Raw genomic sequence first — 53,685 nt, 5'->3', positions numbered from 1 at the left:
TTTAGCAAAATCTCTTGAGTCAGACTTGTGATCAAGAGACAGCTATAAGTGCCTGATCTGGGTGATAGAGAATTCGCCTACTGGCATCGACCACATAAATATATGTTCCACCCTCATAATAATGCTGCTCTAATAAGCTATTTAAAATATTACGCTCCTTTAGATAAAGAGAGCCACCAATATAACCAAGGTAATCTCCACTTTGATCAAACAAAGGATGAGAAATAAAAACAATAAAGTTCCCAGCAGCCGACACATAAGGCGCGCTGATTAATGGTCTTTTTTCTTGTAGCGCTTGTACAGCGCCGGGTGAGTGGATTGATTCACCAATAAGTTGTGGAAATTTAGGAGAGGTTGCGACAACAACACTATGCTTATTAATTACAACCGAGTTAAAGCTATTCGTTTGTAAGTGTAAGCGGGTCGCTTCTTGGTTTAATAAATCTTCATCATCAACTCTTTGCTCTATTTTTTTAGCTGAATAGGCCAGTTGTTGCATTGCGGATTCTAAAAAATTATTTGTTGCGGATGCCAGTTTATTGGCATAAGCATAGTTACTTTTTAGCGTGTAAGCTGTTAACTGCTCTTTTTGTACTTGGTAGGTAGAATAAAAGCTACTTACTAAAGTACTAATAGAAGCCGTAATCGCTAAAAGCAAAATAAGAAATCGAAGATTTAAGGCCGTTAATAATTTTTTTCGCAAACGTATGCCATCCTAAGTACAGGTATTCAGTACCCGAACCTATAATTGTATATAAAGCCCGCAATTATACCCTCTTGAAAATTTATTACCTAATATTAACAAAGCCACAAAAAATATAACTAAATATAACTTTTCGCTAGTTGCAAGATTATGAATTTTCTTTAACTTTTACAATACGTTATTGGTTCCTCTGCAAAAAATCCTTCTTTTGCAGTTACCTCAAAAAGTAGTTAAGCTGCTTACACTTATCTACTTTTTAGCTTTGGAGTGTGTTTTGCTAAATAAGTGTATTGTATCGTCTATCGTTTTTTTATCTGGGTGCTTAATGCCATTACAATCCTCGCTTGCTAAACCCGTGCTTTCTCTTGAACAACAACTTGGGCAAAAGCTAATACTCGACTTTCGTTACTTCTGCCAGCAAGGAGTAAGTAATAAATGCCGAACTCCAATGACCGAGTTACCTAATGAACTCGCTACCGCTATTGCAAAATACGATATTGGTGGGGTAATTTTATTTTCTGAAAACACTCAATCGATAGAGCAAACAATTGCGCTTAATAGCCAATTGCAAACAGCTGCAAGTAAATCCAGTAGTAAGCTGCCGCTATTTATATCAATAGATCAAGAAGGCGGACGTGTAGCGCGTTTACCACGCGATGTTGCCACCTCATTTACCGGTAATATGTCGATTGGCGCAACCTACAAAAAACACGGTATAAGCTTTGCGACAAAAACAGCAACTGTTATAGCTAAAGAACTAAATTCGCTGGGTATCAATGTAAACTACGCGCCTACGGTTGATGTAAACATGAACCCCGATAACCCTGTTATTAACGTACGCTCGTTTGGTGAAAACCCTGCATTAGTGAGTAAATTAGGCGCCGCACAGGTTGCAGGATTTGAGAATAACGGCGTTATTACCTCGTTAAAGCACTTCCCGGGCCACGGCGATACAAACGTAGATAGCCATACAGGTTTGCCTAAAGTAAACCATGCAAAAGAAGTTATTTACGAGCAAGACCTAGCACCTTTTAAACACATTATCGCCAAGCAAAACCCAGGCATGATAATGACGGCGCATATTCAATATCCCGCGCTTGATAGCACAACGTTTATAAGTGTTAATGGCAAAACTATGGTAAAACCGGCAACAATGTCGCGCGCAATCATTACTGATATTTTACGTGGTGAGCTTAATTACCAAGGTGTTGTAGTAACTGATGCGCTTGATATGGCTGGCATTAGTAACTTCTTTACACCAACTCAAGCGGTAATAAATACGTTTGCGGCTGGGGCTGACATTGCCCTAATGCCCGTTGAAATTAGAACACCGGATGATTTAAACAAGCTCGATGACCTTATTAAAGAGCTTGTTGCAGCGGTTAAATCAAACCAACTTGATGAGCAAGAAATAGCACAATCGGCACAGCGTATAATTACACTTAAAAATAAATTTAGATTAAGCACTAATTTTGACCCTATTACCGCGCTCATAAATGCAAAGCAAACAATTGGCAGTGCAGCACATCGCGAAATAGAAGCGCAGCTTGCTGTAGAGGCAATAACGCAGGTTAAAAATAATAACAGTACTTTGCCGCTTAATTTAAAAGCAGGAAGTAATATTCATATTATTATGCCCGACACGCGTAAATGTATGGCAATGCAGCAAGCAATTGAAGCTATCAGCCAGCAGAAACTTAACTATAGCTGTAGTAGTTTACAAGGGTTTAATCCAGCACATGCAAAAGCACAAATACAGGCTGCTGATGTAGTTATCGCCGGTAATGCAACGCCTAATCAAAGTGCGGTCGAAATTGGCGGTATGGATGATTTAATAGATGATTCAAATTTTGCACTTAATAATGCAGAGCAGCCAAAAGCACTTGAGTCATTATTAAAAGTGGCAAAGCAGAGTAATAAAAGCACTGTATTTATAAGCCTGAGAGCCCCTTATGACATTGCTAAATTTGGCGATTATGCAAATGCCGTACTTGCATCGTATGCATATAATATTGATGTAGATAAAAACGATATTGTGTCTGGTCCTGCTTTTACCGCACTTGCAAAAGTGTTACTAGGAGAAGCACCGGCTAACGGCGTATTACCTGTCACAATAAAACCGCAAAAGGTGCACTAATATGAAGCTCAATTGTGACTTAGGCGAAAGCTTTGGCGCGTGGAAAATGGGGCTAGACGATGACGTTATGCCACATATTGATATGGCTAACATTGCGTGTGGGTTTCATGCAGGTGACGCCGACATAATGGCAAACACTCTTGTACTTGCCAAACAACATAACGTACAAATTGGTGCTCACCCAAGCTACCCAGACAAGCAGGGCTTTGGTAGACGCTCAATGGTACTTAGCGAAAAAGAGCTTACAAATTGCCTGCACTATCAAATAGCCGCTATTGAGGGGATGGCAAAAGTACAAGGTTTAACACTTAGCTATGTAAAACCCCACGGCGCACTTTATAACGACATGATGGCAAATGATCAAATATTACAAACCGTTATAAATGCAATCGCCAGCTACCCAATAGATTTAAAGCTAATGATTTTAGCGACTAAAAATGCCAATAAGCACATTCAAATAGCTAAAGATTCAGGAGTCGATCTAATACTTGAGGCATTTGCCGATAGGCAGTACACCGACGACGGGCATTTAGTGTCACGAACACTTGAGGGTAGCGTTCACAACAAAGCTGCATTACTAAAACAAGTAACTCAGCTTTTATCCGATGGCAGCGTGACAACACAAACTGGAAAAAAACTAACGCTCAACGCCCATAGCTTATGCGTACATGGCGACAACGCTGATGGCATAGCGCTTATAAAAGACATAAAAGCCCTGTGTAACTCAGCTAACTAAACACTTTTACACAACCACAAATAGAAGCTGTAAACCCCCTTTACAGCTTTAACTCATAGATTTAAATAAGAGCTTCATCGCATCCTACTGTTAATTTAATAATCCCTAACATATAACTACTTAGCAAATTAAAAAAAGTAACAACAGGGATAAAAATGAAAAAGTTTTTAACACTTAGCCTCGTTTTAGGCTGTAGCAATTTAGCCTACGCTGAAAAAAATACACTACAACTGCAAGATGTATTTAATTTAGAATATGCCAATCAAATAGATATAACCGAAGACGGTAAAACGGTTTATTTTGTGCGTAATCGCATGGATATAAAAACCGACCGCAAAGTTGGTAATATTTGGTCTGTTGATTACAAAACCAAACAAATGCAACCGCTAACCTCTGGCGTGCATATGGATTATTCGCCAGTCCTCTCTCCTGATGGTCAACGCCTTGCGTTTATATCAACTCGCGATGGCAGCAGCCAAATATATATAAAATGGCTTAAAACAGGTGCTATGGCAAAAATTAGTAACTTAACGAGTAGTCCACGTTCGATTACATGGAGCCCTGATACTAACCAATTAATATTTAGCATGTTTGTTCCAAGCGCTAATTCAGCGCCAGTGAGCTTACCAGGCAAACCAAAAGGCGCAACCTGGGCAGAATCCGCTAAATTTATTGATGATGTTTATTATCGTTCAGATGGTGGCGGTTACACACAAAAAGGTTTTAGCCAATTATTTTCCATAGATGCTAACGGTGGTAATGCCAAACAACTCACTCATGATGAATTTGATAACGCAGGCGATGTAAGTTTTAGTAACGATGGTAAGTCGCTTTATTTTTCTGCAAACAGGCACACAAACAACCAGCTAAAACCCACAAACAGTGAAATCTATCAACTCGAGTTAGCCACACAAAATATAACTAAAGTTACTGACCGAAACGGACCTGACGAGCAGCCTAAAGTATCGCCCGATGGTCGTTACTTAGCGTACACAGGTTACGATGATAAACGCACTAACTACGAAAACGCTCAGCTTTATATTCGTGATTTAAAAACAGGTAACACAACAAGCTTAACGCCAAATTTTGATCGTAGCGTAGGTCAAATAAAATGGAGTGCAAACTCCAAAGGCATATACTTTAGCTATGCAGATAAAGGTCAAACCGCCCTCGCCTATCAACCACGCAGCGGCAAGCGTAAAATAATAACAACTCAAATTGGCAGTGTTGCCTTTGGTCGCTCTTATTCTGGTGGTGACTTTGATGTAAGCGAAGATGGCGAAGTAGCCTTTACCCTTGCCGATACTCAGCGCCCTGCTGATATAGCAACAATTAAACGCGGTAACGCGCAGCGTTTAACTACCCTTAATGCAGATGCATTGGGCGACAAAGCTTTGGCTAAAGTGGAAGAAATTTGGATTAAATCAAGTCACGATGAGTTACCTATTCAAGGATGGATTGCTTACCCACCAGAATTTGACCGCAGCAAAAAATATCCGCTAATACTAGAAATACATGGCGGTCCAGTAGCTAATTACGGTCCACACTTTAGCGCTGAAATTCAGCTGTTTGCAGCCAAAGGAAATGTCGTTTTATACATGAACCCACGTGGTAGTGATTCATACGGTAAAGAGTTTGCACAAACTATTCATCATAATTATCCAAGTAACGATTTTGATGACTTAATGACTGGCGTTGATGTGCTAATAGCGAAAGGCTTTATTGACGAGTCTAAATTGTTTGTAACCGGTGGCTCTGGCGGTGGCGTACTAACAGCTTGGATTGTAGGTCATACCGATCGCTTTGCTGCGGCTGTAGTTGCTAAGCCTGTTATTAATTGGATCAGCTTTGTACTAACTGCCGATTTTTACCCGTTTTTTGCTGATTATTGGTTCCCAGGTAAACCATGGGATCACATTGAGCATTACATGAAACGCTCGCCTATTAGCTATGTTGGAAACGTCAAAACTCCTACTATGTTGCTCACTGGGGAATCTGACTACCGTACACCAATTTCAGAAACTGAACAGTTTTATCAAGCATTAAAACTACAAGGCGTTGATACTGCAATGGTGCGAATTCCTGATGCATCGCATGGTATTACAGCTCGCCCATCAAACTTAATGACCAAAGTTGCTTATATTCAATGGTGGTTTGATAAACACACTAAATAACCTAAAATTAGTATAATATTTATAGCTCAAATAAAAGCCACTTTAAATAAGTGGCTTTTGTATTTATCGCCGTAGTATTCAAACTGTAAACCCCCTTTACACTTCTGTGACAGTTAAATATCGGACTTAGCTAAAACTTCAGTTAGTAAAATTTCGGTTTATAGCATTTTTTGTAACTTGAGTTGGTAAAAAATCGGTTTGAGTCACTGTTTATAGCCTATCAGTTAGTAAAATTTTGTTTTATAGCACAGAGAAGTTAGTAAAAAATCGGTTTATAAATTCGCTAAGTTTGCCTATTAAAGCAAAAATCAGTCACTTACCTGCCTTTTAAAGTTGTTGTAAACGCTTTTTACAGCAAAATCACCCCAAATATGCCGTTTTATGAAAGGTTAGTTAAACTCTGATCTGTAAATTCACTCAGGTAGTTAAATAGTGATCCAAAATTATTTGGCAAGGGCGTGTTGAACTTTGGTGGGTTAATTTGCAGCAGTATGTTTGGTTTTTAGGCAAGGCGGAGCTTATGTAGTGTGGTTATTCCCCATGAATAGGCGATAACGTAGCATAAATACCAAACATGCGCTGCCCTTTGGGTTCTTTCTAGGGGCGATAAACTCTTTGTTGCTCGGTTTTTACTTAGCCCACTAGGTTACAAACCTCGCGCCGCGATTTAATCGCCCCTAGATTGAACAAATTTCAATCCACAAAGATCAACACGCCCTAGTTAAAGTCTGATCTGTAATTATGCTTCAATGTTCTAACTTTACTTAAAGCAATAAAAAAGGGCCTATTGGCCCTTGAGTAACACTATCTAGTTAGGAAGTTAAAATTGGTTCATGGTGTTATCTTCACCACCGGCTTTTAGCGCGTTATCACCAGAGAAGTATTCTTTGTGTGTATCGCCCATGTTAGACCCTGCTAGGTCTTGGTGCTTAACAGAAGCTTGCTCGCGGCGAATTTCTTGGCGTTGTACATCACGTACATAAGCCAGCATACCCATATCGCCAAAATAACCTTCTGATAAAATATCAGTGCTCAGCGCAGCTGTATGGTACGTAGGCAGAGTAATTAAGTGATGGAAAATACCTGCTTCACGTGCGCCATCGCGCTGGAAGTTTTGCACTAGTAAATCGGCTGCTTGCGCAAGTTCTGTTGCATCCATTTCTGGTGCCATAAGGCCTTTATTGTCGCCAAAGCTTGGGTAAGCACTAAGGTCACGGCCTGCTTCTTCCCACTCTTGATATACTTGCTCACGAAACTTAAGCGTCCAGTTAAACGAAGGCGAGTTGTTGTATACCAGTTTTGCATTTGGCACGTGTTCTTTTACACGATTTACCAGTTCTGCAATTTGCTTAACATGAGGTTTTTCTGTTTCAATCCACAGTAAATCAGCGCCCGACTGCAAGCTCGTAATACAATCTAGTACTACGCGGTCTTTTTCAGTGCCTTCGCGGAATTGAAATAAACCGTTATCTAGGCGAGTTGGTTTACATAACTGGCCATTAATTTTCATTGCTGTGTCGCCTTCATTTAAGTCATCAACACCGTTAATTGGCGTCGTTTCTAAAAATGCATTGTATTGGCTTGCTAAGTCACCTGGTGTTTGCGACACAGGTACTTTTTGAGTAAGGCTTGCACCTAATGAATCTGTACGTGCCACAATAATACCGTTATCAATACCAAGTTCTAAAAAGGCGTAACGTACTGCGTTAATCTTTGCTAAAAAGTCTTCGTGTGGAACGGTAACTTTACCCGCTTGGTGACCACATTGTTTGGCGTCAGATACTTGGTTTTCTATTTGAATGGCACACGCACCGGCTTCAATCATTTTTTTAGCCAGTAAGTAAGTTGCTTCTTCGTTACCAAAACCTGCGTCAATATCAGCAATAATTGGCACAACATGAGTTTCAAAGTTGTCTATTTTATCAATAACAGCTTGAACATCGCCGCCATTCGCTTTTGCTGCATCTAGGTCGTTAAACAAGTGGTCTAGTTCACGTGCATCAGCTTGCTTTAAAAATGTGTAAATTTCTTCAATTAATGCAGGTACTGATGTTTTTTCGTGCATACTTTGATCTGGCAGCGGACCGAATGCAGAGCGAAGTGCTGCAACCATCCAGCCACTTAAGTATACATAGCTGCGTTTAGTTGTTTTTTGATGGCGCTTAATAGCCATCATCATTTGTTGGGCAGTAAAGCCATGCCAACACCCTAAAGATTGGGTGTACAGGCTTGTGTCGGCGTCATATGCAGCCATATCTTCACGCATAACGTCTGCTGTGTATTGCGCAATTTCAATCCCTGTACGAAAACGGTTTTGTAAACGCATACGGCTTGCGTATTCAGGGTTAATAGCTTTCCATGCGCTGCCTTGTGATTGGCAAAGAGTAGAGAGTGTGTCTGTTTCGCGTTGATATGTTGTCATAATAAAATCCTTCGAACGAGTGTGTAAATTATTTTAATGTTGTGAGAGTGGCTAGGAGTGTGTGCTCCGTTTCGCTTGATTCAACATTAGGCTCCTTTTCTAGATTTAGTAAATTTATAGTTGTTATTGTGGCTATACATTTTGTGAATGGCTAAAAAGCACTCAACATTGCCTTTTTGAGTTATTGTTGCCTTAACGCACAAGCACACAACAACATCGCGACCGTTTAAGGAAGGCAACTATGTCCCACACTCTCACACATTCAGGACTCAGCGTAGACACACAACTCGCTGATTTTGTTAAAAATCAATTACTACCAGGCACTCACTTAAGTGAGCATCAATTTTGGCAAAGCTTTGCACATATAGTTCAAACACTTACCCCTACAAATAAGGCACTGCTTGAAAAGCGAGAATTGCTTCAACAGCAAATAGATGACTACCATCTTGCTAATAAAACGTGGGATAGCGTTAAGTACCATGCCTTTTTGCAAGATATTGGCTATTTAGTTAAAGAGCCTGCCAACTTTGAAATTGAAACCAAAAATGTAGAACCCGAAGTAGCCCTTACAGCAGGCCCTCAGTTGGTTGTGCCTGTAAGTAACGCACGCTTTGCACTTAATGCCGCTAACGCACGTTGGGGTTCGTTATACGACGCTTTATACGGTACAGATGTGTTAAGCGAAGACGATGGAGCCGAAAAAGGCAATACCTACAATCCTGTTCGTGGTTTTAAGGTAATGGCCTACGCTCGCCAGTTTTTAGATAAAGCATTGCCGTTAACTAATGGCTCGCATATAGAAAGCACTAATTATTCAGTAGTAGATGGCGCACTTTTAATTACCTTGCGTGACAGCTCTCAAACCACATTAGCTAACCCATCTCAGCTTATTGGCTATCAAGGTGAAGCACAAAACCCAACCGTAGTGTTATTAAAAAACAATGATTTACACATAGAGCTACATATAGATCACCACCACATTATTGGCCAAGCAGATAAAGCAGGCTTAAAAGATGTAGTGTTAGAGGCCGCGCTTACAACCATTATGGATTGTGAAGATTCTGTAGCTGCGGTAGATGCAGAAGATAAAGTACAAGTTTATAAAAATTGGCTTGGTTTGATGCAAGGTAACCTAGTTGAATCGTTTAAAAAAGGCGATAAAACCGTAGAGCGCACTCTGCAAAGTGATAAAACATACACCGCACTTGACGGCGGCACAGTTACTTTAAAAGGCCGTAGCATGATGTTTGTTAGAAACGTTGGCCATTTAATGACGAACCCAGCTATTACCGATGTGTACAATCAACCGGTATTTGAAGGCATTATGGATGCGATGTTTACTGCTACCGCTGCCCTGCACGACCTAAATAAAAAAACAGGTATAAAAAACTCAAGCGCGCAAAGTATTAATATAGTAAAACCAAAAATGCATGGCCCTGAAGAGGTAGCGTTTACTAACACTTTATTTAGCTTAGTAGAGGAAGCGCTAAGCTTACCTAAAAACACGCTTAAAATGGGTATTATGGATGAAGAACGCCGTACTTCTGTAAACCTAAAAGCCTGTATTTATGCAGCTAAAGAGCGTGTTGTATTTATAAATACTGGATTTTTAGACCGCACAGGCGATGAAATTCATACCTCTATGCAAGCGGGCGTTGTGCTTCCAAAAGCACAGATTAAGCAGCAATCATGGATACAAGCTTATGAGGATCGCAACGTCGATATTGGCCTTGCTTGTGGCTTAAGTCATAAAGCACAAATAGGTAAAGGCATGTGGCCAATGCCAGATAAAATGGCATTAATGATGGAGCAAAAACAAGCTCACCCTAAATCAGGCGCTAATACAGCATGGGTGCCCTCCCCTACAGCCGCTACTCTGCATGCAATGCATTATCACGATATAAACGTATTTACCGAGCAGCAAAGTATAGCTAAACGTGCTATTGCGAGCCTTAATGACCTGCTTACACCGCCGCTAATGACAGATGCTAAAACGCTTTCAAAAGAAGATATTCAAAGTGAGCTAGAAAACAACGCACAAGGTATTTTAGGTTACGTTGTACGTTGGATTGATCAAGGCGTAGGCTGTTCAAAAGTACCTGACATTAACCATATTGGGCTAATGGAAGACAGAGCCACACTGCGTATTTCAAGCCAGCATATGGCTAATTGGTTGCTAAATGGCGTGTGCTCACAAGCGCAAATAAAATCAACAATGGCTAAAATGGCAAAAGTGGTTGATGGCCAAAACGAGCATGACACTGCGTATACACCCATGGCAACAAGCGAAGAAACCCTTAATAACAGCATTGCGTTTCAAGCCGCTACTGCGCTGGTTTTAGAGGGCGTAACGCAACCTAGTGGTTACACTGAACCACTACTACATAGCTACCGTATAAAATATAAAGCACAAAAGTCGAATACGCTTTAACTGCTTAATCAAAGTTAAAATTAAGTACTAAACCAGCTTAAAAGCTGGTTTTTTTATCGCCTAAAATTAGAATAACAGCACTTTTAAGGCATTTTAAAAATATATATTCAAATAAGCATAATACACATGAATATCTAACATTTATTCAAACGTAAAAAAGCGTGTTTTGCATACACAAAACACGCTTTTTAAAGCTTTTAACCGTTTACATTTAATTTTTTACAATGGCATTGTGATAAATATTTTGTACATCGTCACAATCTTCAAGCATATTTATAAACTTATCAAAGTTAGCAATAACTTCTTCGTCTTCAATTTCAATATTAACTTGAGGAATAAACGTAATTTCATCTACTTCAAAGTTAATGCCTTCAAATGCGTCTTCAAGGGCAGTTTTAGCTTTAAAGTATTCTGTTGGCGGTGCAAATACTGATATTTTACCGTCCTCGGCTTCAACATCGCTTACATCAACATCAGCCATCATTAATGCTTCTAATACGACTTCATCGTCATCGCCTGCAAAGCCAAGTACCGCATAATGATCAAACATATGCGCTACACAGCCAGGAGTACCAATTTTTGAGTCTGTTTTAGTAAATGGTAAACGTACATCTTTGATAGTACGGTTTGGATTATCAGTTAAACAGTCAACAATAACCATGCAGTTACCAGGGCCATAGCCTTCATAACGGGCAACAGAGTAATCTTCTCCTGTGCCACCGGCTGCTTTTTCAATTGCTTTTTCGATAACGTGTGCGGGTACTTGGTCTTTTTTAGCTTTTTCGATTAGACGGCGAAGTGTTTGGTTTACTTCGGGATCGGGATCACCACTTTTTGCTGCAACGTAAATCTCTTTGCCGTACTTTGAGTTTACTTTTGTTTTTGCATTGGCTGTTTTGATCATAGAACTTTGACGAACTACAAATGCTCTGCCCATTTTGTGCCCCTAATGAATACGTTACGTTTTGCGGTATTTTACCAATTCAAAACGTATTGGGCTAGCTCCGCAATGGGCAAAACTTGATTAATAAAAACTTTAATAACTACAAACTTATGTCAGAATAAATCAAATGGCACGCTATTTAACATAACTCTATTTTTTCAGAATAACTCTCAACTAATGTTACTAATTCCGCAAAGTCATGCAAAACGTAATCTGCCTGATCGGCGTAGGCTGGCGTCAACTCTGGAGCGTATAAACATGCGCGCATATTTGCATTATGCGCAGCTTGAATATCGTAAAGGTAATCGCCTACATAAAGTAAATTTCTAGCATTAATGTTCCAAAGTGTAGCAATAGCATTCAAAGCACTAGGATCTGGTTTTGCAGGAGCATCGCTTCGCGTTAAAACTGTACTAATAGGAAGTGGGTTATTTTGTAATTTAATTGCAGCCGCTTTATCAAAATTGCGAGTGACAATTGCCATCGGTATATTTTTAGACTTTAAAGCATTAATAGCTTCACTCACCCCAGGTAATATACTGGCATGTTGTGCGTCTATTAATTCGTGTTGGTGAACTATATTCATTGCCTCTTCACGCATATACGGTGAGGGCAACTTAGCAATGTAATCAAGTAAGTCTTGCTCGCAAGGGCAACCTATTTGGGCCTTTATTAATGCAAAGTCTAATTCTGATGAAACCAATGTTCCATCCAAATCAAAAATCACTCCAAAAATAGCCTCAATCTGAGTCGTCATATCACTCCCTGAATTTAGTTATTACTAAATAAAATTTAAACATAAAATTCTCTACTGCTTATGCCCTAGCTAGTTACAGCTAAAGGGATAAATGAAACTAACTATATTTAAATTATTTATTTGCACTGCTATCAATCTATTGATAATACAGTAAATATAATTGGTAATTGTAGCATGCGCAAAAAATGGTAAATATACAAATTGAACTACCAATTTTTACGTAAATTTACATATACCAGATCTAAAATGAACGCAGTTTAAACGTTTGAAGAAAACGCGCACATTAACTGCAGTGCGCGTTGGTTGGGGAAGTTTTAACTACTAATTTGGCTCAAAGCGGGCTTCGAGCCAAGTATCATCTTGTGCAAAGTTTAAGGTTTTAATCTTACCTTTGCCCTCAACGTTTACCATATTTACCTGAGATGGCCATAAATCACGAAGCGCGCCATTGCTCATTTTAATTCCTTCAATGTTTTCAGGAATTGGTGCTTCTTGGTAAACCCAAAAAAACTTACCATCTACTTGCGCCCCTACAAAGCTAAGTGGTAAAGGCTCACCACTTAACGTTTGTAGAGCAACGTGCGATTCAACATATTTAGCAAAACGCTGTTGGTCGGCTTTATTACTAATAATATCGATTTTGCCTTCAAATAATGTTCCTACGGCGTGTTCGGTATCATGTAAATAAAAGCGATGCATTAATTCAACATTATGCGTTCGTTTATTAAAAAGCACGGTTGTAACTGACGACTTTAGTTGATGCGCCATACTTGGCGCAGCAACTAAAAGGCAAACAATAATAAGCAAAAAGCGCATTATTGCGGATCCCCACCGTCATTTTTTTCGTCTTTCTTCTCATCGGTTTTAAGCTCAGTTTTAATATCTTGCATGATATCGCGACTTACTTTAGCTTTACTCTTTTCCTTTTTAAACACTTCAATACGTGAAGGAATAATACGACGAGGGTAGTTATTGTTTTCAACATCTACGTCAGCTGTTTCCCAGCCTGGATCTACAGTAACTGATACAAGCGGTTTGTTTTTATCGGTCACAATTAGCTTTTGAACATTTTTATAATTACGACGCCAAATTTCAGCAGGGATATAACGCTCTTCGGTTGTGCCATCTTCATATGTTAGCTCAAGCAATATAGGCATTACCAAACCACCAAGGTTTGAAAATTCCATAACGTAGTAGTTTTTATCTTCTTCTAAAGCACGTTCAAGCGTTTTACGCTCCCACGGCTCTAAACCTTTTAAAAACTTATTGTACGAGTTACGTTCTTTATTGGTTACAGTAAAGCGGTCGTTTTCGTCATAAAAGTCGGTAACATCAGGATTTTGCTCAACCCATGTTTTTTTACCTTCGGCGCGGTTACGCTCAACAAATAATGACGTAGGCTTGTCTGCCTCAATATCACGTAAACGGCTGTAATCAATATCAGGATTTTTAGTGTCTAAACGAAGTTGATACACTTTATCTAAAGAGATATCAACATGATCTGTGGTGTAAAACCAGCCACGCCAAAACCAATCTAAATCAACACCAGATGCTTCTTCCATTGTACGGAAAAAATCAGCTGGGGTAGGGCGCTTGTATTTCCAGCGCTGAGCATACTCTTTAAATGCAAAGTCGAATAAGTCACGGCCTAAAATTACTTCACGTAAAATATTAAGTGCTGCGGCAGGCTTAGTATAAGCATTTGGGCCTAAACGTAATACGCTGTCTGACTGAGTCATAATTGGTACTTGGACTTCTGACTTCATGTAGCTCACTATATCGCGAGGCTCAACACCCCAAGGAATAGTAGGATCCCATTCACGACCAGCAACACCATCTAAAAAGCTATTTAAGCCTTCATCCATCCACGTCCATTGGCGCTCATCTGAGTTAACAATCATTGGAAAGTAAATATGACCCACTTCATGAATAACTACGCCAAGTAAAAAGCGCTTTTCAGCCTGAGAATAAGTACGAGTACCGTCATCTTGTAACTTAGTACGCGGACCGTTAAAGGTAATCATTGGGTATTCCATACCACCAACTGGGCCGTTAACCGACTGTGCAGTTGGGTACGGGTAATCAAAAGAATACTTAGAGTACACTTCCATTGTGTGTACTACTGCTTCAGTTGAGTACTTTTTCCATAAGTCACCACCTTCTTTAGGGAAGAACGACATTGCCATAACTAAAGGCTGAACGTCACCACCTTGTTGATAACCTTTTGCATCCCACATAAACTTACGAGACGACGCCCAAGCAAAGTCACGAACATTCTGTGCTTTAAAGTGCCACGTTTTAGTTTTGTCGGTGCCTTCTTTTTCGTTTTCTAGCGCTTCTTCTGCGTTAACAATAAACACAGGACGCTTAGATGTTTCAGCTTGCTTTAAACGTTTGCGCTGAGTACTTGTAAGTACTTTACTCGCGTTATCAAGCTTACCTGTTGCCGATACAATGTGATCTGCCGGAACAGTAATCTCAACATCGTAATCACCAAATTCAAGCGTAAACTCACCAGAGCCTAAAAATGGCTTGTTTGTCCATGCTTCGTAATCGGTATAAGCCGCTAAGCGAGGGAACCACTGAGCAATTAAGAATATGTCGTTGCCATCTTCTTCAAAGTGCTCGTAACCAGAACGTGCACCTACAGCATCTTCTTCTACAATGTTGAAGGCAAAGTTCATGCTAAATTCTACTTCTTTACCTGGTTTTAATGGCTCGTTTAAATCAATGCGCATTAAAGTATCAACTACAGTTACGCGTAGCTCTTTACCATCGTCATCCTTTACGCCACTGATTGTATAACCCAGTTCGTTGTCGCTCATAAATTGCTGACGGCGTAAGTCACCTAAACTTAATTTAGCAGGCTTTTGAGCTGGTAGGCTTTCTAAAGTGCTTTTAAACGTTTTAGTTGTTTCGGCAATAGAATCACTTTTAAAAATATTTTGATCTAACTGTAACCATAAATATTTAAGTGTATGCGGAGAGTTATTTTTATATTCAATGCTTTGGCTACCGGTAATACGGTGCTTTTTTTCATCTAGCTTTACATCAATATCGTAGTTTACACGTTGCTGCCAGTATTTTTCACCTGGTTCGCCAGCGGCACTACGATAAACATTGGGTGTAGGAAGCGCTTCGTCTAATTGACGAAATTTATCAACAAAAGTACCTTTTGTTTGCTCAACTGAAGACGCCATAGCCGCACTAGATATTGCCAAAGGCAATACAAAAGCACTTAGCGTAAGACCTATTTTTTTCATTGTTAGTCCTAATATAATTTTGTGAGCATACTTTGACAAATATACCAGTTAGCTTCAATAAATTAGCGACCAAGTACCGTATTTTTAGGGTGATATTCACTTAGTTTTTTAGATTAAAAAGTACAATTATTTTGTAACAAAATACGACTAAATAAATATTGTAAAGGGGGTTTACAAAAGTGGGTTTTAATAATGGTTTTGAGCTGTTAAATACAAGCTTTAGAGCTCGGAAAAAGCACATTAACTTTACCTACTTTGCTAAAAAGTATTGCTTTAGCATTATCAGGTAAACCAATAATCCTATGTATAAGCGTCTCAAACTTCCAACAAGTAAAATGAGCTAAAAGCCCCCTCTACTGAACAAAAATACAGTGAAAACAGCTGAATTATTGGCTCAAATATTGCCGAACTTCCTTAATATTCGCTATTTTTACGATAAATGATAAATAGTTCAATTTTAGGTTGATCTTTAGTGCAGTTTATATTTAAAATCGCCAACCTTTTTATTTGAGGCAAATAAATTCGTCACATTTATCCTCAAATTAATATCGATTACTAGCAAGAAATGCGGTGGGCTTATGGATTTTTACATCCTAAAAAAACAACAAGAACTAATTGCGATTCCAGCAAGTGAGAATAACTGTAAGCAGTATCTCGATTCGGGTTATTTTTATATCGATAAAGTAGCAGCGTGCAACGAAACTAATGCATTAAAGGCGCTACACGCAAAACAAACTAAAACGTTAAAAATTCCATTATTAATGGCACTTTTAGCATTACCGGTTGTTTTTTCAGCTTGGTACAGTTTAACCTAAGGTAATGCACGGCTTAGGCTTGCATCTTTAACTGCCTTGGGTATATTGGCGCTCTTACGGTTTAATTAAGAGCGCGACATGAAAGTCCTCCACACCTCAGATTGGCACCTTGGCCAACAATTCTACGAACACGACCGCCGTGTTGAACATCAAGCCTTTTTTACATGGTTATTAGCCACTCTTGTTGAACAACAAATAGACTTACTTTTAGTTGCAGGCGACATTTATCATACCGCGACTCCAAGCGCTAGCGCCGAAAATCAGCTTTACCAATTTATTAAAGACGCCAAAAAGGCATGCCCACAATTACACGTAGTAATTATTGCGGGTAATCACGACTCTGCAAATCGTATTTTGGCAGCTCAGCCATTACTAGCGCAATTTGATACACACGTAGTAGGGCGCTTTGATGTCGCGACACCCGATGAAACTGTTATTACCATAGATACCAATGGTAAACGCGCTGTAATCGTCGCTATGCCATTTTTACGCGCAAGCGATGTAAGTTTACTTAGCCAAACTGAAAGCGGCTCTAGTTATGCTCAAGGCGTTGCAAAAGCTTATGAACTTGCACTAGAGCAAGCTACTAATATAAACGAGCAAAACTCACCATTAATAGTTATGGGGCATTTACACGCAAAAGGCGGGGATATCTCAAGTGATTCTGAGCGTAACTTAGTAATAGGTGGTGAGGAGTCTATTTCAGCCAATGTATTTGGTAAACAAGCCAACTATGTTGCCCTTGGTCATTTACACAAAGCGCAACAAGTCGCTAAAAGCGATATTATTCGCTACAGCGGCACACCTATACCTATGTCGTTTTCAGAACGTAACTACACGCACCAAGTAAATGTTGTTGAGTTTATTATTGATGAAAAACAACATATTAGTACAACTGTAAACCCCCTTTACATTCCGCGCTCTGCCGATGTAATTGTTTTACCAAAAGGGGAGTGTGTGCCATTAAGCGAACTATGCGAGCAAATTAAAGCGCTCGACACTGCACAAAATACAATAGCGCCTTATTTACGGGTAAAGCTTAAATCAAGCGATACCGACACCACCTTCAGAGAACAAATAGAACAAGCACTTGAAGGCAAGCATATTAAATTTTGTGGTATTGAACGTGTACGTGAACAATCAGCGCAAAATGATGACAACACCGTATTTGAAGATTTAAGCGAAGTTGAAATGCTCAACCCGCTTAACTTATTAGAACAAGCGTTCGCAAACGATAAAGATATGGCAGGGCAAAGTGTACCCGATGAGCTAAAAGCACTTTTAAGTGATGTGATAAACGAGCTTACGGAGCAAGAACAACTATGAAAATAACCGCAGTTCGTATTCATAATTTAGCCTCAATAGTTGATGCTGAAATAGACTTTACTCAAGCCCCATTAAAAGATGCAGGCTTATTTGCGATAACAGGCGATACCGGCGCTGGTAAAAGTACTTTTTTAGATGCGATATGTTTAGCCCTTTATACAAAAACAGCGAGGCTACGCGGTGATAAAGGTAACTTAATTGAGTTTAATGGCGACAGCATTAAGCTTAATGATGCGCGAAACTTGCTACGCAGAGGCACATGGGAAGGTTACGCCGAGGTTGACTTTTTAGGGCAAGATAAACAACTTTATCGTGCGCGCTATACAATTTCACGCACCCATAAAAAAGTAACAGGCAAGCTTAAAGTTGCAGAGCACACTTTAGTTACCCTGCCAGACGAAACCCTAATAGCTGACAAAAGCCACACAATAAAAGAAGTTGAGAGCAAAATAGGGCTTAACTTTGAGCAGTTCTCCCGTGCCGTACTTTTAGCGCAACATGAGTTTTCTGCATTTTTAAAAGCCACTGGCGATGAGCGAGCGCAACTTTTAGAGTGCTTAACAGGCACCGATAAATTTAGCCGTATTGGTGTGCGTATTTTTGAGCGCCATAAAGAGCAAGTAGCAAAGCTTGAAGCGCTCAAAGCAGGCCTTGAAAGCTATACCTTATTAACACCAGAAGAACTCGAGTTACAACAAACCAAGTTAACCGATTTAAAAGCGCAAACCGAACACACTAAAAAAGAGCTGACCAAAACCGAAAAAGCACTTAACTGGTATCAGCAAGCTACAGTGCTTGAGCAAAGCTTACTGCAGGCACAGCAAACCCAGCAACAAGCAAACTCAGCGCTTGAAAGTATCGTTGATCAAAGCGAGCAAGCAAAACAAGCCAAGCAGGCGCTTGAAATAAAAGATAACCGCAGCCGTTTTACTAAATTAACCGATCAAAATACGGCGTTGGATCAGCAAATAACATCGTTTAAAAGTGTTGACCATATATCGGTAATTAACGAGCGTAACACCGCGCTTGCTAAGCATACTGAGCTACTTAATAACGCCAATGAGCAAAAACAAAATGCAGCGCCCGTTATAGCTAAAGCGCGAGAGCTCGACAGCAGCATTGCTTTGCAAACTCAAGCTGTAAAAGGCGCAGAGTCGCAAATAATCAAAGATCAAACTCAACTTGATGAGCTCACACAGCAGCTTAAACAAAGCAATAACGAGCTAGAACTCGCTAATACCGACTCAATTAAAAGCCAGCAATGGCTTAATGAGCATGCACCGCTGCACGTTTTAGCAAAAGACTGGAGCTACTATCAGCAAAGCTTTAATACCTACTTAAATGCACAACAGCAATTAACTGCAAACCTTGCACAAAGCCAAACTCTTAATACCGAGCTTGCAGGTCAGAGCGAGCGTTTAAATACACAAAATAATAAAGTGCAGCAGTGCGAGGCGTTACTTACGAGCGAGCAGTCAGCTTTGCAGGTTTTAAATACTCAGCTTAATGAATTTAATGCAGAGCACTGCGACGCGCAGCTAAAAAGTATTGATTACTTAAAAGAGCAGCGAGAGCGCTATAAGCAATTTAACGCAGAACTAAAACAAAGCACTCAACGCCAACACGTACTTAATCAGCAGCTAAATGTAAGCCAGCAAGCCCATGCTTTACTTAATCAGCATTTAATAACCAGTGAGCAAGCACTTAAAGGCAGCGAGTACGCACTTAACCAAGCGCGCTTAAGAGCCAGCGAAAACGTAGAGCATTTACGCACTGAGCTTCGCCCTAATGAGCCTTGTTTAGTGTGCGGCGCAACGGATCACCCGTATGCGGTAAACCAAAACCAGCAATTAAATAACTTAATTACTGATTTTGAAAATGCTTTTAATACCGCTAAAAAGCAATTTGATCATGCACAAAGCGAGCTGCATAAACATCAAACTCAACATGCTGTATTAACTGCTGAACACGGACAACTTGAGCAAATAATACAAACAGCAAAAGCCAAACAGCTCGACATTAAAAATACCATGCTAGGCGCACGCACAGAGCTTAACGACTTAACGCCTGATCAGCTTGAAGTGACTTATAAGCAGTTAACGGAGCAAAAAGCGCAATACTTTGAGCAGCAAAAGCGCCAGCGTACACTGCAAACCAAAGTAAATGAGCTACAAGCAGCACTTAAAGCAGAGCAGCAAGTACAGCAGCAACTAAGTAATAAACACCTTGAGCTTACACACCAGAAAAACCAGTTAACGAGTAAACATAGCGAGCTAAGTGCGCAAATTAACGAGCTGGGTACAACGCTCAATAATCAATTTGAAAACAGTGATTTTTGGCAGCAACTACAAGCCAATACGCTTGAACTTAGCGAGCTACATGAGCAGGTTACGCAGTATCAGCAAACTCAAACGCAACTTGAACAAAGCCAAAAGCGCCAAGACAAAGCTAGTGAGCAAATAAAGCAGCTTACCCCGCTTGTAAGTAAAAGCGAGCAATCGTTAAAAGCACTTAATGAAGAGCTTGTTAAAGCTAAAAATTTACTAAGCACTGTGCAAAGTGAGCGCTTAGCTTTATTTAATAACGAGCAAATAAGCGCAGACGACTACCAAGCAAAACTTACAAGTGAGCTAGAGCAAAAACAATCGCAGGTTCAAGCGAGTCAAAAAGCCTATGACGACGCGATAAAACAACGAGATGAGCACGCTATAACGCTTAAAAATGTGGAGCAACGCTTACTTGAAAACAGCCAAGAACTAGCAACACTTGAGGCACGTTATAACCAGTGGTTTGCTGACTTTAAAGCGCAATACAGCGATGTAACGCACGAACAGGTCAAAATTTTACTAACGCTAAGTAGCGAGACTATTAAAGCGCATTTAAATCAACACGAGCAGTTAACTCAAGCGTTAACAGATGCAAATGCCGCTTTAAAACAGCAGCAACTTACGCTTGAAAAACACAACAGTAGCGATAAGCCAACACAAAGTGCAGAGGCTTTAAGTACGCAATTAAGCAGCTTAAATGAGCAACAAACGCAGCTGCAAAATTCATTACTAGCAACTAATACCGCTATTGAGCAACACAACCAAAACGCAAAGGCGCTTGAAGGCAAACAAGCCGAGTTAACTACGCTTAAAACACAGGTAGAGCAGTGGCACTTGCTTAATAAAGTATTGGGCGATGCAACGGGTAAAACCATGCGTAACTTAGCACAAACACAAACGTTAAAAATATTACTGCACTATGCCAACAGTCATTTAAAAACACTCAACAAACGGTACGAATTAACCGCAATAGCGCAAACGCTCGACATTGCAATTATCGACCGCGACATGGCCGACGAGCAACGCTCTGTTAATACGCTCTCGGGCGGTGAGTCATTTTTAGTATCGCTAGCGCTTGCACTTGGTTTAGCATCGCTTTCGTCTAACAAAGTACAAATCAATTCTTTGTTTATTGACGAAGGGTTTGGTACGTTAGACAGCGAAACCCTAAGCATTGCAATGGACGCTTTGGATTCTTTGCAAGCACAAGGCAGAAAAGTAGGCATTATATCGCACGTAACACAAATGAGCGAGCGTGTAGCCACTCAAGTGCATGTAGCCAAAAAGCCAGGTGGATATTCCACAGTTGAAATTTCATAAGCAACATTACTGAAAACAAGGAGATACAATGCCAACGTTTACAGGCGAGCAAGCAACACAATACGATAGCCGCATAACCCGTTTAGTGCCTGGTTATGAATTATTACATCAGCTCACTAATGCGCAACTACAAGCAACGCTAAGCGACAATGCGCATATTTTGGTAGTAGGGGCAGGCACAGGCAAAGAAGTACTTTCACTGGCTGCACTAAACCCTACATGGCAATTTACTGCGCAAGATACATCAGCCGATATGCTTGCTATCGCACAGCAGCAATTTGATGAACAAGGCATAACAAGTCGCGTAGATGTACATAATGGCCCCGTTGATAAGTTATCGGTTAAAGCCGATGCCGTTTTATGTTTACTAGTAATGCATTTTTTAGAAGACAACGGCGATAAAAAAGAGTTATTAAAAGCGATTAAAGGAAGCCTTAAAAAAGACGCCAACCTTTATATTGCAGATTTAATGCGCCCCGAAACTTCTTTTGAGCGCGAAGCCCAGCTTACAACTTGCGCGCAATTGGGTTTAACCGAAACAGGTAAAACACAAACAGGGCACGACTTAGAAAATGAGTTTTACCCGCTTGATAGAATGCGCTTTAGCGAATTGCTAAATGAGTGCAAATTTGGCATTCCGAAGCTGTATTTTAAAGCCCTAGGTTTTAGCGGATATGTAGTTTAAGTGTTACAAGCTAAACAAGCACCCGCTATTTAGCACCAATAAAAACACCGAGTGAACAAACTCGGTGTTTTTATATAACCCTCTCTACACCCCGAAGTTTCTCTAAGCGTAGGTCGGTTAAGTGAAGTGCCACCCGACGCACTAATATCCACATTACTCAGATCATTACTGTGTCAGCAACCCTAACCAATCTCTTCAAGTGCTTTCATTGCGGCTTGTGCTTTATCTGTTTGCACAAAAATATGGTCATGATAAAACGCAGCTACCACGTTAGCGCTAATGCCATGCTCAGTCAGCTTTGCCGATACCGCAGCAGTTAGCCCTACGGCCTCTAAGCTTGAATGTACGTTAAGGGTAATTAAATTATATTTACCTTCGTAAGTAATACCTGCTTTATCGGCGGTTTCAGCTTTTAAAAAAAGGGTTAGCCCTTCTTCTTCAGCATAAGTAGCAAGTGGCTCTAAATGAACATAATCAGCCAATTTCCCTGCTAAGCAACAAAAAATATACTCGCCTTGCTTAAGCGCTGGCTGCATTGATCTTAATAATTCGTTTAACTCTAAAATTCCGGCCATGGTCGTTCCTTACAATGTGTTATTTAGTGCCTTTTAGCTGCGCGACTAGCTCGCTTAATCTCGCAATTTTTATATTACTTAATTGCCTGTAATCAAAATATGGGCACACAATAATGTTGTTAGTTGTGTCTATTGCAAACTCGTCGTCGAGCCAATCAAATCGTGCATGCAACTTACCTTGTTGTAATAAGTTTTTAGCGTGCGTACGCCCAGCAATTATATGTAGCTGGTTTTTATTGCTAGTAGCTTTATCTGGGCAAGTAATAGTAGTGTCAGGCGCGCTAAATAGCAGGGCGGTTTTACTGTTTTTTTGCAGTAAAAACTCATCGCGATATTGTTGCCAAGTAGGGGCTTGTTTGGCAAATGAATAATGCTCACTTGGCAGGGAAAATAGCACTTTTGCGTACACGTTAAACACTTTGCGCCAACCATTACCACAGTGCTGGTTTATGGTATTTATTTGCTCGTTAATTACCGGCTCTATACTTTGTAGGGTTTCAAAGTAGGGCATAGGCGGTGCTTTTGCGACATACACGGCTACATTAAAATTATACTCACCTAAACCAACAACTTGCTCTGTCACTTACTTTGCCTTATTTTGCGCTAAAATGCGGTCGAGGTTATTTGCAAAGTTTTGGCGATCGGTTTGACTAAGTGGCGGCGGCCCACCACTCATTTCTACGCCGCTTGAGCGCATGGTATCCATAAAGTCGCGCACGTTAAGTATTGAGCGGATATTCTCGGTGGTATAAAGCTCGCCACGTGGGTTTAGTGCTTGCCCGCCGTTATCAATTACTTCACTTGCTAGCGGAATATCGCCCGTAATAACTAAATCGCCTTTTTCAACGCGTTTTACTATTTCGTCGTCGGCTACATCAAACCCTGACGATACTTGAACGCGACTTATGTATTTTGACGGCGGGATACGCATTGCGTGATTAGCCACTAAAATAGTCTCGATTTTCATACGCTCTGCAGCTCTAAAAAGTATTTCTTTTATAACAACAGGACACGCGTCTGCATCTACCCAAATTTTCATGCTATGGTCATTTTTATTGCTTTAGAATTAATATGATCCTATAGCAAATTTTTTTAATCGGCTAGCAAACTTTATACTCATCTATATTTAGATAATACGTACTATTTATGTAATTTAAAAAGGAGCTTACATGAAGGCTATTAAATACGGTTTACTTATTACGGGGTTGTTTTTTCTTAGTGCTTGCACCAGCCCTCCTGAGGGAATAACACCCGTTAAAAACTTTGATATACAAAAATATAAAGGCAAATGGTTTGAAATAGCGCGGCTCAATCACTCATTCGAAGAAGGTATGGAGCAAGTTACCGCTACTTATTCAATTAACGACGACGGCACAGTAAAGGTCCTTAACAAAGGGTATTTAACGGATGATAAAAAATGGGATGACGCCGAAGGCTTGGCCAAGTTTGTTGAGGGCACCGACACAGGACATTTTAAAGTCTCGTTTTTTGGTCCATTTTATGGCGCTTACGTGATTTTTGAACTTGACCAACCCGATTATCAATATGCATTTATAACCAGTTACAACAAAGATTACTTGTGGTTTTTGTCGCGTACACCAACGGTTAGCAAAGAGCTTAAAGATCACTTTTTAACTAAAGCTAAAGAGTTGGGCTTTGCTACCGATCAGATTATTTGGGTTGAGCAATAAACAATGTAAAGCCCCTTTACAGTAGTAATAAAAGAGTCATCTAACTGTAAAGTAACTTAAATATATTATAGTTATATTGTGTGCACTTGCCGTGAGACAGCAAGTATTAGAAACACTGAATATCCCCTATTGTTGGCAAGCTATATAGCTTGCCATTTTTTTTGCCTAATCTATGAGAAAGTAACGGATCACGTTTTTACTAACTAAGGCTAGTTCAACGCTAAAAACAACCCACTTAGTACAACTAACACGCTATTTAAAACACTAAACCACTTTACGTAGTCTACTAAAAAATTATAAAAAATCATTATAATTAAGACACTTAGGCTCATAAATCCACAAAATAGTAATGCTCCATATCCACCTTGAGTAACTATACAAAGCACCAAGCTTAGTAAAATACTGATCCAAGCAGCTAATAGCAGCTTTTTACGTTGGGGTTCTGTAGGGCGTTTTTTAAATACATCTTTAAAATGATTATACTTAGCCAGCGCAAAACAGTTAAAACTGAGCAGGCATAGGCTAAACCCAAGTAAATCAATCATGGTTTTTGCCTTTTAAGGTTATTAGATTGACTAGGGCTGATTATTTTTGAGTTGTTTTTAGCAGTACGTAATTTTTCGGTTTGTATAAAAAACAATATACTAAATAACAAAAACAGTGCATCAAAAGTAAGTAAAGCCCACTGTTTGTGCATCAAATAGCTAACTATATTACCCTTAGTTGTAAGTGCATTAATAACCGGTACGCTTAAACATGCAACAGCATTTATAGCTGCCATAACTCGCCATTGCAGTGCATCGCGCTTTATAAGTGCTAAAAGAGCAACCGCTAGCCATGTTAAAAAGAACGCGAGTATTTCTTTATCTGCGCGCTCTGCGGTAGTTGGGCTAAGTAGTCTGTTAGCAATAAAAAATGCACACGTTGCCAGTGGAAGCCCCATAATAGTGGCTAGGTTTAACCCCTCAACTAGTTTTAAACCAAATGAAGGTTTAACGTTATTTTTAGTTCGCTCGCGAATTCGTTTAGCCCACATAATACAGCCAGAGCCAATCATTACACAGCCTGCAATACCGCCTAATACGTATAACCAGCGCAACAACCACGTAGCTAAACGCCCTGTATGCATAGAATTAAGTGATTCGTAAAGCGCTTTGCTGCTAGTTAGCTCGTCATCAGTTTTAGCGACCATTTGCCCTGTAGCACCACTAAATATTAAGCGTGGTGCTTGGTCACGCAGTGTTTTACCTGCGCTTACCAATACGGTAATTGTTGAAGCTGCCATATTTGGTTGGTTAACTTGTACGCGAGTAATATCTGCATGAGGCCACTTAGTATAAACCTGATCCAAAATGCTTTGAATCGGCACCATTGATGATTCGCCTTGAGCTTTATCGGTCATGGTATTGCGAGGGGTTACATCGTTAAAAAAGCCACGCATGCCGTTATCGTAAGACGTTTGCGCAGGGTAGGGAAACAACATAAATATGAGCGTAATCATGCCAGTGTAAGTAATCATTAAATGAAAAGGAAGGGCAAGTACAGAGCTTAAGTTATGGGCATCTAACCACGTACGGCTACCTTTGTTACGCCTAAAGCTAAACATATCTTTAAAAATACGCTTATGAATAACCACGCCCGATATAATGGCAATCAGCATAAAAAAGCTAGCAAAGCACACAATCCAGCGTGCTGTTATTGCATCCATGTAATGTAAATCATAGTGCAACCGATAAAAAAAGTTACCACCTTTAGTATCTACAAAGGGCTCAAGCTCTTTCATGGTATTAGGGTTTAGCTGTGTGTTTTCAAACTTACTGCGGCGCTGACCTGGTTCTTTTGGCTTTGCATAACCATAAATTAAATAAGGAATACGTGGCTCGGGTAATGTAATACGCCAGCTTGATGAGTTAGCTCCATGGTTAGCTAAGTAATCAAATCCGGTAATTATTTGTTGTTTTTGCGCTTCTATACGCTGTGTTTGGGCTTGCACATTATGAATGGCTGGTTGATTCCACAACGTTATTTCGTCTCTAAAAAAGCTAAGAGTCCCTGCAAAAAATATTAAATATAATAACCAGCAAACGAGTAACCCTACCCAAGTGTGCAACCAAGTCATCGATCTGAAAAAGCTGTCTTTCATACCCAACCCTTCAGTAATGCAAGCAATCCAATGAACGCACCCGTACTTAGTAAAATACTGATCCACACTGTTTTTAATGATTTAACGCTAAAGGCATAAATAAATACAACGGCATAAATTAAAATGCTAATTGAAACACTAAAAAGCACAGCGTCTTGTTTAGCTATTGGCAACACAAAGCTTAATAACGCAGTACTTGCAGAGGTAAAAGCATAGCCACCAATTATGGCAATAAAAAAACGTAAAAATACCAAAACTCGATAACTGCTTACGCTTTTTACTATAAGCGCAATCACGTTAACCTTATCGAATGGCGAACTGTGCAAAGGTGCCTGCATAGTTAATTAATCCCTTTATTTAAAGCTGAGAATAAAACAAAGGCGCTATTATATATGTTACAAATACAAAAGATAGTTATTCTCATTTGTGATATTTAACTTTTAAGTAAGTTATGCTTACTTAATTACTTAATTACTTAATTACTTAGTAAAATACTGATCTGATATTATTTAATGATATTGCACAGGCTCTATGTAAAGCTTAAGGTTAATAAACTGAGTAAAAATAAAGAGTGAATAACGATGAGCGATCACGAAAAATTAAACTACGTTGAGTTTCCTGCATGCGACTTACCCGCAACTAAGGCCTTTTTTAGTCGTGTATTTAATTGGCAGTTTACCGACTACGGCCCAGAATACACGGCGTTTAGTGGCCAAGGGCTTGATGGTGGTTTTTTTAATGCGCCGCTTAAATCGCTAACTCAAAACGGTGCTGCGCTATTGATTTTTTATAGTAACGACATTCACGCCACGTATAAAAAAGTACAACTCCATGGTGGCACAATATTAAAATCTATTTTTGAATTTCCGGGTGGTTGCCGGTTTCATTTTGCAGAGCCGAGCGGCAATGAATTTGCTGTATGGGCAGAGAAACACTAGATTTAAAAGGGCCTGTAGAGCGAATGAGCTCAAAGATCACGATTTTACTAACTAACGCTCGTTTTAACTAAAATAAACCGATTTTTTACCAACTCATTCATCCTAAATGGCCATTTAGGATGAATATTAAGCATTTAAGGCCAAATAAACATGAATAGTCACCAATTAATAGACCAAGTTAGTAAATGCGTGATCTGTGAACCTAATTTACCTTTAGGGGCTCGCCCTGTTATACAATTTAACCCAAACGCACGTATTTTAATTGCAGGCCAAGCACCTGGAATCAAAGTTCACGAAACAGGTGTGCCGTTTAACGATGCAAGCGGAAACCGCCTACGAGAATGGCTTGGGCTAACACGTGATGAATTTTACGACGCTAATAATATAGCCATTTTACCTATGGGCTTTTGTTACCCAGGTAAGGGTAAAACGGGTGATTTACCACCTCGAAAAGAATGTGCCCCAGCATGGCGAGAGCAATTATTGGCTGCACTACCAAATATTGAGCTTACAATAGTGCTTGGTAAATACGCGCAGGCGTATCATTTACCGGAGACTAAAAAAATGCCACTTACGGAGTTAGTAAAATCTTGGCGTGAGTATTGGCCAAATTATTTAGTACTTCCACATCCGAGTCCGCGTAATAATATATGGCTTAAAAAGAATCCATGGTTTGAACAAGATGTACTTCCAGAGCTGGGTAAACGCATTTCTACTATTTTAAATAAGTAATACTTCTAGCATTAGGATTTATTGTAAAGGGGCATTATACCAATCCGCAATAATACTTAATCATTTTGCGGGGCTAAACGTGTCGCTACCTGTGTTAAAAAACTCTCATTTATAACAACTAAATAGCGAATTTTTTGCCTAGCTATCAACACGTTTTTCTATCCTCAAAATAGATCACTTAATTAAGCGAATTGGTATGCAGTTAACTTAAAATTAACACTCTAATTAAAAACAATAACAAACGAGGCTGTCTAATTTGAATGCATCTATATTAACCGAAGTAATACTTCCGTTCGCTCTTGCACTTATTATGTTTGGTATGGGTCTTGGGCTCACAACAACCGATTTTACTCGTCTATTTAAAAACCCGCTTGGCATTGTCATGGGTTTAATAGGCCAACTTGTAGCAATGCCTTTATTAGCATTAGGGCTGTGTTATTTACTTAACCTAGCAACGCCTATCGCTATTGGATTAATGATATTAGCTGCTTGCCCCAGCAGACGATGCTACTTTTTCTATTTTAACTACTTCATTAGGGCTATTTTTTATTACCTTAGTGCCAGTTGCTATAGGCATTTGGTTACGTCACTTTAAAAGTGATTTTGCCATTAAAGCAGAGCCGTTTTTTAGACGCTTCTCGTTGTTTTTTATGCTTATGATGATTGCCGCACTAGTAATAAAAGAGCGCGATTTATTAGTTAGCTCATTTAACGATGTATTTTGGGCGTGCATAGTGCTTAATATTGGCTCAATGGTTGTTGGTTGGTTAATTGCTAAGTGTTCAAAATTAAATTTAACTGATTCGCTGACGCTTTCAATTGAGGTTGGAATTCAAAATGCATCGTTAGCTATTTTAATCGCTATTAGCTTTTTAAATAAACCAGAATACGCAGTTACCGGTGGCGTGTATGGCCTTGCCATGTTTATAGGGCCACTGCTATTAATTGGCGGGTTAAAGCTTAAAAATAAACTTACCTAGGGCATGTTGACCAAGTTACTTTAATTTATGGCTGCGGATAACGTAGACGTAAACTCCAGTCTAAAAATACCACCAGACAAATGTGTGCACTGCACTCATCGCGCCAACAAGTTGTAAGCTTATAAAACACTCTCAAGCTTGAATATTGCGCCAGGCGCTGAGCTTGCTCGCGCAAGGAGCGAAGCTCCTAATTACTAAGGCGCATTTTAGGATGAAATAGGAGTGTAAGTAATACGGTAAAAAAGCAGTTAATTATTTGGTTACGGAAGCAGCGCCTCAAATATGAGGCGCTACTTTAAAACTTACTATTTGGTTTGCATGTTTTTAGCGCGTTCTTCTGCATCTATCAATGCTTGCGATTTAGGCGCGCGTTTTTTCTCTTCTATTTTGGGCTTTTCAGTTGAGTCAGGATCCCAGCTTGAGTCTAACGACAAGTTAGCAAATGGATTGTTACTGTCTGCTTTTTTAGGCTCACTTACTGGCTCATCAACTTGCGGTGTTGTTTGTGTTTGCTCAGGTGTTGCGCTTTGTTTTTTAGGCATCGGCTTTTCACCAGGTAATGGTGCATCTGGATTAAATGTACGTACCTCTGGTTCTTTAAAGTCTTGCTCTGTTGTATATGTAGTCGATTGAGCGTCAGCTATTTGCTCTGGTGCGTGTAAATCTACAACCGGCTCACTCGCTGTTACTGGCTCAGGAGTACTAATAACCGGCTCTACAGTGTTGTGTTCGGCTTCTATTGGCGCAGGTTCCATTACTTGCGCTGTATGGTGCTTACGTTGTTTTTTTACAGGCTTTGCATCTGGATCAAAGTCGCGTACTTCTGGCTCATTAAAGCTGCTGGCATTTTTAATACGCTCTAAGGTTGTTTTTGCTGCTGCTTCAAACTCGGCTGTATTAGGCTCAGGTTTTTGCTTTACTTCGTTAAACGTAGCGGTACTTGTTTGCTCTAAAGTATCAATTGAGTTAAGCGGTGTAGGCTCAATTTTGCTTGTTTGCACTTGTGTAGCTACGTTGTTTTGCTCATCTGAAATTTGCGGTGGTGTATGTTCAATATCAGCATTTTGTGTAGTGTTCGTAGGCTCTAAAGGCTCTTCATTTGCCTCTACGCTGCTCTCAACTGGTTTATTATTTTGAGTTACTTCGTTGATGACAACAGGCTCAATCTCTGGCTCTTTTGTAGTGTCAGGTTTAGCTGGCGTAGCAATTTTTTCTGATTTAACTTCAGGTGGAGCCGCTATAGTCGGTTCTGCCATCGCTTTACTTTGTTTTGCACGGCGCAGGCGCACGACTATCATAGCGCCAATAAGTATCACTATAACAAGTATTAAAGTGGGTAAAAGTAACGAGCTTGGGCTCTGCGCTACAGGTTGCGGCGCAATTACTGGCGCTGGTTTAGTTAACACAGGTGCTGGTTTTACAGGTACAGGCTTTTCAAGCGTAGGTTGCACGTTTTGCTCTGGCGTCGCCGGTTGTACTTGCTCTATCACAGCTTCGTTTTTTTGCTCTGTAACTACTTGCTCAGGTACTGCTGTTGTTGGCTCTGCATCAATTACTATTTCGTTACTGTTGGTATTTAGCTGATCGTTAATTTGTTGTTTTTGATCATCAGTTAAATTAAGTGTTTGCTCGTTGATGCTATCTTTAACAGCTTCTTCAGTGAGTTGTATTACAGGGGCAGGTTCAACAATTTTAGGTTGCGGCTGAGTAATAATCGCCGGTTCAGGCTCTATTATTTGTGGCTTAGGTTGTGCTTGAATTTCTTTTGGCTTATTACAGTTATTTTTGTAATCACGCGCTGCCTTACGATATTTTTGACTCGCTTTATTATTACTATTTTGCTGCATTTCTTGTTTAATTAAAATGCACATAGCTTCGTTGTATGCAGCACTTTGCGCACTATAAAATAGGGCAAAGCAAAGGGTAAATCTAATTAGTTTTGATATCATAAAGTTATGCGCGCTTAAATATTAATAGTTTGATTTTAAGCGCAAAATTGAAAGTTATCCAGAGTAATACGACTAATCAATAACCATAAGGCTGCGATATTCATCGTAAGCAAATTGGTCTGTCATACCGCTTATATAATCTTGAATTAATCTACAGCGATAATAAAATTCATACGCTGCAAAGTGATCGGGCTCTTCTTGCATTGCATCTATTGCGTGTTGGTAACTATTTAAGTGCTTTTTAGAGAGCTTTTTAACAAGTCGCGACTCAATTAATAAACGTGAATCGCCATTTAGAGCGCGCCTAAAGTCATCGCTGTTCAATTGCAGTAGCGGTTTGTAGCAATCGAGTAAGCCATTAATTATTCTATAACCTTGCAGCTCTAATTTTTCGACTTCTTTATTTGAAAAAACATGCTCAAGTGCAACTTGCTTTAGCATTTTGGTTACAGCGTGTAGATGGCTTCTATCTTCTAAAAGTGCTTGGTTAAAGTCGCCATGATAAATAGGTTCTATATTTTCAATAAAGCGTTTTGCAGCATGTCCAACTAGCGGATGTAAAAGTGCTACGCGCAGGTATATAAAAAATTCGCTGTTAAAGTTATACGGTTGTGCTTTGGCGCGCTCATGTGCGTAGTCAACTGCTTTATCTACAAAAGTTTGGTGCTCAGTGTCGTCTATTGTTAGGTTTATGAGTGCTTTTTTATAATGACTTTTAAGCTGTGTACATAAGAATTCGGTGCTTATGATCCCTTTTTCAACAGCATCCTCTATATCGGCTAGGCAATACGAAATGTCGTCGGCGGCTTCCATTATATAACTTGCTGGATGGCGGCAATATTGCTCAATAGTGAGCTCTTTTTGTAGCGCTTCAACAAAGTTTTTTTCACTGTAGTAGTAACCCACTTTCTTCATTAAGTAGTTTTTATTTTGCGGTATATCTTTTGTATCAAGCCCTGCAGGGCGAGTGTATTTTAAAATACCAGCACTTTGGCTGTAGGTTAAATTAAGCGTTTGCAGCGAATGAATTATACGTATGCCTTGAGCGTTGCCCTCAAAGTTACAAATATCAAGCGCAAGGTGTTTAAAAACAACACCTATACCGGTATTTGGCTCTTTACAGCGCTCGGGTGTTACGCTTGCTAGGTTGTTATTAAACCAGTGGTTTATTGCCGCTTCACCAAAATGTCCAAACGGTGGGTTGCCTATGTCGTGCATTAGGCAGGCCATTTCTACTAAGCTTTCTAGTGGGCGTTCTAGGTCGGTTAAGCCGTAATCTTTTTGTTGTTGGTAGCTTAAATTAGCAAAAATACGTTGCACTATAAAACGACCAACCTGTTGTACCTCAAGCGAGTGAGTAAGGCGAGAGCGTACAGCTGCGTTGCGTTCAAGCGGAAACACTTGGGTTTTTTGCTGAAGCCTGCGAATAGCGGCACTATTAATAATACGTCCACGGTCGCTTTCTAGCGCCATTTGTAAGTTAGAGGTTGTGCGGTACATTCGTGCTGGCGTTATTTTTTTACTAAAATCTATGGTCATCTTTATACTTATCCTTTTAACAATTGATGACTGGCATAGTTTTTAGCACATAGTCATTTGTCTTTAATATACAGGGTTTAATCTATCAGTTTGTATCATAAAGTAACAACTTGCTTTAAAATAATTTTTTGAATAATTGTTGTGCATTTATAGGTGTTTATAATGAAACAGTGGATTTTAAAGGCAGTATCAATTTGCCTAATGTTAGGAATGAACAGCGCGTTTGCTGCAAAAGAGCAAACTGTGGTGCTTGTATCAATTGATGGCCTGCGTTGGGATTATATTGAAAAACACGGTGCGCCAAATTTAAAAGCAATGGCCGAGCGCGGTGTTCGCGCACAAAAACTAGTACCTGTTTATCCAACTAAAACGTTTCCTAACCATATTTCTATTATTACGGGCTTATTGCCGGTAAACCATGGCATTGTTGATAATAGCTTTTGTGATAAAGCGCGTAAAAACGACTGTTACAGCATGGGCAAAGCATTGGGCGATAGCACTTGGGTGAAGGGGATTCCGCTTTGGAATTTAGCAAAAATGCAGGGACTTAAATCGGCTACTTATTTTTGGCCTGAGTCAGATGCATTATTTAACGGCATGACACCAGATTACTTTTATCACTATTCTAAATACAGCGATTACCAAAGCCGTGTTGATCAAATTATTCAGTGGTTAAGTTTACCAAAAGCACAGCGCCCACGTTTTATTGCGAGTTACTTTTCGCTAGTTGATAGCATGGGTCATGAGTTTGGACCAGACGCACCACAAACGCGAGATGCAGTTAAACAACTTGATGAATTAATGGGACAATTACAAACCCGGTTAAGTAAATTAGAGCAAGAGGTAAACTTAGTTATTGTCTCGGATCATGGTATGGCGAGTATAGATCCAGATAAAAGTATTGATGTAACCACACTGCCTCAAGATGAAAACTTTTTAGTTAAAAACACCGGTCCACGTTTACTTATTTATACTCAGCCTGATGCTAAAAATGCTGATATTGAAGGTTACAAAGCACGCTTACGGGATGCGTCAAACGGTCGCTATACAGTATTAACTGACGAGCAGTTAGCAGCGTACCATTACAATAAAGGCACTCGCGTAGGCGATATTGTGGTGCAAACTACAGCGCCAGCGGTATTTACCAATGGTAAAAAACCAACCTATTTAGGGACTCACGGTTATGCATATACCGAGGATATGGCAGCATCATTTATTGCTGTAGGCCCTGCATTTAAACAAGGTGTAAGCCTTAAAGAAGTGAGTAACCTTGATATTTACCCAGTACTTGCAAAAGTGATGGGGCTTAAATTGTTAAATAAAGTAGATGGCAATGGTAAAACATTAATGCCAGCAATTAAGCAAAAAGTGGTTGTGCATTAGCTTAATCTATAAGAGCGCGTAAGCGCTCTGCAGGGAAGAACATGTTAAAACTTTAAAGTGGGCTATTTAGCCCACTTTTTTATTGGGCAGCTTATTTAAAGTTAGCAATACTTGTTTTTGTAGCAGTAACCGTGCGAATTGCATACGCTTGGTTTGTAATACCAAATGCAATACCGTTTACGCTCCAGTTAGGGTTAGAGAAGTAATCGTACTGAGTTGCGCTACCGTAAACGTGCGGGTAAGCCATTATACTTGCAAACTCGTTTTGTACGCCGTGACCCATGCCATCTACATATACACCGCCAGATGTGTCACCTTGTTTGCGTGAATGCGCTAAACCTTGGTTATGACCAAGTTCGTGTACAAATGTAGTTGCACCACAATCAATTGCAGTGATTGAGTACATACGGCTGCTCATTGAGCTGTATAGATTGCCATTAGTGCCTTGGCCAACCCATGCTAAACCACATGAAATAAGCCCATTGCCAGCACTTTGACCAGTACCTAATACGGCAATCATGTCGGCTTTCCAATCGCTGCGTAAACCATCTACGTAGCTGCTATTTGTAACCGAATCTAACCAATCTTCAGACGGCGTTACTGCGTAGTCACCTAAGTTTTGTTTGCCAGCTAAGCGTAGTGTTATATCAACGCCATTTTGGCTATATACTTGATTACTAAAAGCAATTAGTTGATTTATTTTAGTGTCAATATTACTAGTTGCAGCAGCTGATTGGTCGGTATATAAAATACCGATATCGATTGTTTCTGCTTGCGCAACACTTGCTGCACATAATGCCGCAGCCAGTGCGGTTGTTGTGATTACTTTTTTCATTATTGTATTTCCTTACTCTTGTTGTGGTTGGAACTGTTTTTAACTTGGTTGAGATCATAAAAAGCAGACACACTAAAGCTGCCTTATAGTGCGGCTTTAATTGCTTTTTATACTTTTTGGTTAGCCATCAATTTTTGGTGCAAATATATCGATGCTTTTATCTGATTTGGGCTTTGGTGCGGTTACTTCATGCTCTATGTGGCTTTTATATAAATCGCGTTTTGCTGCAATCCATCCGTACTTACCTTTACTTTCGAATACATAGTTGCCAGAAGGGGCAGTAAATTGGCCATATACGGCATCTTTACCTACCGTTAAAACGGTATTATGCATGCGACCGTCAACACCCACTATTTTACCAAATATGCTCTTATCGCCATTTTCAGACTCAACCACATTAGTCACCTCTGCGGTGAATGTTTCGGCTGTTTGCGGAATAGCTAAATCAAAGTTTTCACCAGTCTCTAACGCCTGTAAAGAATTTAAATCAAACTCAATGTAGGCTTCGTTATGTAAGTCGGTAGGTAAAACTTTTGCGTTTATAAGCACTTGCTTTGCTTTGTCTGATAGGCGATTTACGGCATCAAATTCTTCAAACGGTAAGCTGTTGTCAGGGGCAACAATGGGTTTAACGGTAATTGGATCTTTACTCATATCAATAGGTGCAGGGGGATGCGTATTGCGCGTTTTTTGTAAATCAATAGGAACAAAATCAATAGCAACAGGCGCGATAGGTTCGCCCGTTTCATCTGCATTAAAAAATAGCCCATAAACTGCAAATGCCGATAATGGCATAGCAATTAGTAAGACGACAGATCTCTTCATTTGTTTCTCTTTTAGTGTTTTTGGTTAACTATTTGTTACGTTTTATATTATTAAATGGATTAGATCAAGATAATAAATGTAACCGAAAAGAATTATTTCTTAATTTTATAATTCCTTATAAAATATAAGGATATTTATTTTTGGTGTGTTTTTTGCTCTTTTTGGTATTGGTTTTTAGTAGTGTTTACGCGGGCTTTGGCGAAGTTACAGGTACTTGTTTGTTTAGTTAAATACAATGGTTAAAAGTGACTTTTTAACGTTAATTACAATGAAAAATAAAAAGTGAATTTATTTCACCTTTTGTAAACCAATCGCTAATTGCAATGTAATTATTGGGCACGTATGTTGTGTGCTGCATAAATGCATTACGAGGAATTTATGAAGGTGTCTGATCAGTTGCTTAACCGAATTACAGCAGGACTTGTGGCTGTAATTATTGGTTTTTCGAGTTCTATTGCATTAATTTATCAGGTAGTGATAACCCTTGGTGGTACGCCCGATTTAGTAGCTAGTTGGATTTTAATGCTCGGTTTAGTGATGGGCACAACGTCAATTGGTTTATCGTACTATTACAAAGTACCTGTTTTAATTGCGTGGTCTACCACAGGAGCTGCATTACTTATTTCAAGTGCCCAAGGGTATAACTTAAATGAGGCTATTGGCGCGTTTATGCTCAGTGCATTGCTCGTGTTTTTGTCGGGGGTTACGGGCTGGTTTGAAAAAATAATGAACCGAATTCCAAGTGAGCTTGCATGCGCCATGTTGGCCGGCGTGCTTGTTACCTTTGGTATCGATGTGTTTAATTTTATGAACGACATGCCTTTAGTAATTGGTTTAATGGTCGTTATGTACTTTATTGGTAAACGCTTTTTTGCCCGCTTTGCTATGTTAAGCGTGCTTATTATAGGTGTATTACTCGCTTGGCAAATGGGCCATATTGATACCAGCGCGCTGCACTGGAAAATGAGCGAATTTGCTTATATTGAACCCGCTTTTCACTTGCAAGCATGTATTAGTATAGGTTTACCACTTTATATAGTTACCATGACTTCGCAAAATTTACCGGGTATTGCGGTTTTAAAAGCACATAAATATAAAGCGCCTATATCTGCATCTCTTAATGTTACTGGCTTTGTAAATATGCTTAGCGCTCCTTTTGGAGCCTACTCTATTAATTTAGCCGCTATTACCGCAGCTATTTGTATGAGTGATGAGGCGGATAAAAATCATGATAAACGTTATTGGGCGAGTATAGCGGCTGGCGTATTTTATATTTTAATGGCGCTGTGCGCAGCTACATTAGTTGGCTTGGTGGCAAGTTTACCGCAGGCTCTTATTTTAGCTTTGGCGGGCATTGCGCTATTTGGCACCATTGCTAATAGTTTGCAGCAAGCCCTTAGTAGTACTGAATATACTGAGGCCGCAATAGTCACTTTTTTAGTAACTGCATCTAACTTAACATTACTCTCAGTGGGGTCTGCTTTTTGGGGGATTATAGCGGGTGTGCTAACGCTTATTATCACCAGGAAAGACTAAAAGCTTTATTGTGTACAAAGAGCCGTTGGTGAATATTTAAAACAAAATTATAGTTTATTTATATCATTAAAATAGTTTAACTAAGCTTATAAAAAAGGCTGCAATTGCAGCCTTTAGCTTTACAAAACAAGATTTACCTAAGCAAAAGTATGATGGCGAGTTACACTAAACCGATTAAGTATATGATGCATAACATATACGGCGCACAGACTTAATATTATAGCCACAGATACTGAACTAAACCGGTACATTGCACTATAAACAAGATCTTGGCCTGGCCCGAGTGAATTTCCAAACAAAATACCAAATGTAGTCAACACACCAAAACCAATGCCAGGTATGCCTCCGCCTAAAATATGAAAGCGCGCAAAAACAAACGAAAGTATCCATAAAATAGCCATCGGAAAAAGTAAAAAATCAGAGTGACTATACAAAAATAGTTGCGATAGTAACGCTGCATTACAGCCTATAAGCGTTCCAATTGCTCGCTGCCAACCGGCCATACCTGCGGCTTTCCAGCACAACGAAAATAAAATAAGCACAGAAGCTGCCTGCGCAGATATTGAGTCTTGTAAATCAAGAACCTGAAAAACAACAAAAGAGAGCGTAGCCACGGTTGAGCATAACAATACCTCATGGCGAATACTTTCTTTTGCTTTAGCTGGCATTACTCGCCCGGGCCTTGCGGTTACATCAGGAAATAGGCCATGCATTAATGCTCCAATAATAACGGTTAAAAATATAGCCAAACCATTAGTTAAGATTAATGGATAAATACTGCTTCCTTGATCAACATAGCTGGAAAAATGTAGCTGAATAGAAAGACTGATCACGCCTAAAGCGCCAAATAAAAAGGCACTACCGCTACTCATTTGGTGAAATAAAAAGCAGAAAACACCAAACACTAACAATGCCATAACGACTGGCAAGTGAGAAAACAATCCCTGCATTATCAGCACGATAAGTGCGCTAAATGCAGCAGATGCTATAAATTGATTTATAAGCCCACGACTTAACGTAGGTACCATGCCCAATATCAACATAGGATAAACGGTAAAAAATATACCATTGGGCCAGTTCATTAATTTACTAATGGTAAAGCCAAGGGTACACCCACCTGCAATGCGCAGTGCTTGGCGAAGGCCATTGGAGTCTAATTGTGGGCCTTGGCTAACAATTTGAGTCATAAAGCCTCCATTAATAAATGTAGTGTAACCAGCTAATAAACCTGATTTGTGCAGAGCCAAACCATTGCCCAATTGTTGATTCTGGTAATAATTGTACTGTTGCACGTGAGCCACTAGGCATGTTTGCTATTAAGTCTTGATGATTTATCAGCTTTAAGTGAATGCGTTGACGCTGTGCATCACGCACCCAGCGATTACTGGTTTCTGTTGTACTTAGCAAACCATTAGCACTAAGTTGACCACTGCTAACGCCTGCTTCAAATGTTTCAAGTATTGCGTCGTAAACTTCACCTGGACGGCTATCAAATACTACGCGCGCTTGTGTGCCTTGCTTCATATTTGAGAGTGACTTTTCTCTAAAGTCGGCAACTAAATCTGCCTTTTTAGCGACAATAGCTAATAACGGGCTGCCTGCAACTGCGTATGCGCCGTTTAATAATTGTAAGTTAGCAACTACGCCGTCACTTAATGCGCGCACTTTTGTGTAGGATAAATTTAGCTCAGCTTGCGCTAACTGGTTTGCAGCGTGGCGCATGGCTAAGTTTTTGTTCCCTGAGTCACCTCTAGCTAAAACCGCTTCAGCTAACTGCGCTTCAAGGGCTGCAACATTTGCTTTACTCGCTTCAAAATTAGCACGAATGCTTTCAAGTTCTTGCTCCGATATAGACTTTTGCTTATAGAGCTTTTCGCCTCTGCTTTTTAATAGTTTTTGCTCATGCTGTTTAGCGTTTGCAGCACTTATTTGTGCCTCAAGCGCTTTAACATTGGTATCAAGGCGTTTATTTTGTAATTTGGCATCATCAAGGGCGAGTTGAGCTTGTTCTTTAGCTAAATTATATGGGCCTTCATCGATACTAAATAATATATCGCCTGCTTTAACTGATTGGTTATTACTAACTTGCACACTAGTGACTCGGCCACTAATTTGCGGTGATATTTGCACAACAGGGTGATAAACACGTGCTTGTGGTGTCACAGGCAAAACCATATCGGCCACTAAATAGTAAATAAATACTAAGATAAACCCTATGAGAGAAAACCTTACATAGCGTGCAAACTTTTGATCCGGTGTCATTTTTAGCCTTACTTATTAACTTGAATACATTTAAGGGCGTTTTGCTCCATTTTGATCAAACCAAATGCAATCGCATCTAGTTGCTCAACAGATAAACCGCTGTATAACTGATTTTTTATATCGGAAATAGTCTCTTGCAATGAATGTAAAATGGCATCACTTTGCTCAGTAAAATAGAGTCTTTTACTGCGCTTATCATGTTTGTCTACACGGCGAACAATTAACGATTGCTCCTCTAATTGCTTAAGTGTACGAGTCAGTGAGGGCATTTCTATCCCTAAGCTATTAGCAAGTTCAAGTTGTGTTAGTCCCTCACCACGCATACTAATATGCATTAGTGCAGTCCAGCGCGATTGAGTAAGTCCTAAAGGCTCAACCGCAATGGTTACCGCTTCGCGGCATAAGCGATGAACTCGGCCCATATTACCGATAACAGTTAAATCGAGTGTTTCGTGAAAAGGTTTGTGTGTAGGCATAGCCATCCCAACATAGTTAGCAAGCTAACTATTTTATCATTACTTAGCTTGCTAAGTAAATATGTGTAAGTGCGGGAAGTGGCAAAATATTTGCTAAACCTCACTTGTAAAAATGGTGAGGTTTAGCAGGAGTTTAAAAGTTAAGTAAATTAGCTGGGGAGTATTGATCGGTAAGTACTTTTGTATCTGCGGGCCAATCTTGATCGTTTTTAGTAAATTGCATAAATTGGCTAATTGCTTTTATGTCTATACCGTATTTTACTAATTTAGGGGCGAGAGCATTTACACGTGTGTTAATTTGCGCTTCGCTCGGCATTGATTTAAGTCCCGCTAAAATAATACGGTTACTACGATTTTCGCGACTTACATTTATAAAGTCGCCAAATACAGCGTGGTAAGTTGCCGACTCATGTTCATAAAGTTTACTACTTGAAAACGTATTTGCAGCTATAACACCGCCTTCGGCTAGTACGCTTTGTACTTCTTCAAAAAACTCTTTAGTAAGTAAATGCTCCGGGATATAGTCGCCGTTAAATGCATCCAAAATAATCCAATCATACTTTTGCTTTTTAATAGCGGCACGTTTTATAAAAATACGGCCATCTTGCACGCTTGATGTCACTAAATCGTTTTCTATAAAGTTAAAGTAATCGCGTGCAACTTTAGTTACTGCGGGATCTATTTCAACATTATGAATTTTTGCAGTGGGGTATAGCTCATGAATAACGTTAGAAAGCGTACCGCCACCTAGCCCTATAATAAGTACATTTTTAGGGTTATCGGCTACTAAAAGGCTCGCAAAAGTCAATTTTGTGTAATTAAAAATAAGTTTGTCGGGATTGTTTTTATACATACAGCTTTGGCTTGTTTGGCTACTTTTAGTATTAAATTTAAGGCAACGTAAGTCGCTCGTTTCTTCAACAATAATATTGCGATAAAGCGAGCGCTCTTCGTGGATAACTTTACTGCACGCAAAACCGGAAAATGCAATTAACGGCAGTAGTAAATATTTAAGCATGAGCAAGCTCCTTATTATTAGCCAAGGTATTAATTACAATCGCGACTAAACCCAGTGAGCCAAGCGTTAGAGCAAAGGCACTAATAATAGTATTTACGTCAAACGCGAGTACAAAGTAAAACGAGGTAATTATAGTACCCAGTGCACTGCCAAGCGTACTTACAAAGTATAAACGCCCAGCGACTTGGCCGCTTTTATCGCTATCGGTTACCAGTAAGCGCACAGAGTAGGGCGAGATCATGCCTAAAATAACGGTAGGTATAAAAAATAAAGCAGTTGACGCTAAGAGTGAGCCGTAGCGGCTATCTTCAATATGGGTAAATATAAATTCCATTATTGGCTGCGAAAATAATGTAATAGGCACCACCATAATGCTGGCTATTAAAAATATTAAACCATATTTGGTAAGTGATGCATTTTTAGTGCTGAGTTTACCGCCAAGTAAATACCCAAAAGATAAACTAAGCATAAATACTGTAATTATACTGCCCCAAATATGTACGCTACTACCAAAAAAAGGGGCGAGAATTCTCCCTCCTAAAAGTTCAATCCCCATAATGCAAAAACCGCTGCAAAAAGCTAAAAAGTAAATTAACGCGTTTGTTTTTATGCTCATGTAATTATCGTTATGTAACTTAAGTAGAACACTATACTAACGTGATGACACAGCAGTCGCTAGTGCATTAATTAATCGCTCAGTGATTTTTTAAAAAGAAGTTTTGTTATAAAGTAACACATGCTACAATTTTGTTATACTATAACACTTGCTTAGTTAATCAATCACATGAAGTACTCTTTAATTTATTTAGCCTGCCTAGGAATTAGTGCGCCCAGTATTGCCCAAGATCAAAAAGAAGAAATCGAAAAAATATCTGTCACTTATAAACAAGCTTATCGCGGTGATATTCCTCAAAAGCAAATGCCACAATCTATAGTTAGTATTAATAGTGCTGAGCTTAATAAAAAAGGAATTACTCAACTACAAGATGCGCTTGATTTTTCAGCTAGTATTTCACGTAAAAACAATAGCGGTGCATTGTGGGATAGCTTTTCTATTCGTGGCCTTTCGGGTAACGAAAATATGCCATCGGGCTATTTAGTTAATGGCTTTAGCGGTGGGCGTGGATTTAGCGGCCCGCGCGATGTATCAAACATTGAATATATAGAAGTATTAAAAGGCCCAGGCTCAGCACTTTATGGGCGCTCGGAGCCTGGCGGTACTGTAAATATTGTGACTAAAAAGCCACAGTTTGAGCCCCAAGGTGAGCTAAAATTAAGCCTAGGCAGCGACAGCTTTAACCGTGTTGAAGGCGATTACACAAACGGCATTAACGATACCACCGCGTTTAGAATAAATGGCGCATGGCAAGATAGTGACAGCTACCGCGATGAGGTATACACCAATAAAAAGGTGATTACGCCGTCTATATATCATCAAATAAACGCATCGACCAGTGTAACTTATGAGTTTGAATACGTAGATTTAGCTCAGCTATTCGACCGTGGTGTTGTCGTACTCGATAACGATTTTGACACCCTACCAAGCTCGCGCTATTTAGGTAACCCAAACGATGGAGATACGCAGGTTTACTCTCGAGGCCACCAAATTACGTTAAATCACGATATTAACGAGGAATGGTCACTTGTTGTAGGTGCAAATTATCGAGACTCTAGCTTAACGGGGTTTTCGTCAGATGCAGAACTTGCACCGTCACGCCAATCGTTATTTGACGATGGCCGCACACTTACCCGCCAGCAGCGCTATCGCGACTACGAAGTAGAAGATTTAAGTGTAAAGTTTGAGATAAGCGGAAGTTTAGATACAGCCGGCATTTCGCATCATTTATTAATAGGTATTGATGCATATAAATACGATTTGCGCACGGCGCTTTCTCGTTATCGTGGCGGTAATGGCACTTATACTATTGATATTTTTGAGCCTGATTATTCTGGTGAACGTCCTGCTGTTTCGCTACTTTATGAAAATGATGAAGAGCAAAATGCTTACGGTATTTACATTCAAGATCAAATAGATATCACTGATAAGTTTAAACTTTTACTTGGTCTTAGATTTGATAGCGTAGACCAAGATATTTTAGAAACCAACAGCGGTGTGTTTTCAACCAGTTCTGAGAGCCAAATAAGCCCACGCGTTGGCGTAGTGTACGAACTAAATAATACAATAACCTTTTACAGCAGTTACTCTGAAGGCTTTTTACCACTGAGCGGTACTGATGCAAACGGCGACCCGTTTGGCTTTGAGTACAGCGACTCGTTTGAAGTTGGTGCTAAGTTTGAATACTTAGGTGTAAACGGTACTGTGGCATTTTTTGATGCTTCTAAAAGTAATATGTTAGTGGCAGATCCTGTAAACGTTGGTTTTTCGGCTCCCATTGGTAAAGCTGATAGCAAAGGGGTTGAGCTTGATTTAAATACCTATATTACCGATGCAACAGCATTTAACTTATCGTACGCCTATATAGATGCCACCACAGCAAACGACATTATTAATGCCGATTGGGGCGTGCCAATAGAAAAAGGCAGCCCACTGGTAAATGTACCAAAAAACAATCTAAACCTTACACTTAGCCATCAAACAGCATTAATGGGTAAAGAGCTTGAATTTGGTGCAAGTTACCAATATACCAGCAGCCGCCTAGGTGATGCCGCAGATTTGAGCTTTAGACTACCAAGTTACCAATTGGTCGGCCTGTTTGGTCAATTAAATTTAACAGATAAAACAGAGCTAAATGTGAGCATTAATAACATTTTTAATGAAGACTACGCTCAAAGTAGTTACAACGCTTTGTGGGTTTATCCGGGGGCGCCTACGCAATTTAAAATGTCGATAGCTTATAATTTTTAATAGCTTAGCTTATTAAGCTTTTAAACAGTTTTCATCCTGAAGCGTCTTAATTTAATAATTAAGGCGCTTTTTTATTTAAATTAAGGTTTCTTAAGTTTTCTTTAAGTTTCGCTCGCTAAGTTACAAACATACACTTTATATGAGCGATGTTTATGCAATTAGCACACCTACCTTCATCACCCGTTTATATTCAAAATAACTCACGCTTTGTTAGTGCTCGCGTTAATGATGAGCATAGAAGTGCGTTAGAAAACACAGTTAAAGAAGGGTTTTTAGTCGCTTACAACGCCACGCTTACCTCTTTTATGCCATTACTTTGCCAATACACGACAAACGAAGGGCAATGCACATTGGGTTTAAGGCAAGCAACAGCTCCTCTATTTATAGAGCAATACTTAGCACAGCCCATTGAGCATTTTTTACCTGAGAACACACAGCGTAATAAAGTATTTGAGCTTGGCAATCTATGCTCTACACATCGCAAAGCAACGCTTGGGCATTTTATTGTTGTTAATGAAGCCCTGCAAAGTGTAGGAGCAAAACATTTAGTATTTTGCGCCACTAAAAAAGTACGTGCACTGCTGCGCTTATTAGGCGTTAACTGCACTGAAATTGCTGTGGCAAACAGTTTTGTTGTTGAGCATCCGCTAAGTTGGGGAAGTTACTACGCTAATCAGCCTACCGTAAGCGTTGTGAGTTTAGAGCAAGCTCACCAACAAGTATTAAATACCCCAATGCTTTATAGTTTGATGCAGCAAAATCACTCAAATATCAATTCTTTGGTAAATGCGTTGGTGAATGTATGAATTACTATAATACCCATGCAATATCGCCATTAATTATTGCCCATAATAAAGAGCAAACACTTGAAATTAACGGTGATGAGTTTAACCAGCAAATACAAAAAGTAGTAAAAATACTACATAGCTTTAACGGCAAATGTATCGCTTATAAGCTCGATAATACGCCAGCTTGGCTTGTTATTGATGCCGCTGCTGCAGTTTCTAATAAAGTGGCTGTGCCAATTGCTCACTTTTTTAGTGAACAACAAACTCAATATGTACTAGCTCAATGTGGCGCTAATGTATTTATGAGCGACACACTAAACCCTTTATTTGGGGAGCCGGCTGCATCAATTACTTTATTTGAGTGTTACACATTATATATTTACGAAATCGTTGTAGCTAACCCCGGCAGTTATTTTCCAGATACTCAAAAAGTAACATTTACATCAGGATCAACCGGGCAACCAAAGGGCGTGTGTTTATCTGCAAAGAGTCAAATGCAGGTAGCGCAATCTCTGTGCGATAAAATTAACATTAAAAAGCCTGTTCATTTGTGTTTATTACCACTTGCTGTATTGCTTGAAAATATAGCCGGTGTGTATGCCCCTTTAAAAAGTGGCGGTACAGTGCATTTAATGCCGTTAAATGAATTAGGCTTTGTTGGTACTGCATTAAAACAGCCCGCACAGCTTATAGCTGCTATTGATAAAGTTAAGCCAAATACGCTTATTTTAGTGCCTGAACTATTAGCATGCTTAGTTACTTTTGCAGAAGATGGGTGGCAACCGCCTAGTTCGTTACAGTTTATTGCCGTAGGTGGTGCGCTTGTCAGCGAAATGCTATTAACCAAAGCGCGTAGCTTAAATTTACCGGTATACCAAGGCTATGGGCTGTCTGAGGCGGCATCTGTAGTTAGTTTAAATACACCCACAAACGATAACCTTCACAGTGCAGGCTCTGTGTTACCTCATATTCAAACCAAAATTGAAAATGGTCAGCTTTTTATAAAAGGCGATTTGTTTTTAGGTTACTTAAACCATCAACCTCACAACAAAAACCAGTGGTATGCAACCGGCGATCTAGTCGAGCAGCGTCAAAATACTTTATTTATTAAAGGCCGATTAAAAAACCTAATTATTACCAGCATGGGTCGTAACATCAGTGCCGAGTGGCCTGAATCACTATTACTCAGTCAAAGCGGTATTTTACAAGCCGTTGTGTTTGGTGAGGGGCGACCTTTTCTCAGTGCCATTATTTACGCCGATACAAAGCTAAGTAACCCAGTGTTAGCGCAGTACATTAACGAAATTAATAAACAACTACCCGACTATGCACGAATTCAAAAGTGGCATCGTTTAGCTGCCCCATTAAGTGTGCAACAAAGATTATTAACAACAAATAATCGCCCAAAACGAGATGCCATAAGTAAGCAGTACCATGCTGTGTTTGAGCAATTTTACCGACTTGGAGAAGTAATTAATGAGTGATTTTTTTAACATCCTTAAAGAGCAAACTAAACAAGAGCAAAACTATCTGCTTGCAGCGCCTATTATTCAGCGTGTTTTTAAAGGCGAAGCATCACTTGAAGAATACGCCTCGTTTTTAGCGCAAGCGTATCACCATGTTAAGCACACCGTGCCATTAATGATGTCGGTTGGTGCGCGATTAACCGACGATCAAGAATGGCTGCGCGAAGCCGTCGCAGAATATATTGAAGAAGAGATTGGTCATCAAGAGTGGGTACTTAATGACATTGCAGCATGTGGTTTTGACAAAGAAACAGTACGGTGTAGTCAGCCGCAATTTGCTACCGAAATGATGGTGTCGTATGCGTACGACTCCATTGCACGTAAAAATCCGTTGAGCTTTTTTGGCATGGTGCATGTGCTTGAAGGCACTTCTATAGCGCTTGCTGATGGCGCGGCTTCAAACATTGCAAATGCTGTGGGCTTACCTAAAAAAGCATTTAGTTATTTAACCTCTCACGGCGTGCTTGATATAGAGCATGTAAAGTTTTTTGAAAACCTAATGAACCAAATAACAGACGAGGCGGATCAGCAAGCCATACTTCATGGTGCAAAGTGCTTTTATCGTTTATACGGCGATATATTTCGTGGACTCGATGACGAACCATTTTTTAAAGCACGTGTACAAGGCAAATTGGTATGAGTAGTTCTTTGTGTGTGCTCACTGGTGCAACAGGCGGAATAGGGCAAGCGATTGCTAAAGCCCTATATGCAAAAGGGTGGAAGTTACTGCTTGTAGGGCGAAATACCCAAGCCCTTGAAAAACTGAGCCGTGCATGCCCAGACAGTGAAATATTTACGGGCGATTTAACCGACGATACAGCACGTATTAACCTAGCAATAAAAGCCAAGCAACTCGGCGGCGTTAAATTACTTATTAATAACGCAGGTATAAATACAATGCAAAGCCTTGAGCACACAAGTAATGAGCAAATAGATAATATGCTCATTACTAATTTGTCGGTGCCTATTAAATTATGCCAGCTATTTTTAGGGCAGTTAGCGTATACCAAAGGCACTATTGTTAACGTGGGATCATCGTTTGGCAGTATTGGCTACCCGTTTCAAACGCTTTATTGCGCCAGTAAATTCGGTTTACGTGGCTTTACAGAAGCGCTCTCTCGTGAGCTTAACGGCTCAGGCATTAAAGTGACCTATTTAGCACCAAGAGCAACAGATACATCTATTAATAGCAGTAAAGCGCGGGCAATGAATAAAGAGCTCGGCAATAAAATGGACTCGCCAGAATTAGTTGCTCAAGAGTTATTAGCACTTATAAGTTCAAACCAAACAAGGCGCTTTATTGGTTTCCCTGAAAAATTATTTGCACGCATAAATGGCGTATTCCCAAGCGTTGTTGATAACGCTATTGCAAAGCAACTTCCTAAAATTAAACGTTTTTTAAGTTAACAAACACACAAGGGCAAAATTATGTATAAATTTACACTCACATTTTATTTAATACTAACCTCTGTATTTGCAACTGCAGTACACGCAGATGAAGCGCAAGACTTAACCGATATTCAACAAAAGTGGGCAATTGCTAATTACGAACTTGAAGACGATGCGCAAATAGACGCGTTTACGCAACTAAGTGAGCAAAGCGCATTATTTGTTAAAAACTATCCAAGCTCAGCGCAAACACATATTTGGAATGGCATTGTGTTAGCTAGTTTTGCTGGCGCAAAAGGGGGCTTGGGCGCACTTGGTTTAGCAAAAGAAGCAAAAGCGTCACTCGAAAATGCACTCTCGATTGATGGCACTGCATTAAATGGCTCAGCTTACGCAAGCCTTGCAACGCTTTATAGCAAAGTACCTGGCTGGCCAATTGGTTTTGGTGATGACGACAAAGCTGAAAAATTATTTAAACAAGCGCTCGCTTTTAATCTCGAAGGCATTGATACTAATTACTTATACGGTGAATACTTGTATGACGAAGGCGATTATAAACAAGCTAAAGCACGACTACTTGTAGCACAAGCTGCTGGGATTCGTGATACTCGGGCAAAAGCAGATAAATATCGTCAACAAGCAATAAGTCAGCTATTGGCAAAAGTAGATAAAAAATTAAAAAGATAAACACATAATGCATTTATTACTCGTTGAGGACGATCATTTAGTGGCGCAAGGGCTTATTCGCTCTTTGCGCCAAGAGGGCTACAGCGTAGAGCACAGTGGCACAGTAAAGCACGCCTTAGAGTGCCTTTCTAGTGGTGAGATTGAGCTTGTTATTCTCGATTTAGGATTGCCTGATGGCGACGGCTCGCAAGTTTTAAAGCATATTAAAGCGCAAAAAAAAGTTATTCCTGTGGTTATTTTAACTGCTCGCGGCAGTATTGACGACAAAGTCCAAGGGCTCGATATGGGGGCAGATGATTACCTTGCAAAGCCGTTTGACCCTGCTGAGTTATTTGCTCGATTACGTGTAGCAAGCCGGCGCATTAACCAAACTCAGTCAAGCTTATTGCGCTGTGGTGATGTAGTAATGGATACCTCTGCTCATACAGTTAAACTAAGTGGGCAGTCACTTACGCTACCGCGAAGAGAATACATGCTTTTAAAAGCGCTGATGGAAAATCAGGGAAGGGTACAATCAAAACAACAACTCGAAAACAAACTTTACCAATGGGGTGAAGAAGTTGGCTCTAATGCCATAGAGGTGCATATTCATCATCTTCGTAAAAAATTCCCTAGTGATTTTATTAAAACCTTACGTGGCATTGGCTACGTGGTTGGTAAGCGTTAGAGTGTATTTGTTTTTCGAGGTTGAAAATGTCTATTCGTAAACGTCTGACCTTAATTTTACTTTCAATGATGGTGCTAACTTGCTTTTTAGCATTAGTAAAAGGCTATCAAAAAAGTATGCACCACGGCGAAAGTTTGCTTGATGATGAACTTAAAATAGTGGCTGGCGTTTTAATTGAGCAACCATTGGCACTAAGCACAGATGCAGTACAAGTAAATAATAATAGCGCTCAGTTGTTGTATCAAATTTGGCAAAATAATAATTTACTTAGTGGCTCATCGAGTTTAACGAATAACCAAATTAGTTTTAGCGAGGGCTTTCAAACGGCCAATCTAGCAGGGCAGCGTATGCGGGTATTTGTGATGAGTAAAAACACCCGTAAAGTCATCGTTGCTGAACCTATGGCAAAGCGTTTTGAATTAGCTGAAGCCGTTATTTTATCTGCAATGTTACCTATGCTATGGGCAGTCCCTCTGCTTGCTATTTTTATTAGCTTTTTTGTTAAATACGCATTAGCCCCTCTTACTCGATTATCTAAGCAGTTAGCGTCTCGCCAAGCGAACGACTTTACGCCAATTAACTGGCAAGTAACCGACGAGGAAATTAAACCGGTTATTAATCGTTTAAACGACTTATTTAAACGCGTAGAAACTGCCTACTTACGGGAGCGCTTTTTTGCCTCAGATGCAGCTCACGAATTACGTACCCCACTTAGTAGTTTAAAAATTAATGTACATAATTTGGCTAATAAACAAAGTAATCTGCAAGACCATCAAGAATTACAAGCTATGTCGCAGGGCATTAATCGCTTAAGTAATATTGTTGAACAAATGCTAATTTTAGGGCGCACTCAGCCTGAACAATGGCAGAGGCAATTTAGTGAACAATCATTGCTAACGATTACTCAGCAAGTCGTATCGGAGCAATACGACAAAATAGATGAAAAAAACCAAACCATTAGTCTTGAAGGCGATGATTTTGTAATTAATGGTGATGAGTTTACATTAACCACACTTATCGCTAATTTACTTAGCAATGCCATAAAATACACACCTGATAATGGTCAGATTATAATTAAATTAGCATCAAGTAATAACGGCTTTAGTTGGCAAATTGATGATTCTGGTGCGGGTATGACTGAAGAACAAAAAGAGCGAATATTCAATCGTTTTTATCGAGTAGGAGGTGATCTGCATCCATCAGGCGAGCAAGGTGCTGGTTTAGGTATGGCGATTGTGCAACATATAATTGCTATTTATGGCGCAAGTATTCATTTAGCGAATAGCCCTTTAGGCGGACTAACCGTTAAGGTTACTTTTACAGGAGTAAAAAGTGACTAAACGTTTATTTAATCGGTGCCTTTGTTGTTTGCTATTTTTGTCGTTTAACGCGGCGAGTAAAGAGTACCTTATTGTTTTGAAAGATCACTTGTTCTACCCCTCACAAATTACCATTCCCGCAAATAAAAAAGTAAAACTATTGATAGAAAACCAAGATAGCACACCAGAAGAGTTTGATAGCTTTGATCTAAACAGAGAAAAAGTACTCTACCCAAACCGTAAAAGCATTATTTATATAGGGCCGCTTAGTAAAGGGTATTACGAATTTTTTGGTGAGTTTTCGCCCAATACAGCAAGGGGCGTTGTAATAGTTGGTGATGAGGAGGCGAAGCATGCTAATAACTAGTTTAGTCATGAGCCTTAATCAATTGCTACCTGTGGCTATTTTATTAGTGCTACTACAAGTAGTTAAAAAACAAAGCGCTTTAAAAATAGGATCTGCTTTATTAATTGGCGCGCTCATGTCGTTTTTGTACATGCAAAGTGCGTCGTGGGTGAGCCAGTGGTTTGAACACCAAGGGCTAGAGTACTCACAAATAGGGCTATGTATTACTATATTTATAGCCGTATTAGTATTTGCAATAAAACAAAAATCAGCGGCTTTTTATATTGCTGTTATAAGCACAATAACATTGTATTTAAGCCACTATATTATTTACCTCACCAGTTTTTGGCAAAGTAATGATGCAGGGCAAAGCTTATTTATTGGCACTTTATTAGGTGTTGGAATTTGTTTAAGTTTTAGCGTATTGCTGTACTTTTTAATGAATGCAATTAAGCACCGCTTTGGTATGTATCCGCTTTTTACTTTGCTTGCTTTTAACAGCGCGGCTAAGTTATTAGTTGCACTGGATTTGGCAAGCCAAATAGACTTAATTACCAACACCGCAACCGTGTGGGATTTACGCGATGTTTTAAGCGAAAACTCTGAACTCGGGCGCGTACTGCGCGCCCTGGTTGGTTACGAGGCTACCCCGGATCTAATGAGTGTACTTATATATAGTACAAGTAGCGTGATATTTTTATCACTTTGTTATGTTATTTCGGCTTCAATTTCTAAGGAACGTGTATGAAAGCACTCAACCTATATTTAGCGCTTAGCTTTACCGTTTTTTGTTTGTTGGTACTTTCAACCCCAGCAAAGGCCGATGGAATTGTTGTTGATAAGGTATATCACCCCTATGTTTTACCTTTTGAGCGAGAGTTTGAATGGCGGTTAGTGTCGCACCAAACAGATAGTGGCAACATACTAGCGCAGCGTTTGGGTGGTGGCGGTGCTATTAACGATACAATGGCACTAGAAGGCTATTTAGTTGGTGAGCGAGATGACAACGGCGACTTTGGTTTAGAAGCTTATGAGCTTGAACTACGCTGGCAATTAATTGAGCAAGGTAAATTATGGGCTGATTGGGGGGCATTATTTGAGCTTGAAAAAAAACATAATGAAGATGTGTATGAAGCAACTTCGGGTTTTGTGATCGAAAAAGAGTTTGGCAAAACAAGCTTAACTATGAATGCTTTTTTGGTTTACGAGTGGGGGCAGGATATACAAAATGAATGGGAAAGCGAGTTTAGAGCGCAATATCGCTATCGCTACCGTTCTGCTTTTCAGCCATCTATTGAGGTGTACGTAGGAGAAGACTTTGTAGGCATAGGGCCTGGGTTTATAGGTTTGCAGCGTTTCGATGGACAAAAGCAGTTAAAATGGGAAGCGGGTTTCATCACTGAGATAAGCCAATCAGAAAAAAATCATAGTTTTAGGCTCGCATTAGAATTTGAATTTTAATAACCAATGAAAGCGGTTTTGGTTGTTTATCATTCTGATTGTAGATAGGTACTTGACATATTTTAAAAAATCTATATAGTGGGCAGCAGCTAGAAAGAAAGCATGTAAGCTATAAATCTCCATTTCGATGTTGTATAAGTAATACTTGTAGTACCGTCCTGAAGTTTTTAAAGTACCATCTCATTTTTTGCTACACCCGCTCTTATGAGCATATTTTTATTTTATATCAGGATATTACAATGTCTAACATCGTATCAGGTACAGTTAAGTGGTTCAACGAGTCTAAAGGTTTTGGTTTCATCGAGCAAGAAAATGGCCCAGACGTTTTCGCACATTTCTCAGCAATCAAAAGCGAAGGTTTCAAAACTTTAGCTGAAGGCCAACGTGTAGAGTTCACTCTTTCACAAGGTCAAAAAGGTCCACAAGCTGATAACATCACAGCTGTATAATTTTACTTTTTAAGTAAAATGAAAAAAAGCGCTTAAGGCGCTTTTTTTGTGTCTGAAATTTGACATAAACCAAGCAACGCCTGTTATTAGCCCCTCCTAGTATTTGTTTTTCTATTCTTCTAAGCCATTCTTTTAAGCAATTGTGTTAATGCAAGTGAGTTTAAGCTTGTGATTAATACCGCCCATTTCTCTTCTTATAATTTTTTAAAAAGAAAATAGATCTAATTCTTGGCTCATATTTACAGTAATGCATTAGCTGGGACCTTTGACTATAAAGTGGGAAAGGTGCTGTAAGGCTGCAAAAATTACCTATTTGTGCGCATGCTAAATTGCATCGTATTTAATAAGTAAGTAGTTGTGTGTCATAAAGCGATTTAACAAAGAATATAAAAAGTTAAAAATGAAAGATGATTTTGTCGCCCATAAGCATACTTACCTTCAATGATTTATCTTTCATAAGGGAGCCCTTTTATTTGCTTTATTTTTAAAAATGCAGCTTGCAGTGCTTCTATTAAATGCATATCTGTTTTTTTATTCGCAGCTAAATAAGCATCAATTGTTAGCTCATTAATTTTATAAACAAATTTTAAGTGACCTGGTTCAAGCTTTAAATAGTCACTCATCTGCTGCATATATAAAGGATCGTCTACAATTAAATCTACTTTTTTAGCTAGTAGTAAAGAGTATGACTTTTGAATATCAGAGGTTAAAACAACTTCAAAGCCTAGTTTTGCGAGGGTTTGTGTTGAAAAGTCATTGCGCTGCATAGCAATTTTATACACTTTTGCTTGTTCAGTATTGTTTATAATAAGATCATCACGCTCTGATAGACCAATAAAGCCCAGTTCGAAACGTCCAACAGGCCCAATCCAATAAAATTTATCTTCTCGCTCTACAGTACGTGCAAGGCTGTATATAAAGGTGTTTTTAAGTTCAACTGCAATTTTATAAGCACGTGCCCAAGGGTACATTTGAATATTCGGCGTTAGATCAGCCTCAGCAAATATATCTCTGATAAATTGAGTACCTTCACCTGCTACCTCACCATTAATCAACACCTGATTTGGCGGTGCTAACTCTGTAACAACAAGGATGGGCTCCTTTGCTTGAACATATACAGAACAAATTAAAAAAAGAGAATAAAGAATATATTTCACAATAGCGGATCGTTAATCGGTTAGCTTAAGTGATATAAGTGTGGCTGAAAATACGAAAAAGAGGGCGTTCAGAATTCTGTGTCAGCCTAAGTTGCTAAATATCTAGCAC

Annotated in this window: 46 protein-coding genes and 2 pseudogenes; 26 read left to right on the top strand and 22 right to left on the bottom strand. The window is 39.5% G+C overall.

Translation table 11 applies throughout. The features are described from left to right. Positions 1 to 55 precede the first annotated feature (55 nt). Positions 56 to 658: pseudogene (locus GQR53_RS11610) on the bottom strand (diguanylate cyclase); the annotation flags it as partial. Positions 659 to 1,028: 370 nt separating this feature from the next. On the opposite strand from GQR53_RS11610, the gene GQR53_RS11605 reads away from it, so the two are divergent. From GQR53_RS11605 to GQR53_RS11595, 3 genes are all read left to right on the top strand, one after another. Continuing rightward, positions 1,029 to 2,840 (top strand): glycoside hydrolase family 3 protein, encoded by a 1,812-nt coding sequence (locus tag GQR53_RS11605; RefSeq protein WP_165744012.1) that lies wholly within the window; start codon positions 1,029 to 1,031, stop codon positions 2,838 to 2,840. A gap of 1 nt (position 2,841) precedes the next feature. Continuing rightward, positions 2,842 to 3,576, top strand: coding sequence for a 5-oxoprolinase subunit PxpA (locus tag GQR53_RS11600; RefSeq protein ID WP_165744011.1), 735 nt, complete (start codon positions 2,842 to 2,844; stop codon positions 3,574 to 3,576). A 155-nt stretch (positions 3,577 to 3,731) separates the two neighbouring features. Next, positions 3,732 to 5,750, top strand: a complete 2,019-nt coding sequence (locus GQR53_RS11595) for a S9 family peptidase (protein ID WP_165744010.1) — start codon at positions 3,732 to 3,734, stop codon at positions 5,748 to 5,750. Between the two features lie 820 nt (positions 5,751 to 6,570). On the opposite strand, the gene GQR53_RS11590 is transcribed toward GQR53_RS11595, so the two are convergent. Then, positions 6,571 to 8,172, bottom strand: a complete 1,602-nt coding sequence (locus tag GQR53_RS11590) for an isocitrate lyase (RefSeq protein ID WP_024591564.1) — start codon at positions 8,170 to 8,172, stop codon at positions 6,571 to 6,573. A gap of 241 nt (positions 8,173 to 8,413) precedes the next feature. Here GQR53_RS11590 and GQR53_RS11585 point away from each other — a divergent pair, with 241 nt between their 5' ends. After that, positions 8,414 to 10,603, top strand: coding sequence for a malate synthase G (locus GQR53_RS11585; RefSeq protein ID WP_165744009.1), 2,190 nt, complete (start codon positions 8,414 to 8,416; stop codon positions 10,601 to 10,603). Between the two features lie 211 nt (positions 10,604 to 10,814). Here GQR53_RS11585 and GQR53_RS11580 read toward each other — a convergent pair whose 3' ends face one another. The 4 genes from GQR53_RS11580 to GQR53_RS11565 all read right to left on the bottom strand — a co-directional run bounded on the left by GQR53_RS11580 (position 10,815) and on the right by GQR53_RS11565 (position 15,566). Then, positions 10,815 to 11,540 (bottom strand): YebC/PmpR family DNA-binding transcriptional regulator, encoded by a 726-nt coding sequence (locus tag GQR53_RS11580; protein ID WP_165744008.1) that lies wholly within the window; start codon positions 11,538 to 11,540, stop codon positions 10,815 to 10,817. Positions 11,541 to 11,685: 145 nt separating this feature from the next. Next, the gene (locus GQR53_RS11575; RefSeq protein ID WP_165744007.1) at positions 11,686 to 12,303 is read right to left on the bottom strand and encodes an HAD family hydrolase; all 618 of its coding nucleotides are present in this window, start codon (positions 12,301 to 12,303) and stop codon (positions 11,686 to 11,688) included. Positions 12,304 to 12,624: 321 nt separating this feature from the next. Next, positions 12,625 to 13,119, bottom strand: a complete 495-nt coding sequence (locus GQR53_RS11570) for a DUF6702 family protein (protein ID WP_165744006.1) — start codon at positions 13,117 to 13,119, stop codon at positions 12,625 to 12,627. Then, positions 13,119 to 15,566 carry a M1 family metallopeptidase gene (locus GQR53_RS11565; RefSeq protein ID WP_165744005.1) on the bottom strand — a complete coding sequence of 816 codons (2,448 nt, stop codon included), beginning with the start codon at positions 15,564 to 15,566 and terminating at the stop codon, positions 13,119 to 13,121. Before GQR53_RS11565 ends, GQR53_RS11570 begins: the two co-directional genes overlap by 1 nt. 578 nt (positions 15,567 to 16,144) lie before the next feature. Between GQR53_RS11565 and GQR53_RS11560 the strand changes: the two genes are divergently transcribed. The 4 genes from GQR53_RS11560 to GQR53_RS11545 all read left to right on the top strand — a co-directional run bounded on the left by GQR53_RS11560 (position 16,145) and on the right by GQR53_RS11545 (position 22,039). After that, positions 16,145 to 16,381, top strand: coding sequence for a hypothetical protein (locus GQR53_RS11560; protein WP_002959190.1), 237 nt, complete (start codon positions 16,145 to 16,147; stop codon positions 16,379 to 16,381). Positions 16,382 to 16,459: 78 nt separating this feature from the next. Continuing rightward, positions 16,460 to 17,707, top strand: a complete 1,248-nt coding sequence (locus tag GQR53_RS11555; protein ID WP_165744004.1) for an exonuclease SbcCD subunit D C-terminal domain-containing protein — start codon at positions 16,460 to 16,462, stop codon at positions 17,705 to 17,707. Beyond that, the gene (locus GQR53_RS11550) at positions 17,704 to 21,354 is read left to right on the top strand and encodes an AAA family ATPase (protein ID WP_165744003.1); all 3,651 of its coding nucleotides are present in this window, start codon (positions 17,704 to 17,706) and stop codon (positions 21,352 to 21,354) included. Before GQR53_RS11555 ends, GQR53_RS11550 begins: the two co-directional genes overlap by 4 nt. Positions 21,355 to 21,382: 28 nt before the next feature. Beyond that, positions 21,383 to 22,039 carry a class I SAM-dependent methyltransferase gene (locus GQR53_RS11545; protein WP_165744002.1) on the top strand — a complete coding sequence of 219 codons (657 nt, stop codon included), beginning with the start codon at positions 21,383 to 21,385 and terminating at the stop codon, positions 22,037 to 22,039. Between the two features lie 182 nt (positions 22,040 to 22,221). On the opposite strand, the gene GQR53_RS11540 is transcribed toward GQR53_RS11545, so the two are convergent. The 3 genes from GQR53_RS11540 to GQR53_RS11530 are packed head-to-tail and all read right to left on the bottom strand — an operon-like array spanning position 22,222 to position 23,653. Then, positions 22,222 to 22,614 (bottom strand): ACT domain-containing protein, encoded by a 393-nt coding sequence (locus GQR53_RS11540; RefSeq protein WP_165744001.1) that lies wholly within the window; start codon positions 22,612 to 22,614, stop codon positions 22,222 to 22,224. A gap of 19 nt (positions 22,615 to 22,633) precedes the next feature. Continuing rightward, positions 22,634 to 23,197, bottom strand: a complete 564-nt coding sequence (locus tag GQR53_RS11535) for a hypothetical protein (protein ID WP_165744000.1) — start codon at positions 23,195 to 23,197, stop codon at positions 22,634 to 22,636. Then, the gene (locus GQR53_RS11530; protein ID WP_165743999.1) at positions 23,198 to 23,653 is read right to left on the bottom strand and encodes a YaiI/YqxD family protein; all 456 of its coding nucleotides are present in this window, start codon (positions 23,651 to 23,653) and stop codon (positions 23,198 to 23,200) included. 130 nt (positions 23,654 to 23,783) lie between these two features. Here GQR53_RS11530 and GQR53_RS11525 point away from each other — a divergent pair, with 130 nt between their 5' ends. Beyond that, complete coding sequence (locus tag GQR53_RS11525) at positions 23,784 to 24,305, top strand: lipocalin family protein (RefSeq protein ID WP_024599452.1); 522 nt, start codon at positions 23,784 to 23,786, stop codon at positions 24,303 to 24,305. Positions 24,306 to 24,514: 209 nt separating this feature from the next. Here the strand turns inward: GQR53_RS11525 and GQR53_RS11520 are convergent, their stop codons facing one another. Genes GQR53_RS11520 through GQR53_RS11510 form a run of 3 tightly spaced genes read right to left on the bottom strand, consistent with a single transcriptional unit; the run spans position 24,515 to position 26,786 of the window. Further along, a complete protein-coding gene (locus GQR53_RS11520; RefSeq protein WP_165743998.1) occupies positions 24,515 to 24,850 on the bottom strand; it encodes a DUF3325 domain-containing protein in 336 nt (111 codons plus the stop codon). Continuing rightward, positions 24,847 to 26,448, bottom strand: a complete 1,602-nt coding sequence (locus GQR53_RS11515) for a PepSY-associated TM helix domain-containing protein (protein WP_165743997.1) — start codon at positions 26,446 to 26,448, stop codon at positions 24,847 to 24,849. Before GQR53_RS11515 ends, GQR53_RS11520 begins: the two co-directional genes overlap by 4 nt. Beyond that, a complete protein-coding gene (locus GQR53_RS11510; RefSeq protein ID WP_165743996.1) occupies positions 26,445 to 26,786 on the bottom strand; it encodes a hypothetical protein in 342 nt (113 codons plus the stop codon). Before GQR53_RS11510 ends, GQR53_RS11515 begins: the two co-directional genes overlap by 4 nt. Positions 26,787 to 27,029: 243 nt before the next feature. Here GQR53_RS11510 and GQR53_RS11505 point away from each other — a divergent pair, with 243 nt between their 5' ends. From GQR53_RS11505 to GQR53_RS11495, 3 genes and pseudogenes are all read left to right on the top strand, one after another. Further along, positions 27,030 to 27,386: a VOC family protein gene (locus GQR53_RS11505; RefSeq protein ID WP_165743995.1), complete on the top strand. Its 357-nt coding sequence runs from the start codon at positions 27,030 to 27,032 to the stop codon at positions 27,384 to 27,386. 150 nt (positions 27,387 to 27,536) lie between these two features. Further along, positions 27,537 to 28,118: a uracil-DNA glycosylase family protein gene (locus tag GQR53_RS11500; RefSeq protein WP_165743994.1), complete on the top strand. Its 582-nt coding sequence runs from the start codon at positions 27,537 to 27,539 to the stop codon at positions 28,116 to 28,118. A 256-nt stretch (positions 28,119 to 28,374) separates the two neighbouring features. After that, positions 28,375 to 29,098 (top strand): annotated as a pseudogene (locus GQR53_RS11495) (bile acid:sodium symporter family protein). Between the two features lie 305 nt (positions 29,099 to 29,403). Here GQR53_RS11495 and GQR53_RS11490 read toward each other — a convergent pair. Both GQR53_RS11490 and dgt read right to left on the bottom strand, forming a co-directional pair. Continuing rightward, positions 29,404 to 31,047: a cell surface protein gene (locus GQR53_RS11490; RefSeq protein WP_165743993.1), complete on the bottom strand. Its 1,644-nt coding sequence runs from the start codon at positions 31,045 to 31,047 to the stop codon at positions 29,404 to 29,406. 72 nt (positions 31,048 to 31,119) lie between these two features. Then, positions 31,120 to 32,586, bottom strand: coding sequence for a dGTPase (gene dgt, locus GQR53_RS11485; protein ID WP_165743992.1), 1,467 nt, complete (start codon positions 32,584 to 32,586; stop codon positions 31,120 to 31,122). A gap of 162 nt (positions 32,587 to 32,748) precedes the next feature. Here dgt and GQR53_RS11480 point away from each other — a divergent pair, with 162 nt between their 5' ends. Further along, complete coding sequence (locus tag GQR53_RS11480) at positions 32,749 to 33,969, top strand: ectonucleotide pyrophosphatase/phosphodiesterase (RefSeq protein ID WP_165743991.1); 1,221 nt, start codon at positions 32,749 to 32,751, stop codon at positions 33,967 to 33,969. Positions 33,970 to 34,060: 91 nt separating this feature from the next. On the opposite strand, the gene GQR53_RS11475 is transcribed toward GQR53_RS11480, so the two are convergent. Continuing rightward, a complete protein-coding gene (locus tag GQR53_RS11475; RefSeq protein WP_002959157.1) occupies positions 34,061 to 34,804 on the bottom strand; it encodes a zinc-dependent metalloprotease family protein in 744 nt (247 codons plus the stop codon). Between the two features lie 120 nt (positions 34,805 to 34,924). Further along, the gene (locus tag GQR53_RS11470; protein WP_165743990.1) at positions 34,925 to 35,629 is read right to left on the bottom strand and encodes a hypothetical protein; all 705 of its coding nucleotides are present in this window, start codon (positions 35,627 to 35,629) and stop codon (positions 34,925 to 34,927) included. Between the two features lie 378 nt (positions 35,630 to 36,007). Between GQR53_RS11470 and GQR53_RS11465 the strand changes: the two genes are divergently transcribed. Then, positions 36,008 to 37,165, top strand: a complete 1,158-nt coding sequence (locus tag GQR53_RS11465) for a benzoate/H(+) symporter BenE family transporter (RefSeq protein WP_002959155.1) — start codon at positions 36,008 to 36,010, stop codon at positions 37,163 to 37,165. A 137-nt stretch (positions 37,166 to 37,302) separates the two neighbouring features. Here the strand turns inward: GQR53_RS11465 and GQR53_RS11460 are convergent, their stop codons facing one another. The 5 genes from GQR53_RS11460 to GQR53_RS11440 all read right to left on the bottom strand — a co-directional run bounded on the left by GQR53_RS11460 (position 37,303) and on the right by GQR53_RS11440 (position 41,537). Next, entirely contained in the window at positions 37,303 to 38,352 is a 1,050-nt protein-coding gene (locus GQR53_RS11460; protein ID WP_165743989.1) for a DUF2955 domain-containing protein, read from the bottom strand. A 10-nt stretch (positions 38,353 to 38,362) separates the two neighbouring features. After that, complete coding sequence (locus tag GQR53_RS11455) at positions 38,363 to 39,427, bottom strand: HlyD family secretion protein (RefSeq protein ID WP_002959152.1); 1,065 nt, start codon at positions 39,425 to 39,427, stop codon at positions 38,363 to 38,365. An 8-nt stretch (positions 39,428 to 39,435) separates the two neighbouring features. After that, positions 39,436 to 39,903 (bottom strand): MarR family transcriptional regulator, encoded by a 468-nt coding sequence (locus GQR53_RS11450; protein ID WP_002959150.1) that lies wholly within the window; start codon positions 39,901 to 39,903, stop codon positions 39,436 to 39,438. Positions 39,904 to 40,036: 133 nt separating this feature from the next. Then, positions 40,037 to 40,921 carry a fused MFS/spermidine synthase gene (locus GQR53_RS11445; RefSeq protein WP_165743988.1) on the bottom strand — a complete coding sequence of 295 codons (885 nt, stop codon included), beginning with the start codon at positions 40,919 to 40,921 and terminating at the stop codon, positions 40,037 to 40,039. Continuing rightward, positions 40,914 to 41,537, bottom strand: a complete 624-nt coding sequence (locus GQR53_RS11440) for a fused MFS/spermidine synthase (protein WP_039488814.1) — start codon at positions 41,535 to 41,537, stop codon at positions 40,914 to 40,916. The genes GQR53_RS11445 and GQR53_RS11440 overlap by 8 nt, the downstream gene beginning before the upstream one ends. A 168-nt stretch (positions 41,538 to 41,705) precedes the next feature. Between GQR53_RS11440 and GQR53_RS11435 the strand changes: the two genes are divergently transcribed. The 12 genes from GQR53_RS11435 to GQR53_RS11380 all read left to right on the top strand — a co-directional run bounded on the left by GQR53_RS11435 (position 41,706) and on the right by GQR53_RS11380 (position 52,419). Further along, positions 41,706 to 43,787, top strand: coding sequence for a TonB-dependent siderophore receptor (locus GQR53_RS11435; protein ID WP_165743987.1), 2,082 nt, complete (start codon positions 41,706 to 41,708; stop codon positions 43,785 to 43,787). Between the two features lie 152 nt (positions 43,788 to 43,939). Then, entirely contained in the window at positions 43,940 to 44,593 is a 654-nt protein-coding gene (locus tag GQR53_RS11430; protein WP_165743986.1) for a thermostable hemolysin, read from the top strand. Further along, positions 44,590 to 46,059 (top strand): AMP-binding protein, encoded by a 1,470-nt coding sequence (locus tag GQR53_RS11425; protein WP_165743985.1) that lies wholly within the window; start codon positions 44,590 to 44,592, stop codon positions 46,057 to 46,059. Before GQR53_RS11430 ends, GQR53_RS11425 begins: the two co-directional genes overlap by 4 nt. Continuing rightward, positions 46,052 to 46,741: an iron-containing redox enzyme family protein gene (locus tag GQR53_RS11420; protein WP_165743984.1), complete on the top strand. Its 690-nt coding sequence runs from the start codon at positions 46,052 to 46,054 to the stop codon at positions 46,739 to 46,741. The genes GQR53_RS11425 and GQR53_RS11420 overlap by 8 nt, the downstream gene beginning before the upstream one ends. Then, positions 46,738 to 47,508 carry an SDR family oxidoreductase gene (locus tag GQR53_RS11415; protein ID WP_165743983.1) on the top strand — a complete coding sequence of 257 codons (771 nt, stop codon included), beginning with the start codon at positions 46,738 to 46,740 and terminating at the stop codon, positions 47,506 to 47,508. Before GQR53_RS11420 ends, GQR53_RS11415 begins: the two co-directional genes overlap by 4 nt. A 21-nt stretch (positions 47,509 to 47,529) precedes the next feature. Next, positions 47,530 to 48,177 (top strand): hypothetical protein, encoded by a 648-nt coding sequence (locus GQR53_RS11410; RefSeq protein ID WP_002959134.1) that lies wholly within the window; start codon positions 47,530 to 47,532, stop codon positions 48,175 to 48,177. 7 nt (positions 48,178 to 48,184) lie between these two features. Beyond that, on the top strand, positions 48,185 to 48,844 hold the full coding sequence (locus GQR53_RS11405) for a response regulator transcription factor (protein WP_024595841.1): 660 nt from the start codon (positions 48,185 to 48,187) through the stop codon (positions 48,842 to 48,844). 26 nt (positions 48,845 to 48,870) lie between these two features. Continuing rightward, positions 48,871 to 50,184, top strand: coding sequence for an ATP-binding protein (locus tag GQR53_RS11400; protein WP_165743982.1), 1,314 nt, complete (start codon positions 48,871 to 48,873; stop codon positions 50,182 to 50,184). Then, positions 50,177 to 50,530 carry a cupredoxin domain-containing protein gene (locus tag GQR53_RS11395; protein ID WP_165743981.1) on the top strand — a complete coding sequence of 118 codons (354 nt, stop codon included), beginning with the start codon at positions 50,177 to 50,179 and terminating at the stop codon, positions 50,528 to 50,530. Before GQR53_RS11400 ends, GQR53_RS11395 begins: the two co-directional genes overlap by 8 nt. Continuing rightward, positions 50,517 to 51,257, top strand: a complete 741-nt coding sequence (locus GQR53_RS11390; RefSeq protein ID WP_024595838.1) for a hypothetical protein — start codon at positions 50,517 to 50,519, stop codon at positions 51,255 to 51,257. Before GQR53_RS11395 ends, GQR53_RS11390 begins: the two co-directional genes overlap by 14 nt. After that, positions 51,254 to 51,970 (top strand): hypothetical protein, encoded by a 717-nt coding sequence (locus GQR53_RS11385; protein ID WP_002959122.1) that lies wholly within the window; start codon positions 51,254 to 51,256, stop codon positions 51,968 to 51,970. The genes GQR53_RS11390 and GQR53_RS11385 overlap by 4 nt, the downstream gene beginning before the upstream one ends. 239 nt (positions 51,971 to 52,209) lie before the next feature. Then, complete coding sequence (locus GQR53_RS11380; RefSeq protein WP_002959120.1) at positions 52,210 to 52,419, top strand: cold-shock protein; 210 nt, start codon at positions 52,210 to 52,212, stop codon at positions 52,417 to 52,419. A 446-nt stretch (positions 52,420 to 52,865) separates the two neighbouring features. Here GQR53_RS11380 and GQR53_RS11375 read toward each other — a convergent pair whose 3' ends face one another. Beyond that, positions 52,866 to 53,576 carry a transporter substrate-binding domain-containing protein gene (locus GQR53_RS11375; RefSeq protein WP_165743980.1) on the bottom strand — a complete coding sequence of 237 codons (711 nt, stop codon included), beginning with the start codon at positions 53,574 to 53,576 and terminating at the stop codon, positions 52,866 to 52,868. Positions 53,577 to 53,685 lie beyond the last annotated feature (109 nt).

It is taken from the genome of Pseudoalteromonas sp. Z9A6 (assembly GCF_011378805.1).
In the GTDB taxonomy this organism is placed as follows: domain Bacteria; phylum Pseudomonadota; class Gammaproteobacteria; order Enterobacterales; family Alteromonadaceae; genus Pseudoalteromonas; species Pseudoalteromonas distincta.
The sequence above is the reverse complement of the archived record's forward strand: the minus strand, read 5'-3'. Positions and strand labels throughout refer to the sequence as shown.

Bases quoted from the DNA above. Each gene is read 5' to 3' on its own strand.
- GQR53_RS11605 (WP_165744012.1), top strand. From the start codon at position 1,029: ATGCCATTACAATCCTCGCTTGCTAAACCCGTGCTTTCTCTTGAACAA.
- GQR53_RS11600 (WP_165744011.1), top strand. From the start codon at position 2,842: ATGAAGCTCAATTGTGACTTAGGCGAAAGCTTTGGCGCGTGGAAAATG.
- GQR53_RS11595 (WP_165744010.1), top strand. From the start codon at position 3,732: ATGAAAAAGTTTTTAACACTTAGCCTCGTTTTAGGCTGTAGCAATTTA.
- GQR53_RS11590 (WP_024591564.1), bottom strand. From the start codon at position 8,172: ATGACAACATATCAACGCGAAACAGACACACTCTCTACTCTTTGCCAA.
- GQR53_RS11585 (WP_165744009.1), top strand. From the start codon at position 8,414: ATGTCCCACACTCTCACACATTCAGGACTCAGCGTAGACACACAACTC.
- GQR53_RS11580 (WP_165744008.1), bottom strand. From the start codon at position 11,540: ATGGGCAGAGCATTTGTAGTTCGTCAAAGTTCTATGATCAAAACAGCC.
- GQR53_RS11575 (WP_165744007.1), bottom strand. From the start codon at position 12,303: ATGACGACTCAGATTGAGGCTATTTTTGGAGTGATTTTTGATTTGGAT.
- GQR53_RS11570 (WP_165744006.1), bottom strand. From the start codon at position 13,119: ATGCGCTTTTTGCTTATTATTGTTTGCCTTTTAGTTGCTGCGCCAAGT.
- GQR53_RS11565 (WP_165744005.1), bottom strand. From the start codon at position 15,566: ATGAAAAAAATAGGTCTTACGCTAAGTGCTTTTGTATTGCCTTTGGCA.
- GQR53_RS11560 (WP_002959190.1), top strand. From the start codon at position 16,145: ATGGATTTTTACATCCTAAAAAAACAACAAGAACTAATTGCGATTCCA.
- GQR53_RS11555 (WP_165744004.1), top strand. From the start codon at position 16,460: ATGAAAGTCCTCCACACCTCAGATTGGCACCTTGGCCAACAATTCTAC.
- GQR53_RS11550 (WP_165744003.1), top strand. From the start codon at position 17,704: ATGAAAATAACCGCAGTTCGTATTCATAATTTAGCCTCAATAGTTGAT.
- GQR53_RS11545 (WP_165744002.1), top strand. From the start codon at position 21,383: ATGCCAACGTTTACAGGCGAGCAAGCAACACAATACGATAGCCGCATA.
- GQR53_RS11540 (WP_165744001.1), bottom strand. From the start codon at position 22,614: ATGGCCGGAATTTTAGAGTTAAACGAATTATTAAGATCAATGCAGCCA.
- GQR53_RS11530 (WP_165743999.1), bottom strand. From the start codon at position 23,653: ATGAAAATTTGGGTAGATGCAGACGCGTGTCCTGTTGTTATAAAAGAA.
- GQR53_RS11525 (WP_024599452.1), top strand. From the start codon at position 23,784: ATGAAGGCTATTAAATACGGTTTACTTATTACGGGGTTGTTTTTTCTT.
- GQR53_RS11520 (WP_165743998.1), bottom strand. From the start codon at position 24,850: ATGATTGATTTACTTGGGTTTAGCCTATGCCTGCTCAGTTTTAACTGT.
- GQR53_RS11515 (WP_165743997.1), bottom strand. From the start codon at position 26,448: ATGAAAGACAGCTTTTTCAGATCGATGACTTGGTTGCACACTTGGGTA.
- GQR53_RS11510 (WP_165743996.1), bottom strand. From the start codon at position 26,786: ATGCAGGCACCTTTGCACAGTTCGCCATTCGATAAGGTTAACGTGATT.
- GQR53_RS11505 (WP_165743995.1), top strand. From the start codon at position 27,030: ATGAGCGATCACGAAAAATTAAACTACGTTGAGTTTCCTGCATGCGAC.
- GQR53_RS11500 (WP_165743994.1), top strand. From the start codon at position 27,537: ATGAATAGTCACCAATTAATAGACCAAGTTAGTAAATGCGTGATCTGT.
- GQR53_RS11490 (WP_165743993.1), bottom strand. From the start codon at position 31,047: ATGATATCAAAACTAATTAGATTTACCCTTTGCTTTGCCCTATTTTAT.
- dgt (WP_165743992.1), bottom strand. From the start codon at position 32,586: ATGACCATAGATTTTAGTAAAAAAATAACGCCAGCACGAATGTACCGC.
- GQR53_RS11480 (WP_165743991.1), top strand. From the start codon at position 32,749: ATGAAACAGTGGATTTTAAAGGCAGTATCAATTTGCCTAATGTTAGGA.
- GQR53_RS11475 (WP_002959157.1), bottom strand. From the start codon at position 34,804: ATGAAAAAAGTAATCACAACAACCGCACTGGCTGCGGCATTATGTGCA.
- GQR53_RS11470 (WP_165743990.1), bottom strand. From the start codon at position 35,629: ATGAAGAGATCTGTCGTCTTACTAATTGCTATGCCATTATCGGCATTT.
- GQR53_RS11465 (WP_002959155.1), top strand. From the start codon at position 36,008: ATGAAGGTGTCTGATCAGTTGCTTAACCGAATTACAGCAGGACTTGTG.
- GQR53_RS11460 (WP_165743989.1), bottom strand. From the start codon at position 38,352: ATGACTCAAATTGTTAGCCAAGGCCCACAATTAGACTCCAATGGCCTT.
- GQR53_RS11455 (WP_002959152.1), bottom strand. From the start codon at position 39,427: ATGACACCGGATCAAAAGTTTGCACGCTATGTAAGGTTTTCTCTCATA.
- GQR53_RS11450 (WP_002959150.1), bottom strand. From the start codon at position 39,903: ATGCCTACACACAAACCTTTTCACGAAACACTCGATTTAACTGTTATC.
- GQR53_RS11445 (WP_165743988.1), bottom strand. From the start codon at position 40,921: ATGCTTAAATATTTACTACTGCCGTTAATTGCATTTTCCGGTTTTGCG.
- GQR53_RS11440 (WP_039488814.1), bottom strand. From the start codon at position 41,537: ATGAGCATAAAAACAAACGCGTTAATTTACTTTTTAGCTTTTTGCAGC.
- GQR53_RS11435 (WP_165743987.1), top strand. From the start codon at position 41,706: ATGAAGTACTCTTTAATTTATTTAGCCTGCCTAGGAATTAGTGCGCCC.
- GQR53_RS11430 (WP_165743986.1), top strand. From the start codon at position 43,940: ATGCAATTAGCACACCTACCTTCATCACCCGTTTATATTCAAAATAAC.
- GQR53_RS11425 (WP_165743985.1), top strand. From the start codon at position 44,590: ATGAATTACTATAATACCCATGCAATATCGCCATTAATTATTGCCCAT.
- GQR53_RS11420 (WP_165743984.1), top strand. From the start codon at position 46,052: ATGAGTGATTTTTTTAACATCCTTAAAGAGCAAACTAAACAAGAGCAA.
- GQR53_RS11415 (WP_165743983.1), top strand. From the start codon at position 46,738: ATGAGTAGTTCTTTGTGTGTGCTCACTGGTGCAACAGGCGGAATAGGG.
- GQR53_RS11410 (WP_002959134.1), top strand. From the start codon at position 47,530: ATGTATAAATTTACACTCACATTTTATTTAATACTAACCTCTGTATTT.
- GQR53_RS11405 (WP_024595841.1), top strand. From the start codon at position 48,185: ATGCATTTATTACTCGTTGAGGACGATCATTTAGTGGCGCAAGGGCTT.
- GQR53_RS11400 (WP_165743982.1), top strand. From the start codon at position 48,871: ATGTCTATTCGTAAACGTCTGACCTTAATTTTACTTTCAATGATGGTG.
- GQR53_RS11390 (WP_024595838.1), top strand. From the start codon at position 50,517: ATGCTAATAACTAGTTTAGTCATGAGCCTTAATCAATTGCTACCTGTG.
- GQR53_RS11385 (WP_002959122.1), top strand. From the start codon at position 51,254: ATGAAAGCACTCAACCTATATTTAGCGCTTAGCTTTACCGTTTTTTGT.
- GQR53_RS11380 (WP_002959120.1), top strand. From the start codon at position 52,210: ATGTCTAACATCGTATCAGGTACAGTTAAGTGGTTCAACGAGTCTAAA.